Raw genomic sequence first — 57671 nt, 5'->3', positions numbered from 1 at the left:
ATACGCCAAGCGACGAACCTTGGGCAACTTCACGAATGGTATTGGATTGGCTACGAATGTCTGCCAGTTCGGCGGCAATATCATTGGCGACCGCACTTTGCTCTTCTGCAGAGGTTGCAATTTGAATACTCATGTCGTTGATGGCATTGGCTGAGCGCGAAATATGTTGAATGTCTTCGCCTAAGTCAGCAATTAACTCGCTACTGGTATGTGCTTGCTGCACCGTTTGCTCAGTAATCGAAGCAATGCTGGCACTTTCTGTTTGCAATTGACTGATCATGTCCTGAATCACGACAGTCGCTTCTTGAGTGCGACTTGCCAAAGTGCGAACTTCATCGGCCACCACCGCAAAGCCGCGCCCCTGTTCACCAGCACGCGCCGCTTCAATGGCTGCGTTAAGTGCCAATAGGTTAGTCTGCTCAGAAATGCCATTAATCGTGGTAATAACATCGCTGATTTGCGAGGTATTTTCGTTAAGGGTCGTCACTGAGCGAGAGGTCTGGCTGATAAATTTCGATAGTGTTTCGATTTCTGCAATCGCTTTGTTGACGCGCGCAGCACTCTCTTTTACTTGCTCGCTATCAGTTTGTGCTTGAGTGGTTGCTTGACTTGCTACATTAGCCACTTCGTGCGCTGCTGCAGTCATTTGTTCCATTGCGGTAGCAACCGAATCCAGTGACGCGTACTGGCTTTCAATTTGATTTTCGCTACGTTTGGTCTCTTGCTCAAACGATGCACTGGTTTCGTTCAACGTTGTGGTGTTGTCTTTAACTGACACCACCAAATCACTGAGCGTGTCCATCGCGTTATCCATTGCCACACCAATGGTGCCGAACTCATCGCGGCCAGCGTGAAAACCGAGACGCGAGGTTAAATCACCTTCAGCGATTTTCTTGGTGGTGGTGTAAAGCACCCAAAGCGCGCCACCAATAAATGTCGCTACCCAGTAACAAAACAAACCAAACGGTGCTATCCACAAATAGCTTAGTAACCAAGAATAGAGCGCCGATTGCTGCTGGCCTTCTATCTCTGTGCTTTTATCTTCGGTGAGACTATAACGCTTACCATCCGACGCGGTTTGTACGGCAGTGACGACACCTTGAGCCAAGCGAGACTGGGTTTCACGGGTTTGCGCAAAGCCTTTTAAGGTTAGGTTTTGGTAATTGGCGGTTGAGAGAATGCCGGAAAGTTTGGATTCAACAGAAGTGATGGCACTGCTTTCGATACGCTGAGTGGCATCAAAATAGCGTGCGCCAGAGATGCCACTAATGGCTGCGATAAACAGCAGCACGATAACCCACATTTTGTCGTTGATAGACATCTTGATGAATAATCTGTCTATCGTCCTGAAATCGACTTCTTTCATTGGTTACTCCAGTAACAATCGGTAAGTGAGCGGATAAAATGAAGTCTCTACTATGCGGCATAACACGCAAAATTATGAAAACTTTGTGGTAATTCGTGTTAATAACGAGATCTTGATCATTAATTCTCAAACAAGAGAAAACATCCACTTGCACTTTACAGAATTGTTACCCGAGCGCCGGTAGGTTTCCTGCCGCGACCAACAGCTGCACAATCACAATGATTCCACCAATAACACTAACGGTAACTAGCGCAAAACGGCCGCCTTTTACTTGGTAAAGATTCGCTTGTTGGTGGGTCGCGCGCGATTTTTTCACCATTGCAACTGGCAGAAAAATTGCCAGTACTACGAGTGCGATTGCTGCGTAACCCAAGGCAGTAATGAACCCTTGTGGGTAAAACAGCGCAAATACCATCGGTGGCAGGAAAGTGACGAGCGAGGCCAACCAGCGTTTTGGTTTACGCATGTGATTTTTCATACTGTCGCCAAGGAATTCAAATAAACCAAGGCTGACACCAAAAAAGGAGGTCAGTAGCGCGAGATCGGCGAACACACCAATAATATGACTAAGTTGACCGACGTGAACCTTGCTTGTCAACTGGCTAATCAGGGCGCTCAAACCTTGATTTTGCGCCATTTCTTGCTGACTCAGTACGCCTAACGTTACCAATTGCCAAAAGATGTAAATAATCAGTGGAATCGCTGAACCAATAACAATGGCTTTTTTCAGTGCGCGAGTATTGCCGTCGAGGTAATTGACAATCACTGGAATACTGCCGTGAAAACCAAACGAGGTAAAAATTACCGGCAGCGCGGCCACGATCAAGCCTTGCTGCATTGGCATGCTCAGCAGGTATGATTCGCTGATGTTCGGCGCGAGGAAAAACAGCACCGATACCATAGCGATCATTTTGGCGATAAACAGCACGCGATTGAGTTTATCTACTGCCGATGTGCCTATGGTGACCACAATCGCGACGATGGCGGTAAACAAGATAGTGGCAGACTTCGGAGTCAGTGTTAGATCAAAGAGTTGGTTTAGTCGCTCGCCAAATTGTGCTCCGCCACCGGCAATGTAGGCGGCGCAAAGCGCGTAAAATAGAAACAGCATTGCACTTGTGGCGAGCCATTTGCCTTTCTCTCCGAGAAATTGTTTGGCTAAGGTGTGTAATGTGGCGTTAGCCAGCGCATGTTGATGTAATTCAACCATCAAAAGCGCAGTAAAGGCCATCAAAGCCCACAAAACTAGCATAAGCAGTAGCGAAGTGGTGAAACCGATGCCAGCCGACGCCAGAGGTAGAGCCAACATACCGGCGCCAATGGTGGTGCCGGCAATAATCAAAGTACTTCCAAAAATCTTTGAATTTGTCATGTGTACACTTATATTTACAAGTTTGAGCTAGGTAATCTGTGTGTCGATGATCGAATTACTAGCTTGATTATCTTTAATGGATGCATTTTGTAGTATTTGTGCAGGTTAAACAAGCGATGTGTACAAATTATTATTCGTTTATGTAAAATTTTATGAACACTAAAAATATTTAATTCGAATGATTGAATGTGTTTTATTTGAGAGCAATATCAATTCACATTGAAATTTCGCTTTTTTGTCTGGTTAATCTGTCATATAACAAGATGAGAAAGGGACACAACGCATCCTTGAGCGCCTTGATTTAATCACGCTTGATGGGTGTCACGCGGTTTAGTAACGGAGGTCAGAATGAGCGACCAATATCAAAATGAAGAAAATTTGGAACTGTTAGATGCGATGGAAATTGGTATCGACTTGTCCAAATATCAAATCCCCCAAGACGATGTCATTGAAGACAGCTACTGATATTAATTCAGCCAACCTATTTCATCAGCCAGTGCAATTGCACTGGCTTTGTGTTTTTATGGCCTTAAATTAGGTTTGCTTTTCTTCGGGGTGAAGATGAATTTTTTGGCGCATTTACATATTGCACAGCACTGTCAGTCAAGCTTGCTGGGTAATTTGCTGGGGGATTTTGTTAAAGGCAATCCGCAAGGAAAATTTCCCCAAGCAGTCGTTGAGGGGATTCAGCTGCATCGTTTTGTGGATTCGTTTACCGATCATCACCCAACGCTTATGAACATTAAGCCGCTGTTTGATGGTCAAAGTCGCCGTTTTTGTGCCATTGCACTGGATATGTTTTGGGATCACTGTTTAGCTCACCGTTGGGATGAGTTTGACCGCGCGCCTTTAGCAGTTTTTTGTCACAGTGCAGAAAGGCAAGTAAAAGCAGAAATGACAACGCTTGATGAGCAGACCATTCCCCAGCGTTTTATTTCGGTCAGCGGACATATGTGGCAAGGGAAGTGGCTTGAGTCGTACGCTGAACTCGACAATATCGAGTTTGCGTTGATGCGAATGTCAACACGCTCAGCGCGGATGGCGAACCTAACATCTTGCTTTCCCGTGCTTGAAGCTCACTATGATCACTTGATTGATGTCTTTGATGATTTGTATTCGAGCGTTTTAGAGGCAGCGAAGCGCCAAGCAATCTGCTAGAATCGCGCCCAATTCCATTTTCCAATAAGTATTTGCTATGTCTCCATCGTTTGAAGCCCTCGGTCTTTGCTCTTCACTGTTAACCACACTGAAGCAGCTGCATTTTGATACGCCAACACAAGTGCAGCAACAAGCAATTCCTCTGGTGTTAGCTGGTGAGGATGTGCTCGCCGGGGCGCAAACCGGGACAGGTAAAACCGCTGCGTTTGGTTTACCAATGATCGACACCTTTCTTGGCTGCCATACTGCGCTTGAAGATAAGCAGGTACGCGGTTTAGTGTTGGTGCCAACGCGTGAGTTGGCAAAGCAGGTGTTTGATAACTTGTGTGCTTATGCGCAAAATACTGAGCTTAAAGTGGTGGTGGTTTACGGTGGCGTGAGTATGAAACTTCAAACCGAACAGCTTAAAGGTGGCGCAGATATTTTGGTCGCGACACCAGGACGCTTACTTGACCATTTGTTTAATAAGCACATTAGCCTTCACCAAACTCAAACATTCGTGCTGGATGAAGCCGACCGAATGCTGGATATGGGCTTTATGCCCGACATTCAACGGATCTTGAAGCGTCTGCCCAGTGAGCGTCAAACTTTGTTCTTTTCCGCCACCTTTGATCAGCGCATCAAAAATTTGGCTTACCGAATGCTTAATGCGCCGCAAGAAATTCAAATTAGCCCGCAAAACAGCACCGCAGAAACCGTCAAACAGATGGTTTATCCAGTCGATAAACATCGCAAAAGTGAGTTGCTGGCATTTCTAATTGGGTCTCGCAACTGGCAACAAGTGCTGGTATTTACCAAAACCAAACAGGGCAGTGATGCACTGGCAAAAGAGTTAAAGTTGGATGGTATCAAAGCGGCGTCTATCAATGGCGACAAAACCCAAGGCGCTCGTCAAAAGGCGCTAGAAGACTTCAAATCTGGCGCCATTCGCGCACTGATTGCAACCGATGTGGCTGCACGCGGCATCGATATTTCCCAGCTAGAACAAGTCGTAAATTACGATTTGCCGTTTAAGGCCGAAGATTATGTGCATCGTATCGGACGCACTGGACGTGCTGGGCAGCCGGGTAACGCAATTTCATTGATGAGCCGTGAAGAAGAGGGGCTACTTAGTGCCATCGAACGTTTGCTGGACACGCGTTTGCCTCAGGAATGGTTGGCAGGTTTTGAACCTGGCACTATGCCCAATGTTGAGTTAGAAAGTCATCGCCGTAAAAGTCGCTCATCCGAAAAGCGTAAGTTAAAAGCTCGGCTTGGGGTGCATAAAGGTCGCGGCAAAAAGCGCTAGTAACGCGTTGTTAGTAAATTAAATGTTCAGTAAAGCAAATGCCCACCAATTGGTGGGCATTGTGTTGTCTAGGTTATCCCATTAGATTGCAGGGGATAGAATGAACTAAATCGCTGACTTGTTTAGGGCGTAATATTTTGTCTTCTGGAACATTAAAACGAAACGCCATCATTTGATTAAACATGCCCCAGTGCTTGAGCAAACATTGTGAGTGATCGTCTTTAATTTCCTCCCAAGTCGTGTGCATGATAGGGGCTAAGCTACTGGCGCCCTGAGCAAACATCATCATTAGCCATTTGACTTCCCAAATGTTGACTTGGTTTTGCGGGTTATTTTGATTGTAGTCTGCTGCCATTTCAGCGATCGTCAACTGAACTTTATGGGTTCGGTCGATAAAGTAATCCGTCAGTTCATCTTGACGAATACCGTCAGCAAGTAATTGTATTGGGCGCTTTTCGATCAACATGTGCGCCAGCACTTTCACGGTAAAAAAGTACAGCTTTTCGTTTGCGGTACTGTCTTTGGGAAAGTGCTCGACAATGACATTCAAGTATTCTTCGAAATACTGATGAAGGCCATCGCTTATTGCATGCCAGATTTTCTCTTTACTGCCAAAATGGTGACGAATCAAGCTGTGTGAGACACCGGCTCTTTCACTAATGTTTCGTAGCGAAACACGCTCGTAACCTCTTTCGCAAAAAAGGTTTGCGGCGATAGACATAATTTCACATTTTGTTTTTTCAGCGTCTTCAGCACTGCGACGCCCGGCTTTTCTTTCTTTCATGTTTTCAAGTCTTTGTTTCGTGCGCGCCATTTGTACCAGATTTGTGATCATTTTTCATTATTTTAAATTATCATCCATATGGACAATAAATCCATTGATCTTAATTATGATTCACTTATACTATCCAACTGTAAAGCAATTCTGTGAGAAATATTAGTTTATTGTTCAGTTGTTCACCAATTCGACTTGAACAAGCCAATGTTTTTTCAGATATCGCCTACAACCATTTGTTCGCTCTTTTCTCGTTTGACTGAGACGGGTGGATATCTCGACCTCCAACGCCGATGATTTCCACCTCTGTGATGAATCAGTCCATTCGTTACTGAATCAGTAAAGGATGATCGTTAGATTTTTTGAGCTCGCCCTAAGCAATTTTTGCTTAGGGCTTTTCTCTATATGGCGGCCAATTTTTCTATATTATTCAATGTAATATATTTTAGTAATGCCAAAATACCGTCCATATTGGGCTAAAGCCTATATCCTGATTGCAAACCCACCTAAACCTTATTTACTACATGGTTTTACATTTATATGTGACTTTACTCATATAAGCATATTTATCTACTACAAATGGTTGAAATGTGAGCTGTGCCCATTAGCTTTAATGAGTAGGTAAGTTGCAAATTTTGAATCATGCTTAGGGAGTAATTCAGTTATGAATACGGATGTCGCAGTAAAATGGGTTGAGCAAGTGGATGCTCCGTTAACCAAGTACAACAAACTGGTCAAAGAAAATGTTGAGGTGCTGACCGCGCTTCATTTACAAGCGATTCGCACTTATAGCGAAATGGGGCTAACGAAAATTAAGGCTGCGAGCGAAAGCGCTGATGGCCGAGAACTAGCGCAATTTAGCCCGACACAACTGAGAGTGTTGGCGGAATTGGCGCAAAAAATGTTGGATGACAGCGATAAGCTTCACCGAGTTGCACTGCGTTTTAAAGATGATGTAAAGCGCTTAAATTTAACCGAAGTTAAAAAAGCGACGTCCGCGTAATTGAATCACTTGAACGTCTGTTTGTTTTTGGTTGGTGTTTATTTGTTACTGAGTTTGTCCTCAATTTATCGGAGCTTAAAGGCTCCGTTTTTTTTGCAAGCTCGTTAGGTATGCCGATTATGGTCAGTCGACATGAATGCAATAATTTCGCCAAATCTTAATTTCGGCAATGACACTTGAGACTAAATTTGTTGTAGTGGTACCACTAATTAGCGTCAGGACAGACTATGAAAACAATCGGTTTAATCGGCGGTATGAGCTGGGAGTCGACCAGTTCTTACTACCAATACATCAATCAAGAAGTGAAAACGCAACTCGGTGGACTGCATTCAGCACAGATTGTTTTAGTCAGTGTTGATTTTGCACAAATTGAGCAGTTTCAGCGTAATGATGAATGGGACCAAGCGGCACAAGTATTAGCGGATGCGGCTAAGAAACTTGAAAAAGCGGGCGCAGATTTCTTTGCCATTGCGACCAATACCATGCATAAAGTGGCGAGTCAGGTTGAGCAAGCGGTATCGATTCCGTTAGTGCATATTGCTGATGCAACAGGCGAAGCTCTGGTTGAAAAAAATATTGAGCGCGTTGGCCTTCTCGGCACGGCGTTTACCATGGAACAGCCGTTTTACAAGCAGCGAATTGAAAAGAACTTTGGTATGGAAGTGATTGTGCCAAATGGTGTTCAGCGCCGATTAGTGCACGATGTTATCTATCAAGAGCTGTGTTTAGGTGTGGTGAGCAAGCGTTCTACCGCCGATTTTGAAACCATTATCGATGATATGCGCGAAGTTGGCGCGCAAGGCGTGATTTTAGGCTGCACAGAAATTGGTATGCTGGTCGATCAAAACTCCAGCTCGATTCCGATTTTTGACACCACAAAGATTCACGCTAAGGCTCTGGTTAAGTTGGCGTTAAGCTAATTTAGCCGCGGTGTTGAAATAGCCGTTTTGAACTAAAACAGGCGCCATGATTGGCGCCTGTTTTAGTTTTAGCTCGCGAAAGTCTCTAAGCCTTATTCTTAGGCTCGGTAAATCCACCGTATAAGTCCAAGCGCCGGTGACGTAGATTGGTCACCGACCCTTCAGTATGTAGGTGCTTTAGTTTGGAGAGGTCCACATCGGCAAAAATGATCATTTCGGTGTTGGCACTGGCTTCGGCTAAGGTTGAATCGTGGGGAAAGTAGATGTCTGATGGCGAGAATACCGCTGATTGCGCGTATTGAATGTCGACATTATCCACACGCGGCAAATTGCCGACGCTGCCGCCAATCGCCACATAGCATTCATTTTCAATCGCTCGCGCCTGAGAGCACAACCGAACACGTTGGTAACCATTTTTTGTATCGGTCCAAAACGGCACAAAGATAATTTGCACATCTTGTTCGGCAAGCATTCGCCCAAGCTCTGGAAACTCACTGTCATAACAGATAAGGATCCCTACGCGGCCAGCGTCGGTTTCAAATACTTTCACGCTATCACCACCGTCTATCACCCAATCGCGCTGTTCGTGTGGGGTGATATGTACCTTATATTGTTCGTCAATGTTGCCATCGCGGTGGAGTAAATAGGCGACATTATATAAGGTGTCATCTTCAATGACGGGGACGCTACCAGCGATGATATTAATGTTGTAGGTCACAGCCATTTGTGCAAAGCGGTCTTTGATTTGCTCACTAAAGCTGGCTAAAAAGCGAATTGCTTCGACAGCGGTTTGGTTTTTATTCAGCCCCATCAAAGGCGCGTTGAAAAATTCTGGGAACAGCGCAAAATCGGCCTTGTAGTTTGCCAACGAGGAGACAAAAAATTCCGCCTGTTCAAGGAAATCCTCCAGATCGTTCATGGCGCGCATTTGCCACTGAACTACGCCAATACGCACCAGTGATTTTTCGGCATCGTGAATTGAATTGATGTCTTCTTCATAAAAGACGTTGTCCCATTCCAAAAGCGTTGCGTATCCACGAGACGATTCATCTTCCGGTAAATAGCCACGCATGATGCGTTTGACATCAAAATCATTGGCCAATTGGAACGACAAAATTGGGTCGTGCAACTCTTTGCGTTTTACTTTTTCAATGTATTCCGTCACCGACAGCTCTTTAGCGTGCTGGTGGTATTTAGGAATACGTCCACCGGCGAGAATCGCTTTAAAGTTGCCGCTGCGACATAGCTCTTTGCGCGCATCATAAAGGCGGCGACCAAGGCGAAGTCCACGATAATCAGGGTGAACAAACACATCCAGCCCATACATCGCATCGCCGGTGGTTTCATTTTGAATCACATTTTGCTCGGTGATGATGTCAGTGTAGAGGTGGGGAAGGGAGAATCGGTTGTAATTTACTTTAATGGTTAATGCTGCGCCGACAATTTTTCCGTTGTCGACAATACAAATTTGCCCATCAGGAAACTGGTGGATGAGATCCATAATCGTAATACGCGGCCACGCGCCGCCGACATCATGGAATACTAAATCCATCAGTTCGGCCAGTTCTGGATAGTCGGTAGGTTCGATTGTTCTAAGAGTTAATAGATGAGAACGACTGTTTTCCATAAATAATATCTTTCCTGCTTAGCTATAACCTCTTTTACCTTAGCACGGTCAAAGCGAACAATGTCAACGAGTGATGAGTTTAAATCAATGATTAACGATGCGGATGAAAAAGCTGAAAGCACAAAGATATGAACGTGGTTGTTTAAGTAAGTTTACTACAAGGTTGCTAAATTTTAGTAAATCATAGTTTTAACTTGCTATTTTATATCAATAAGTTAAGCAAACTTATCACCGACAGTGACGTTAAACTCTAAATCTCATGAAATGAAAACGTTTTCATATCTATTGTGTCTAGGGTTTCCTTATAACTAACTGTATTTATTGAATTAAATTTTTACGTAATCGTAAAAAGGTTTCATGAAGTTTTATTACACAGTTAGGTGTGAACTGAGAAGAATTTCTAACATTTGCCATCCTCTAGTATGAGTCCCAGAAACATCACCACTATAAACCTAATAAAAAATAGGGACGTAATATGAAACAGCTTAAGCTTTTGCCGATTACCCTCGCAGTGGGTGGCGCCCTAGCCAGCGCCTCAACGTTTGCCGCCAACGATGCCGAAGTCCAGGCGTTGATTGACCGCATCACCACACTTGAAAAGAAAATTGAAACGGACTACGTCTACAGACAGGAATCTGTAGAACTATCACCAAATATTGACGTGCCAAAAGAGATCATTTTCTCGGGTTACGCTCGTTACGGCGCAGACTACCAGAGCAGCGACTCAAGTCGTGTCAGCAGTGCGCTTAGCCTAAATGGTAACGCGACGGGTCGTTTGGGTAACGAAGGTTACGGCGGTGAATTTCAGTTTGGGAAAGTCTTTAAAGCTGAAAGTGGCGCGGTTTGGGATGCGGTGTTGATGATCGATAACTGGTCAGACAGCGACATGAACCTGAAAAAAATGTATGCCGGTGTGACGAACTTTTCTGAATCTCAACCCTCTTTGTACATCTGGGCCGGCCGTGATTTCCATCAACGCGTTGCAACGGGTCTGAACGACTATTTCTGGGTCATGCATGACGGCCAGGGTGGCGGTTTTAAAAACTACGATCTAGGCGGCGCCAAATTTAACTTAAGCTTTGTCGGTCAAGCTGATGCCTCTTCAACAGGCGATACTGGCCGCTATGCATTTACCAGCAAACTGCATGATATCGCCCTTGGTGATGACGCTAAGTTAAATCTTTACTTTAACTACGGTTTTGCCTCTGAAGCGATAGACGACGATTTGAAATCTTACCAAGTAGCGTCTGAGTTTTTCTATGAAGGGCAGCGTTTAGTTTTACGTTACGGGGACAATGCGCGAGATAGTGTATTTTGGGGCGAAGAAGGCCAAAAGGCATTTTTGGTGAGCCTGGATGGCCTCTACCAAGTTGCGCCAAAAACCGCTGTGGAATATGTGGCTGCCTACCAAACAGAAGATGTGGCTGACGACGATTATGATCGTGCTAACTACAACATCAACGTGCGTCCAATGTATACATGGGACGATATGAACTCAACTTGGCTAGAGTTTGGCTACAACGTTGTCGACTTTGACAACCATGACTCTAAGAACACGTCATGGAAAGTGACGCTATCGCAAAACGTTACGTTTGGCCCAGGAATCTTTGACCGCCCAATGATTCGTTTCTTCACTACGGTCGGAAATGCGGATAACGAATTTACTGGTAGCGGCAATACTGATCTCGATACCGTCACCGTCGGTGCAATGTTTGAGGCGTGGTGGTAATTTCGAGGGGGAATAACTATCGGTATCAATTCAAGGCCTCAGTTGTGGGGCCTTTTCTTTTTCTGTCATACAGACGTGATGAAATAACCATAATATCTACCAGGCTGGATGCGTCTTTTATAGTAAAAATCAGCCACTAATTGAAGAATCGGCTAAGCACGTATACAAATGCACCAAAGCCAGAATTACCTATCAAACTTGCAAAGCGCGAAGAATAAGCGCAAGGTCTTGGTTAGCTGGGCACTCTAGCTTCATTGTTGTGGTTATATTTTTAAGCGTAAAATAAATTATTGAGTGCTCAAGCGCATAATTTTGAAGTTATTTTTCATTGTTTTTATAAACTTTTTCATATTTATGAAAGGTTTTCAGTTATTCCCTCCATTTCAACCACAAAAATCCGCCATTTTAGTGATGAAACCAGCCAATCTGAATGAAATGAAAGCGTTTTCAGATTGAGTTTATTTATCTCCAATTATTTTAAGTTATTGAATAAAGTTGTTTTTCGGGTGGTTTTTATAAAATCATCAGTTTCATGGCATCAGCGTGCATAACGACATGTGAGGGCTCGCTGACTTTTGTAAATTCCCATCACCTAGTATGTGCCGAGACCAGAGAGACAAGAAACCTAAAATAAGATAGGGATATATCATGAAACACCTAAAGCTTTTGCCAATAACCATAGCAGTGGGCACTGTACTCGGTTCAGCGCCAATCCTCGCCGCCACCGATGCTGAAGTGGAGGCATTGAAAGCTCGTATCGATCAGCTCGAGAAAAAGGTCGATATCGATTACACCTATGAACAGAAATCGATTGAGTTACCGCCGGATATTGAAGTCCCTCGTGGGGTGATTTTCTCCGGTTATGCGCGTTACGGTTCGGCATATAAGAGTAGTGACGAACGTATGGTTAACGCCTACGGCGCACTCAACGGTAATGCCACCGGTCGTTTAGGTAACGAGAACTACGGCGGTGAATTCCAACTCGGTAAAATTCTTAAATCGGATAAAGGGGCAGTGTGGGACCTAGTGTTGATGGTGGATAACTATCAAGACCGTTCGTGGGCTGAAGATGGTGGTTTGAACGTCAAAAAAATGTACGCTGGGGCGACGAACTTGTTTGAATCGCAACCTACATTATATTTCTGGGGCGGTCGCGACTTCCACCAACGTACCGCAACCAATCTGAACGACTACTTTTGGGTTACCCATGATGGCCAAGGCGGCGGCTTCAAAAACCTTGATGTGGGTGTCGGTCAATTTAACCTAAGCTTTGTCGGCCAAGTTGACGATGACATGGTTGGCGATAACGGTAAATACGCCATTACCAGTAAATGGCATGATATTCCGCTCGGTGCGGCGAACTTAAATTTCTATTTCAACTATGGTTTTGCCTCCGATCGCGTGTTGGATGACGAAGATACTGCGGATTCACGCGGTGTCAAGTCGTACCAAATTGCTGGTGAGTTATCACTCAATGGCCAACGTTTGGTGGTGCGCTATGCTGATAACGCCAAAGACAGTGCGTTTGATCTCGTTGACGACCAACAAGCGTTTTTGGTCAGCGTCGATGGTTTTTATCAACTGACGCCAAAAAGCTCGGTCGAATATGTTGCGGCCTACCAATCGATTGACGTATCGGATGATCAAGACCGCGCCAACTACAACATCAATATTCGTCCAACCTATTCGTGGGATGACATCAACTCAACTTGGGTCGAACTTGGCTACAGCCTAGTAGACTACGACACGATTGATGCAACCAATAAAGCTTGGAAGGTGACATTGTCACAAAACGTTTCGTTTGGTCCGCTTGCAAACGCCAGACCGATGATTCGTTTCTACACCACCATCGGTAATTCTGACAACGAATTCGCTGGCTATGGTGATGATGGTGTCACAGTGCAAACCACCGACCTTGATACTGTGACCGTTGGTGCAATGTTTGAAGCATGGTGGTAAACCGGGGGGATGACCACTGATAGCGGCGCGACACGTCGCGACAATTTGGCCTCGCAGGGCAGAGATGACGAGGCCATCTTTTTTCATGTTTAAATCTGCTCACCTTCCAACCCGCCTTTCATTAGGCGCGCAGAATTCATTCTCTTTTAGGCCAAGTGATTGGCCTTTTTTTATGGCTAAGACAGGCCGTTTTATTGGTGCTTTCACTGTCAGTAATCAACTTAATCACAGGCTTGAAATAGCGTTTCATGAAACTGTTTCATGGCGTGAAAGCAAAGCGCATCGCACCGCAATTTTTGGCAAATTGGTCATTACGCCGCTCGGTTTGGTGTGAAGTCACTCACGCTATGGGCGGCGAGCTTTCTTGATACTTAGCGCTATGAAAGCGCTTTCTTAATCATGCTTTCTACGCATGCAACGCAAGCAAAGGAGAAAAAGCGTGGCCACGATTAAAGACGTATCGGATTTTGCAGGTGTTTCCCAAGCCACGGTATCGCGTGTGATCAATGGCACCTCAAGCGTGAGCCAAGAAAAGAAACACAAGGTCGAGCATGCGATCAAAGTCCTCGGCTACAAACCGAATTCGATTGCCCAAGCGTTAGCATCGAGTCGCACTGGCAGCATTGGTGTTATCGTGCCAGAGCTTGGCGGCGCGTTTTATTCTCAAGTTTTGCAAAGCATTGAAGAGCGCCTGCGTCAAAGTGGCTATCACTTGGTGGTCACCGCGGGCTCCAATCACGAGCAGGGGCAAAAAGAGTCGGTGGAATTTCTATTGAGCCGCCGCGTGGATGCATTGATTCTTCATACCCAACAGCTTAGCGATGATTACCTTATCGGCCTTCAAGAGCAGGGGATCGATATCGTGTTAGTTAACCGCTTCATTCCTGAATTGGCCAGCAGCTGTATTGATATTGATAACGAACTCGGCGGTAAGTTGGCAACTGAGCATCTGATTGAAATGGGTCATCGCAACATCGCTTGTATTACAGGCCCGCTGCATAAATCCGATGCCCGTGGCCGGCTGCAGGGATATCGCAAAGCGCTCGAAGAGGCAGGTATCGCCTTTGATGAATCACTGATTATCGAATCCGGCTTTACCGAAGAAACGGGCGCCAGCGCCATGCGTAAGCTGCTTAAGCGGCCGCATCCGTTTACGGCGGTATTTGCGTGTAACGATCATATGGCGTTTGGTGCCTTTGAAGTGTTGCATCACGCCGGATTCACCGTTCCAGAACAAATTTCATTGGTGGGATTTGACGACATCTTGTTTGCTCGTTATCTGACGCCAGCACTCACGACCGTCAATTTCCCCATTGAAAACATGAGCTACGAAGCTGTTCAGCTCGCCATACAAAAACTACAAAAAAGTAAGCATGACGTGAACTTCAAGTTGTCACCCACCTTAGTGACACGCGAGTCGGTACATCGTTTACCTCAAACCCTATAACCTCGAAGGAACCAACATGAAATTCAAGACTATTACGCTGTCGAGTGTGGTCGCTTTAGGATTAGCTACCACCGCATATGCTGCCGAAGATCAGATCCGTTTTGACGGATTCCCTGATTTTGACAGTAGTCTGAAAGTGATCTTACCCGATTTCGAAAAAGAGACCGGGATTAAGGTTGATTACTTAATGAATAACCATGGCGATCACCACACTAAGTTAACCACTAACCTTGCCACCGGCTCCGGAGCTGGCGATGTGATCGTGGTGGATGTTGAAAAGATTGGTCCATTCGTCGCATCGGGCGGTTTGGTGAATCTTTCCGAGCAATATGGCGTCGATAAATACGCCGACCGTTTTGCCCCATATGCATGGGCGCAAGGCAAGGGCGCAGATGGCAGTGTCTATGGTATTCCTGTCGATTTGGGGCCTGGGGTGATGTACTACCGCCGCGACCTATTTGAAAAAGCGGGCATTGATGTCAATCAAGCGATTAAAGATTGGGATTCGTACATCAAAGCCGGTGAAGAGCTTAAGAAGCACAATATTCAATTGATCGCATCAGCAGCGGATGTCGCGCAAGCAATCATCTTTACCACCGTACCGGAAGGTGAAGGTTTGTACTTCGATAAAGACGGCAACCCAGTGGTAACGTCAGAGCGTTTTGTTCACGCGTTTGAAGTTGCAAAAGAGATTCGTGACAAAGGCTTAGACAGCCGCATTTTGGCTTGGTCTAACGAATGGTATGAAGGCTTTAAACAAGGCACGTTTGCCACTCAGCTTTCTGGTGCTTGGTTACTTGGCCATTTGAAAAACTGGATTGCGCCAGAGACCTCAGGAAAATGGGGCGTATCTGACCTACCTGATGGCATTTATGGCAGTTGGGGCGGTTCTTTCCTTTCCATCCCAACCCAATCGAAAAAACAAGACGAAGCTTGGAAGTTGATTGAATACATGACAATGCGCCGTGATATTCAACTGAAGAGCTTTGCCACCATTGCGGCGTTTCCTGCCAACGTGACCACTTATGACGATCCAATGTTTCAAGAGCCAATTCCATTCTTAGATGGCCAAAAAGCCCGTCTATTGTTTGCCAATGTGGCGAAAAACATCAAACCGGTTGCGCCTGCGAAAGGCGATCACGTTGCGCGTTCAATCATTTTAGAAAACGCGTTGATGGAAGTGCTGGATGAAGGCAAAGACATCAAAACCGCGTTGCAAGAAGCGGAGCGTATGATCAAGCGTCGTACTCGCAATCTATAACTCAACTCGGCGCGCGTTCTCGTGACGCGCGCCACGATTGGGGCGTAACCCTAATTATGAAATTTGATGATGTAAATAAGAACGTGTTTATGAGGGCGTGGCTATGAATCATGCAACAGGCAAGATGATGGACACTACAGACACAGAGCGCCGAGGCTTTATTTATTGGCTGAATTTGAAAGCGCTTACACCCTACGGTTTTTTGTTGCCGTTTCTGGTGATTTTTTCAGTATTTGGTGTGTTTCCGCTGCTGTTTTCCATCTATTTGTCGTTTCATCAATGGAACCCGGTAGAAGGGCTTGCAGCGATGAAATACGTCGGTGCGGATAACTATCACGTCGCTTTGACTGACCCGTGGTTGTGGCGCTCGCTAAAAAATACCTTTTGGCTGGCGATTACCTCCGGGGTGGCGCAGCACGTGGTGGCCATTCCCGTGGCGTATATTCTGGTGTCGATGGGCGACAGAATGCGCCATTGGCTGACGTCGGCTTACTTTTTGCCGTACATCACCTCAACCGTCGCGGCGGCGCTGATTTTCTTCAATATGTATTCGCCAAATTCCGGGATCATTAACCAAACCTTAAATGCCCTTGGCGATAGCACTTTATTTGGTTGGGCGTTTGCCTGGATACAAGATTTTCAGCCGATTCGCTGGCTTGACGATGCAGCGTTTGTCAAACCATCGATCGCCATCATGGTGTTTTGGAAATACACCGGTTTTAACATCGTGCTGTATACCACAGGTTTGATGACCATACCTAAAGACATTCTTGAAGCCGCGCGTATGGATGGCGCCAATGCGCTGCGCCGCTTTTGGTTCGTTTCGCTGCCGATGATTCGTCCATTTATTTTCTTTGCCGTCACCATGACCATCATTGGTAATTTGCAGCTGTTTGAAGAACCGTTTGTATTAACCCGCGGCACCGGCGGTACTGGACAATCTGGTCTCACCATCTCGATGTATCTGTACAAAGTGGGTTGGGAATGGCTTGAAATGGGCACGGCTTCAGCGATTTCATGGCTGCTGTTCCTATTGATTGCTGGCTGTACTGCTATTCAGTTTTTCTTCTTTGGCAAGAAAGGGTTAGGAGATTAATCATGTCGTTACAAGCACTCAAACCCAAAGACACCACGTTAGAGTGGATAACCAAAGTGTTGATGGTGATTTTGGCGCTGGTCTTGATTGTGTCAGCGCTAATGACGGTGTTTCCGTTTTTATGGTCGGCGCTACTTTCAACACGCGATCGCACCGAAATCTTTGGTTCAGGCATTAGCTTTGCGATTGGCGACAGCCTGGCGATCAACTACGAAAAACTGTTGAAAATCATGCCGTTTTGGCAAGCGATGTTTAACTCCATTTACGTTGCTTTCCTTGGCACCACGATTTCGCTGCTGTTTTGCAGCATGGGCGGCTATGCGTTCGCGGTATATAAGTTCAAAGGCAAACAGGTGCTGTTTGGCATGTTGGTGGGCTCGATGATGATTCCGCCAGTATTGAGCTTGATTCCGTATTTTATGATCGTCAAATTTCTCGGCATGCTCGATAACCACATCGCCGTGTGGCTTCCGTTTACCACCACGCCATTTGGCATCTTTTTGATGCGCCAGCACGTGGTGGCTTCGATTCCTAAAGAGTTACTTGAGGCCTCCAAAATGGACGGTGCTGGGGAGTTTCGCACCTATTGGAGCGTGGTTTTGCCGTTGATGAAACCGGCGCTAGCGACGCTGGCTATTGTTCAGTTTGTGTTCTTCTGGAACATGTTTATGCAGCCGCTGGTGGTGCTGACCTCGCCGGAAAACTATGTAATTACTCAAGCACTAAGAAGTGTTCAAGGCATTCCTAATACGCCATGGGGCGCAGTCATGCTTGGAACCACGATTTCAATTCTCCCCTTGGTGACTGCCTACCTGTTCTCATCAAGACAAATGATCAGCGGCCTGACTTCAGGCGCCGTAAAAGGGTAGGTTAAAGGATAATTTATGAACTCATACCAACTTGCAGAAGATTCAAAACTGAACCAGCCAGAATTTGTGTTTGGCGTCGCGACTTCATCCTATCAAATTGAAGGCGGCGTGAACTTGGGTGGTCGTACCGCGTCGATTTGGGATACTTTTTGTCGCCAGCCTGGCGCGGTGGATAACGGCGATAATGGCGATGTTGCTTGTGACCACTTCCATCTGTGGCAACAAGATATCGACATGATTGCCGATTTGGGCGTGGATGCCTATCGCTTGTCTATTGCATGGCCACGTATTTTGCCGCGCGACGGTGAGCTTAACCCGCAAGGGCTGAATTTCTACCAACAGATCATTGATGCCTGTCACGCGCGCGGGGTTAAAGTGTTCGTCACTTTGTATCACTGGGATCTGCCGCAGTACCTGCAAGACAAAGGCGGTTGGCTCAATCGTGAAACCGCATACAAATTTGCTGAGTATGCTGAAGTCGTCAGCGCCCATTTTGGCGACCAAATTGACGTTTACACCACGCTAAATGAGCCGTTTGTGGCGGCGTTTCTCGGCTATCGCTGGGGCGTACACGCGCCGGGCATCAAAGGGGAACGCGAAGGCTTTCTGGCTTCGCACCACATGTTACTTGGCCATGGTTTAGCCATGCCTATTCTGCGCCGCAACGCGCCAAACGCCAAACACGGCATTGTCTTCAATGCTTCGCCGTCGTATCCACTGACACCAAGCGATCAAGGCGCAGCAGATTACAGCGAAGCGGAAGGCTATCACTGGTTTATGGATCCAGTACTGAAAGGGGAATACCCGTTTGAGGTGGTGGAACGGCAAAGCGACAATATGCCGATGATTTTGGCCGGGGATTTGGATTTAATCAGCGCGCCGGTCGATTATGTCGGCATCAACTATTACACCCGCCACGTGTGCCGTTACAACGAAAATGGCGACATCGTTAACGTTGAGCAGCCAAGCGCAGAGCACACCTATATCGGCTGGGAAATCTACCCGCAGGGCTTGACCGATTTGCTGGTGCGCATTCATCAGCGCTATGAGGATCTGCCGCCCATGTACATCACTGAAAACGGCGCGGCAGGCAACGACGAGCTTAAAAACGGCGAAGTGGTCGACCAGCAGCGCACTCGCTATTTTCAAACTCATCTAGAGGCCGTGGATAACGCCATTCGTCAAGGCGTCGATATTCAAGGCTACTTCGCCTGGAGCTTGATGGACAATTTTGAGTGGGCGTTTGGCTACTGCCAGCGTTTTGGCATTGTCCACGTCGATTACCAAACCCAAAAGCGTACCTTGAAACACAGCGCGATTGCCTATCGCAACATGTTGCTGGCGCGCAAACAGGAGAACCAATAATGGCCAAAGTAGAATTTCGCAATGTGAAGAAGTCGTTTGGTAAAGTCGAGGTGGTCAAGCAGTTTGATTTTACCGTTGAAGACGGCGAGTTTGTGGTGTTTTTAGGGCCATCGGGATGTGGAAAGTCGACCACGCTGCGCATGTTAGCTGGGCTTGAAACTATTTCGTCCGGTGAGATTTTTGTTGGCGAGCGCTTAATGAATAAAATCGACGCCAAAGACCGCGATTTAGCCATGGTGTTCCAAAGTTACGCCCTGTATCCGCATATGACGGTGTACGAAAACATCGCCTTTGCGCTCAAAATGAAAGGCATGTCGAAACCGGATATCGATACCGAAGTACGCAAAGCCGCCAAGATGTTGGAGTTGGACAACTTGCTCAACCGCAAGCCCAAAGAACTCTCGGGCGGTCAGCGTCAACGGGTGGCGATGGGCCGCGCCATGGTGCGCACGCCGAAAGTTTTCTTATTTGATGAACCGCTCTCAAACCTTGATGCCAAATTGCGCGGCACCATGCGTGAAGAGATAAAGCAGCTGCATCGCGAGCTTGCCACCACCACTATTTACGTTACCCATGATCAGATTGAAGCCATGACTTTGGCGGACCGAATCGTGATTTTGAAAGATGGTTATGTGGCGCAGGTAGGCACGCCAACGGAAGTGTTTAAACGTCCGGCGAACAAATTTGTCGCGCAGTTTATCGGTAACCCTTCAATGAATATGCTCGATGCCAAACTGGTTGAGCAACAAGGCGAATGGCTAATCGAACTTGGTCAAATCCATATTCCACTGCCGCAGCGCTTTAAAGCATTGGCATCGAAGAATTTGGCGATTCATTTTGGCGTTAGACCGACCGATTTGCATCTGCGCGCCGAGCATATAGACCACGACCGAGTGTTGCCAATTCCAGTAAAAATCAAAGACAAAGAACTGCTTGGCGCGAGCATCTTGCTCAAAACGCAAGTCGAAGGTCAGGATTTGACGGTTGAAACTCAGGCCGCCGAGGTCGATGTCAGCGAACTGACGTTGTATCTCGATTTGGATGCGATTCATCTTTTTGATGCGCTCAGCGAGAAATCGCTCGCCAGTTAAGCTTGGCTCGCCATTCAATTCGTGTACGCAGTTGAACATGATTACGTAAGTTAGACATTCGTACTCAAGTTAAACATTCGTTCGCAAGTTATACCAAGCAATAGCGATTCCCTACCAGTTCAAGATTAGGCTCTGTCGTGGTGACAGGGCCGAGGAAAGTGACGATGAAATTCGGATATTTTGATGACCAACACCGTGAATATGTGGCGACAACGCCTTGCACACCGATTAAGTGGTGTAACTACGTTGGCACGTTAGGATTTGGCGGTATTGTCGATAGCAACGGCGGCGTGCTGCTGTGCAAAGGTGACCCAGCGCTTAACCGTATTACTAAATACATCACCCAGTTACCGAACTCAGATTTCAAAGGCTCGACGTTATACCTCAAGGTGCGAAGCACAGACGGTAAGCAAGAGGTTTTCTCACCGTTTTACACCCCAACCTTAAAGCCGCTCGACAAATTTGAAAATCACACCGGGCTTTCATACAGCCGTTTTATCAGCGAAGGTTATGGCGTGCGCTGTGAAGTGACCTTCTTTGTACCGAGGCACGACCCGGTACTCTTGATGGATATTCGCATCACCAACATCAGCGACCAAGCGCTGCATGTCGATGCGGTGCCAGTGTTTGAATTTTCTCATTTTGATGCGCTTAAACAGTTGGTGAACGCCGATTGGGTGCCGCAAACCATGACGGTTAAAGCGCATCAAAGTGACAACATCACCGTTTTGGAGCAGTACGCGTTTATGAAGCGTGATATGGCGGTCAACTTGCTGACCGCCGATCGTAAAGCGACCTCGTTTGAGGGTGACCGCGCGGCGTTTTTAGGCAATTTAGGCTATGGCAGCTGGGCAACACCACAGGCTTTGAATCAGGCTGAGCTCAGTAACAGTGAGCCGCTTCGCGGTGACAACATCGGCGCGCTCAATTTACGTCTTGGCAATCTTAGCCCAGGTCAAACTGAGCGCACTGTGGTGCAGCTCACCCAAATGCCAAGCCTAAGCGCCGCCGAGCCAATGCTAAGTAAGTATCGAGACCACTCTGCCGTTGATGCTGCATTTAATGAACTCGGCGAGTTTTGGCACGACTACTTACGCATTTTGGAAGTTGAAACGCCAGATGCGGCGATGAACTCCATGTTGAATGTGCATAATCCTCGTCAGTGTCATACCACCAAAAACTGGTCCCGTTACTTGTCACTTTACCAGCTCGGTTATGGCGCGCGCGGCATCGGTTTTCGCGACTCATCGCAAGACACCCTTGGGGTGATGACTCATATGCCAGAAGAGGCGCGTGAGTTTATCGAGCGTTTGTTGTCAGTGCAAAATCGTGACGGTTCGGCGATGCACCAATTCTTCCCATCGACCATGGAAGCCAACGGCGGAGATTCCCGCGAAGAAGAGGACCGCCCAGATTATTACGGCGATGATCATCTGTGGATCGTGTTTGCGGTGACCCAATACATCAAAGAGACCGGTAACGAGTCGTTTCTTGCCAAACCGGTACCGTTTTATCAAAAAGACAAACACGGCAATGCGGTTGAAACGGCGCCAGTATGGGAGCACTTGGTGCGCGCGCTGGCATTTACTAAAAACAATACCGGCGCTCACGGTTTGCCGCTTCTCGGGTTTGCTGACTGGAATGACACCGTTAACTTGCCGACCGGCGCTGAATCTATGATGGTCGCGAATATGTATGGCAAGGCGCTCCTGGATATGTTGGATCTATGCGCATTGCGCGGCGAGAAGCAACTTGCAAAGCAGTATCAGCAAGACTACCAAATCATGAAATCGCGTGTGAATGAGCAGGGCTGGGATGGTCAGTGGTATGTACGCTACTTTGATGAGCAGGGCGCGCCGATTGGCTCGCAGCACAATCAATATGGGCAAATCTATACCAACGGTCAGAGCTGGCCTGTGATTTCTGGCTTTGCCGATAATGAACGCGCGAAAGCCGCGCTTGAAAGTGTTTACCAAAAGCTTAACACCGCGAGTGGCATCAAACTTTCGACCCCAGGTTATAACGGCTTTGATCCGAAATTGGGCGGCGTCTCGACATACCCACCGGGCGCTAAAGAGAACGGCGGCATTTTTCTGCACGCCAATCCGTGGATGATGATTGCTGAGGCCAAAGCGGGCAATGGCGACCGTGCGTATGAATACTATCGCCAAATCAATCCGGCGTCGAAAAACGACAGCCTTGAAAGCTTTGAATCGGAGCCGTATTGCTATCCGCAAAATATCCTAGGTGATGAGCATCCTCAATTTGGCCTTGGCCGCAACGCTTGGTTATCGGGAACCTCGGCGTGGACTTATGTGGCGGGCACTCAATGGATTTTGGGCGTTCGACCTGATATCGACGGTTTGATTGTCGACCCATGTATTCCGCGCGATTGGCCGCAGTTCTCGATGCGCCGCCAATTTAGAAACGTGACGTACCACATTTTGGTGCTCAATCCGCATCACCGCTGCCATGGCGTATACAAGCTGCAAGTCAATGGCGAATGGGTCGAAGGCAACAAGATTCCACTCCTTGGCGAGGGAGAACATCAGGTGGTCGCCATTCTTGGTGACGGGGCGTAACGGGTTTTACAGACGGATTGCTTTGATGAAAAATACCATTCCTTACACCAGCTATCATGGTTTGGCTCAAGCATTGACCTCGTCCGGTGAAGCGGTCGAGTTTATTCAGCCTTGGTATACGCCGATTTCAACCACGCCCGCCAACACTGGTATGGCGGTAGGGGGGATCGGCAGCGCGTTTACGCTAACGCCAAACGGTGATACGCCAAACTTCAGTTTTATTCCCGGCATTTTTATCGATGTTGAACGCAGTGACATTCACTTTAATGACTTCTATTTGTCCGTGGCGAAGTCGCCGAGTGTAGACAGTTTGACGGCGACCAGTCTTTCTGAGCTGCAAGCGCATCTCAAATATTATCCAGCGCTGTTTAATGGTAAGCCTTTGGCAGCAGCAAGTGTTGAACATGCGCTGCAAACCATCAAACAAGCACTGAAAAGCGGCGAGTTCTATCAGCAAAACCAAGCGCAGTTTGAAAAATGGCACATTGAATTTGCGCCCCATACCCAGCGTGCATTAACTCGCGAGCCAAAGGCTATTGCGACCCAACTGCTGGTGGCGATGGACTTTTTTAATGGCATTGTGTTTTGCCTTGATGTGCTCAATCGCAGACTCACCGCTGATAAAAGCAATGCGATACAGGCGGTCAGCGGGTGCGAGCTTGAATATCACGCGCTGTATCCGTTGGCGCAGTACGATTACCATGGGCTTGGCGATGTGGCGGTGAAACGCAAAGTGGTTTCTCCGGTGGTTAAGGACCAGCCGAAATGGTGCACTATGCCGCTGCATTGGAATGAGTTTGAACTCACCAACCACAGCGACGAGACGCGAATTATCACTCTGGTTCAGCCGCTGGCCAATTTGATTGGCTCGACTTATCGCAAAGGGCGCGACGGCGTACAAGATTCTGCCTGCACACTGAGCCAAAATCCGATTGCTCAGCGTCATAATCCTGTGACACTGGAAAGCGGCGCACAGCGCTTTGACGGCGTCTTCATGAGCAGTGATTCGCCTTATGGCGGCGATATTGAAGGCGGCGTGATGTTTGGTGTTTGCGCCGATAACGACGAGTTGAATGGTGGGCAAATCAGCGTATCGGTCAAACCATCGATTTACAGCAGCAAAACCGAGCGTGAGGTCGAAAATGCTCTTAACACCGGGCGTGTAAACCGCCATTTTGATGCTGGGATTTATAGCGGCCGAGAAGCGCTTAGCGCCATTGCGTGCGTGCGACTGGAACTCGCGCCCCAGCAAAGCCTGACAGTACGATTTTTCCAAGTCATGGATCACAGCAAAATTGCCTTAAATGATTGGCGCTCTGAAAAAGCTTATACGCAATACTTTTGTGGCGAAAATCGTATCCAAGCCATGCTGCAATGCGCCTTGGATGAGTATGAGCGGATAGAAAAGACGATTGTAGCGAATCAGCAAGCGTTTTATGCCCAAACACTGGCGCAGTTTTCTCGCCCTGATGTGGCGCTCAAGTACGCCACCATGGCGATGAACAGTTTGTCGTTTTTGGCGGAGTCGAGCGTGTGGGATCGCGACAATCAATTTCTGGTTAAAGAGTGCGTCGACTATCCATTTTTTAACTCACTCGATGTGTACTTTTACGGTTCATTCTCACTGCTGTATTTGCTCCCAAGCCTTGATGGCTTTGTAATGAAAGCGTTCGCCAAAGCGATTTTGGCCGAAGATGACACCGTACGCCGTTACTGGGAATACGAAGACAAGCCTTTTGCCGAACTCGTTGATGACAAATATCAAGGTGTACGCGCGATTCGCGGCGCGGTGGTGCACGATTTGGGTAGTCCTTACGACATCCAGCCCGATGCTTACAGTTGGCATAACGTCAAAGAGTGGAAGGATCTGGCGCCGAAATTTGTGTTAATGGTTTATCGGCACTACCAGCGCTGCGGCGATCTCGATGTTGTCAAAGAGTGCTGGAGTGCAGTTAAAGAGAGCATTGCGTTTCTTGAGGCGATGATTGAACCGGGTGAGCATTTTCCGTTAACTCGCGGCACCGACGATACGTTTGATAATCTCTCCTCACATGGCATTTCGATTTACTGCGGCAGTCTTTGGGTTGCTGGGCTGCGCATCGCGGCTAAGCTCGCTGATTTAATGTCAGAATGTGAGCTTGCCAGTCATTATCAATTCCGCGCTGAACAGGCACTTGCCGAGCTTGAAGCCACGCTTTGGCACGAGCAAAACGGCTATTACCATTTCTTTGCTACGCCCATTCAAGCTCAGCATTTAACCGGGGAGGGGGTTGGTGAATTGAACTCGTTAGGTCTCGCTCTTGGTGAAGATAATCAGACCAATGTGCGGTTATTAAACGCTTGGCTTAATCGTGCGCCTGAACTTGGTGAGCCTGCGCAGATGCTTAGAAAAGCACGTAAGCAGCAACTTTTTGAGTGTGCACCAAAGGCGTTTAACCCAAGTTATGAAGCGATTATTGAGCTTGATTCTGACAACAGTTTTGGTGATGCACTGCTTGCCGACAGTTATCTGCAATTGCTCGGTGAGCCGGGGCTTTTTCGCCCTGAGCGTGTCGAGCGCAGTTTGGAGTATGTGTATCAGCATAACTTTGTCATCAATAGCCCCAAATTGGGCATCGCCAATATGGTGCTTGCCAACGGGGCGCCGCATGAGGCGTTTCAAGCGCAAGATGTGTGGATCGGGGTTCAGTTTAGCGCTGCGACGGCACTTAAGCTGGCAAACAAAAGTGAAAAAGCCGAACGCTTGATTGATACCCTGTATGAGGCGTTGTACACCAGTGCCAAGATTCCTTTCGCAGCGCCAGAGGGTTTTAACAGTTCGGTGGTGGTTACTGAGCAAGCAATGTGCGCTGGGTTAGATATTACACCGCAACAGGCGAAAATTTGGCTCAGTTGTTTTAAACGCTCGCAACTTGTGCTCGAAGATGGGCGGGTGAACCCTGAATTTGAACATCATTTTGCGAAGTTTTTTGCCTTGCTTGAGCAATCACTGGACCAAAGTTCAGTAAAACGTTTACAGCGCTTTTTGGCTAATACCGGGCTTAAGTATACGGCGGGGCGATATTTCCGTCCCGGAATGGTGTTTGCGTTTATGGGTGGGGCAAAAAAATAACAAATAAATCTAGTCACTTAGCATTAGGTGGCTGGATTTTGTGAGCTAAAAATCGTGTTGACAAAAGGACTATTGAGTGTACAGCTAGGGCTCTCTATATTGGGGCTATTCAATGACGAGAATGATTATAATGAAAAAGAAAAAAGCCCCTACTGTGTACGACGTTGCCGACCTTGCGGGCGTATCGCCAAGTACGGTTTCGCGCTTTCTAAATCGCACCACTTATGTTTCAAACGAGAAAAGCCAAAACATTGAGCAAGCGATCAAAAGCCTGGGCTACAAACCGAATTTGCATTTGCCCGAGCAGCAAAAACGCCGCTCAATGACCATTGGTGTTTTGGTTCAGCATCCTGACAGCCCGTTCACCAGCCGCATTCTCAATGACATGGAAAAAGTTTTTATTGCTCAGGGCTATACAATGGCAATCGCCACCGGTCATTGGCAGCGTAATCTTGCAGCTCATGCGCTGGAATATTTGTATAACAGCAAAGTTGACGGTTTGATTATCGTCACTGGCAATCTCACTGATGAGCAAATTCTGCGTTACGCAGAGGAGTTGCCTATCATCGCCGTGGGTTATGAGCTCAACGCGAAAAACGTGCGCTCTATTAACGTCGATAATGTGCTTGGTGGCTATATTGCAACGTTACATCTGCTTCAGCAAGGGCATGCTAATATTGCCCACATTAAGGGCCTATCGAGTCAACCCGATGCACAGGCTCGGTTTGAAGGCTACAAGCGCGCGCTCAGCGAAGCCGGAATCAAAGTGATGCCACGGTTGGTTAAACAGGGTGATTTTAGCTCTGAAACCGGCTATCAAAAAACCATTGAGTTGATTGATTCCAAGGTGCACTTTTCCGCGCTGTTCGCCGCCAACGATCAAACCGCCTATGGCGCTATCAAAGCGCTAAAAGATCGCGGTTATCGAATTCCCGAAGATGTGTCGGTGATTGGTTTTGATGATTTACCAACGTCACAGTACTTCACGCCGTCACTCACCACCTTACGTCAGCCAATCGAAGAGATTGGCGAAGTCTGCGCTCATTCACTACTTAACTTGCTCAGCGGCCAATGCTATGAGGCGCGTTTACCGCCGATCGATTTGGTGGTGCGTCAATCGACCAAGTCGTTGTTTGCTGCACAACGTGTGGCAAGTCTTTGACTCAAATTGGTGCAATGCGGCACGCTTGTCAAGTTTAACCCCTTGTAAATAAAGGGTTGAGAACTTGGCGCGCTCTTTGCTTTATAGTGGATAACGCGAAGCAAACTTCGCGAACCTATAAAAAGATAGTCACAGGCAAAGAAGCCTCTCCCGCTTGGGAGGGGCTTTTTTTTGTGCCAAAAAAGCCTGCGGCGCCAAATTAAAAGCGACGAATACCAAAAGGAAGCCAGTATGAATGCCACACCATGCCAATCGACTTGCCCTTATTGCGGCGTAGGCTGCGGAGTTAGCGTGACTGAACAAGCTATCACGGGTGATAGTCAACACCCTGCCAATTCAGGGGTGTTATGCGTAAAAGGGTCAGCGCTTAAACCGAGCCTTGATATGCCGAGCCGGCTCTTGTATCCAAAGCTCAATGGTCAAGAAGTCAGTTGGGATGTGGCGACCGACACAATTGTCGAAAAGCTTAAACAGGCGGTGGTACAACACGGCGCTCATTCGGTCGCGATGTATGTGTCAGGGCAGTTACTTACCGAAGACTACTATCTTGCTAACAAGTTGATGAAAGGTTATCTCGGCACAGCCAACATCGACACCAACTCGCGTTTGTGTATGTCGTCGGCAGTCGCGGCGCATATTCGCGCGTTTGGCGAAGATGTGGTGCCGGTAAATTACAACGACCTTGAGCACACCGATCTTATCGTGATTTGTGGCGCCAATACTGCCTGGACACATCCGGTGCTGTTTCGCCGTATTCAAGCCGCGCGCGAGGTGAATCCTGAGCTTAAATTGGTGGTGATTGATCCGCGTAAAACCGTGACTGCCGAGCAGGCCGACCTGCATCTCGCCATTGATAGTGATGACGATGTGCTGCTGTTTAATGGATTGATTCGTTATTGTTTGGATACTGGCGCGTGGGATGACGAATTTATCGCCGCGCACACCCAAGGGATTGAAGCGCTGCGTGAAGAAGTCATGGACCCGCAATATTCACTCGCGGCTCTAAGTGCAAAGCTGAATATTTCTTACACGGATTTAAGCAGGTATTTTTCTTGGTTTGCGCAAACGCCTCGCGCGGTGACGCTGTTTTGCCAAGGGGTTAACCAATCAGAATATGGCGTGGATAAAGCCAATGCGATTATCAATGCCCACTTGGTGACGGGAAAAATCAACCAGCGCGGTTGTGGGCCGTTTTCGATGACGGGCCAGCCCAATGCGATGGGTGGGCGTGAAGTCGGCGGGCTTGCGAACCAATTGGCAGTGCATCGCGGCTTTGATGACGAGTCAATTGCCAAGGTTGAGCAGTTTTGGCAGGCGCCGAATATGGCCACTGAGCCGGGTTTAAAGGCCGTTGAGCTGTTTGATGCTGTCTCGCGCGGCGATATCAAAGTGCTGTGGATCATGGCGACCAACCCTGTGGTATCAATGCCAAACAGTATTGAAGTGCGCAAAGCACTTAAAGCGTGCGATTTCGTGATTGTGTCGGATATCATCGCTGACAGCGATGTGGCCGAATATGCCGATCTATTACTTCCAGCCGCAGGTTGGGGCGAAAAGCAAGGCATGGTGACTAACTCAGAGCGAGTGATATCCCGCCAGCGTCAATTCCGTACTCTACCCGGCGAAGCAAAGCCAGATTGGTGGGCGATCAATCAAGTAGGGCAAAAATGGTGCGCGCAAAACCACTGGCAAAATGGTTTTGGTTTTCAAACGCCAGCAGAGATATTTCGCGAATACGCCGCGCTGACTGGTATCAATCGAAAAAGCCGTTTTCAGCTTGATTTGTCGATGTTCCAAGCCTTAAGCGATAGCGATTATCAACGCTGGCAACCGACCCAGTGGGGAGGAGAGCGTCCATTCACCAATCACCTGTTTTCGACCCCATCGGGGAAAGCCCAACTGGTAGTGACTAAGCCGTTAAAACGTGACGTTTCCGGTTTATGGCTTAATACGGGCCGACTTCGCGATCAGTGGCATACCATGACGCGCACCGGTTTTGTGGCGCATCTTGCGGCCAGTGAACCTGAACCGCGCGTCTATATGAGCGCCGCCACCGCCAAACAGCACGGCGTTGAATTTGCGCAATTGGTCAAGCTCAAGCAGGGTGAACACAGCGTCTATGCCAAAGCGGCGCAGGATGAAGGATTGGCAGGCGAGCAGCTGTACATGCCGATGCACTGGGCTGGGCGCTATGGCGGCCAATCCCAAGTGAATCAAGTGGTGCTGAGTCACCATGACCCAATTTCCGGCCAGCCGGCGTTTAAGTCAAGCGCGGTTGAGCTTTGTACTCAGCCAGTTGCCAGTTACGGTCTGTATCTGGGCGAGCAGTTTGATCTTAAGCGGTGTGAATATCTTTCCATGCAGCAGGAGCAGAACGTGAAAATGTGGCGTTTTGCCAGTATTGACGGGCTGAGTAAGCAGGAGTGGCAAGCCCAAGCGGCGCGAAGATTATTGCTTGATACTGACCGCGGTTGGATTGGCGTTGAATGTCGCAAAGTCCAAGACCAGCTGTGGGTGAGTCGAATCTGCATGGTTTCAAATGTGCCGATTGAATGTGATGAAACGCAGTTAATTCAGTGCATTGACGCGCCGCTCAATCTGGCGACATTGCTTAACGCCGCGACGCTGGGTCACCGCAGTAAGCTGGTGTGCAGCTGTTTTCGCGTGACCGACACGCAAATCACGCGCGCGATGCAGAAGCAAGGCTGTGTCACGCTAAGCGACGTGCAGCAAACGCTCAAATGTGGCACCAATTGCGGCTCGTGTGTCAGTGAAATCAAACAACTTATCGATGAAAAGGGTGTGGCGTCGCCGTTATCACAAACCCAGCCGTCACAAGCACAATACGACCAAGTGATCGCCCAAACGGTTATCGACAAATAACTCGAATCGAGAATGAATTAGGAAGTGGCGCGTAAGCGGATTACGCTCACTAAGGAGCCCAAAATGGATATTCGTTTCAACACCTTAACTAAAAGCCGCTTTACTGCACATCAAGATTGGCACTATAGCAACAAAGGCCAAAGCGGCGAAGAATTAGCGCCTGACAAACAAGGCACAGTGACGTTAGTCGGTGCCGGGCCTTGCGATCCTGAGCTATTAACGCTCAAGGCACTCAAAGCGCTACAGTCAGCAGAGGTGGTGGTGTTTGATCGTTTGGTGGGCGAGGATATTTTACGTTTGAGCGATCCAAGTGCGTTGATGATTTATGTCGGTAAACGCTGCGGTAGACCAAGCATGAAGCAAGAGCAGATCAATGCGGTTTTAATCGAGCAAGCCAAGCTCGGCAAAAAAGTAGTGCGGCTTAAAGGTGGCGATCCGTTTGTATTTGGGCGCGGCGGCGAAGAGGCGCTGGCGCTGGTGGCGGCCAATATTCGCTATCAAGTTATCCCCGGTATTACCGCAGCGCTTGGCTGCGCGGCAAGCAGTTTGATTCCGCTCACCCACCGCGAAATTTCGCGCAGCGTCACCTTGGTAACCGGTCAAGTGGTGACTGGCGCGCTGCCAGCGTGGTCTGGGTTGGTCACATCTGGGCAAACCTTGGTGTTTTATATGGGGCTCGAAAAGTCGGCGCAAATTCGCCAAGGCTTGATTGAACATGGTCTTAGCGGCAAGACACCAGTGGCGATTGTTGGCAAGGGATGCAGCGAGGATCAGCAAGTGTATGAGCTCACGCTTGATGAGCTGGAAAGCTATGCACAATCTCTGAAAGGCTTAAGTCCGGCGCTGATTATTTTAGGCGAAGTGGTAAAACTGCGTTCAACCTTGATGCAGACCGTGGCACAGTGTGATATTCAATATGCTTAAATGAAAAACATAGCCACCAAAATAACATCAAGGAAGCGATATGAGCACGATTTTAGACTGTTTGCGCACCGTTGGCCGCGGCGAACGCGGGCGTAAGCCGCTGAGTTTTGAGCAAGCCTATCAAGTGATGGACGAATATCTCTCTGGGCAGTGCGACGATGACCAGATGGCGATGTTGATGATGCTGATTCGTGTCCAAAATGAAACCAAAGAGGAGATTGCCGGTTTCGTAAAAGCATTTCAGCAGCGCGTTCCGGTGATTGGTGCTGACATTGATTGGCCCTGTTATGCAGGCAAACGCGCGGTAACCGGCAAACCTTGGCATCTGTTGGCGGCGAAAATTCTCGCAAATAACGGTTATAAAGTGCTTGTCCATGGATATCATGAGCAGGGCTCAGCACGCGAGCATGCGAGCCACTATCTTGATGCCCTTAATATTCATGCCGCTGACAGTGCGCCGCACGCCAAAGAGCTTATCGCGAAACATAACATCACTTATTTGCCTCTGTCTGCCTATGCACCGCATGCTGAGGTGATGATTGGTTGGAAACATCGCTATGGGCTACGCACGCCAATCAATACTGTGGTGCGAGCGCTTAATCCCGCGGGCGCCAAACTTGGCATTCGCGGCAGTTTTCACCCTGGGTTTCAGCAGCTTCATGCCGAAGTGGAGGCCATGATTGGCCAGCACAGCGAGTCTGTGGTGTCGTTTAAAGGTGTGTCAGGCGAGAGCGAATATAACCCCAAAGTGAGCCAAACTGTGTGGATGAGCAAAAGCGGTGTGGTGGAATCTCATTATTGGCCCGAGCAAATGTTAACCGAAGTTCCGCTGCCTCAATATTGCCCATTCAATACCCCAGAGTCTGATTGGCTCACCATGGCCAATGCCGTAATTTCAACCATGGGCGTGGTGCTGTTTGCTCAAATGCATAATCGTGAGCAAGCCTATGAAAAAGCGTACCTTTTCTGGAAGAATTACTGCGATTCGTTAAGTTAACCATCGGCAAAATCGACCATTTTTAGTGGTCTGGCACAGTCCTTGAAATAGCTCTTATGACTATTAAGTGAAATCAAGGACTGATGATGCCCCACTTTTCAACTCAACCCCCTGTGATTCTGTGTTCCGATAAACGTGAAGAGCGTGCTCAGATTCTCGCCCAATACGCGCCAACATCGCACCGCGTTTTTGATTGTCATTTGACCGAATTAGAAGCGCTGGCGCGCCAACATTCGAATGCTCAAATTCTGCTTTGTTGGTCGGCATCGTGCGCCGAAGTGCAAATGGTGGTGGAGTTCTGCCGCGCCCATGACCGCAATCTCGTGGTGATGCTTAAGCAGTTTAACTCTCAACATATCAGTAATTTAACTCAAGAACTTGACTATGTTGTCATGCCATATTCACCGCAGTGTGATTGGATCAGTTGGTTTGATTATGCCGCCATGGTGCGTGCTCGCTACCAACACATCCAAGCGCAAATTGCGTCATTGCAACAGAAACTTGAGGAGCGCAAAATCATCGAAAAAGCCAAAGGTTTGGTGATGCGTCATCATCGCCTTGATGAGCAATCTGCGTATAAAGCACTACGCGATTCAGCGATGCAAAACAGTCAGCCTATCTATCAAGTGGCGAAGAATGTGCTGGTTAGCATGCAAGCTCAAAGCGCGGCGAAATAATACTTTGGGGGTAGAGGGATTTCTACCCCTTGGTGCAGGATGCACCGCGAAATCGTTAAAACCTGAATTTTAAGCTTGAGTTTTTATTTAACATATTGTTTTTAAATAAAAATAAATATTGGCACGCTAGTTGGATTATATCATTCAGACAACTTAACGAACTTAGACAATTTGAACGCGCCTGACGTGATAACGACAGAGACGCAAACTTAAGATGAGTCAACGGCGGCGAATCTTAAGCGGCAAAGACGCTACTGCTTAACGGCAGTGGCGTCTTTTTGTTTGGTGGTCACTAAAAGGTCAGCGGCAAATTGGGTCAAGTTCATCGCTATCGCAAGCGATGGCCAGCTAAAAAGAAATGGAGATTCACATGAAGACAAGCAGTTTTGTAACCAAAGTGCGCTTTTGCCCTAAAGTGCTTGGCAAGTGCATGTTATCAAGCGCATTAGTGCTTGCAGCAGGAAGCGCATACGCCGAGCTTGGTGAGCCGGAAAAAGAGGACCTGAAATTTGGCTTTATCAAACTGACTGATATGGCGCCGCTTGCGGTTGCGTATGAAAAAGGCTTTTTTGAAGATGAAGGCTTATATGTGTCGCTTGAGGCGCAAGCCAACTGGAAAGTACTGCTTGATCGCGTGATTGATGGTGAGCTTGATGGCGCTCATATGCTGGCTGGGCAACCGCTTGGTGCCACGATTGGTATCGGTACCAAAGCACAAGTGATCACGGCGTTTAGTATGGACTTAAACGGCAACGCGATTACGGTCTCAAACGATGTTTGGCAGCAAATGAAAACCCACATTCCAACCGGCAGTGATGGCAAACCAGTACACCCAATCAAAGCTGACGCACTTAAACCTGTGGTCGACAGTTATAAAGACCAAGGTAAACCGTTCAACATGGGCATGGTGTTTCCGGTTTCAACCCACAACTACGAGCTTCGTTACTGGCTAGCGGCGGGTGGAATCAACCCGGGTTATTACGCGCCAGCGAAAGGTGACAACAGCGGTCAGCTTAAAGCCGATGTTCTGCTGAGCGTTACTCCGCCACCACAAATGCCAGCCACCATGGAAGCGGGCACGATCAAAGGTTACTGCGTTGGCGAACCTTGGAACCAACAAGCGGTGTTTATGGGTATAGGCGCGCCGGTGGTGACCGACTACGAAATTTGGCAAAACAACCCAGAAAAAGTGTTCGGCGTATCTAAAGCCTGGGCGGATCAATACCCTAATACGCACATCCACGTCGTCAAAGCTTTGATTCGCGCAGCCCATTGGTTGGATGAAAACAACAACGCCAACCGCGCAGAAGCCGTCAAAATGCTCGCTAAGAGCGAATATGTTGGCGCTGATGCCAAAGTGATTGCGAACTCCATGACCGGCACGTTTGAGTACGAAAAGGGCGATAAACGTGATGTGCCGGACTTTAACGTCTTCTTTCGCCATAACGCGACCTATCCGTATTACAGCGATGCCATTTGGTATTTAACCCAGATGCGCCGCTGGGGGCAAATTGCTGAGCCTAAAGATGACGCTTGGTTTATGAACATCGCCAAACAAGTGTATCGCCCGGAGATTTACCGCGCCGCCGCCGAGTCATTGATTGAAGACGGCGTGATGAAAGCCAGCGATTTTCCGAACTTCGACACTCAGGACGGATTTCGCGCTCCACAGAAGCACTTTATTGATGACATCGTCTATGACGGTCATAAGCCCAACGAGTATTTGAACAAGTTTGCGATTGGCCTTAAAGGCGCGGACAAACTCTAAGCTCTCAGCAGGGCGGTGCGCCGCCTTGCCGACATTTCTACATTGATTAGGACGATTCAGGCAATCTCAAGGAATCTATTATGGCGACGAAAGTGATCTCTATGTTCCCCGCAAAAACGGTGGTGGTGAACAAAAGCAAAGTGTTGTTGCTGCCGATCATTGGTTTACTGGTGTTTTTAATGATCTGGCATTTGGCTGCGCGCCAAGTGCATACCTCGCTTGGCACTTTGCCAGGGCCTTCGCAAACCTTTACTCAATTTAGCAACTTGGTCAGCGAACATTGGCGTGAGCGTGAAAAAGCCGCCGCGTTTATTGAGCGTCAAGAGAAGCGCAATGCGGCCAAACTGGTCAAAGACCCAAATGCCAAAGTCAAAATTCGCCCCTACACAGGTAAGCCAACGTTTTTTGACCAGATTGGCACCAGCTTAATTACTGTGGCGTGCGGCTTTTTATTAGCGTCACTGATTGCGATTCCATTGGGTATCGTACTTGGCCTCAATCATGGCCTGTATCAGGCATTCAACCCAATTATTCAGTTGCTTAAACCGGTGTCGCCGCTGGCATGGCTGCCGATTGTCACTATGGTGGTGAGCGCAACTTATGTCACCGACGATCCACTGTTTGCCAAATCGTTTGTCAACTCGCTGTTTACTGTGGCTCTGTGCAGTTTGTGGCCAACGCTTATCAACACCAGTGTCGGTGTGACCAGTGTCGACAGTGACTTGCTCAATGTGTCGAAAGTCTTACGTCTGTCGTGGTGGAAACACATCACCACCATCGTATTGCCTTCAGCGATTCCGATGATATTTACCGGTTTGCGTTTGTCGCTTGGCATCGCTTGGATGGTATTGATTGCCGCGGAAATGTTGGCTCAAAACCCAGGGCTTGGAAAATTCGTGTGGGATGAATTTCAAAATGGCAGCTCAGCTTCACTGGGTCGAATCATGGTGGCGGTGTTTACCATAGGTTTTATTGGCTTGCTGCTCGATCGCGGCATGTTGCAGCTACAAAAATGGCTGTCATGGAACAAGCAGCAAGCGCTGCGTTAAGCAAAGGGAGTATTACACATGACGAAAACTTATCTCGATCTGTCTCAGCTTGGCATGCGTTTTCCAACGCCGAAAGGCGAATTTGTCGCCCTTAAAGGGGTTAACCTGCAAGTTAAAAAAGGCGAATTTATTTCTCTGATTGGTCACTCAGGTTGTGGTAAATCAACGGTGCTGAATTTGGTTGCTGGGCTTTTAATGCCAACCGATGGCGGTGTGATTGTCGATGGTAAAGAAGTTGATGGGCCGGGGCCTGAGCGCGCAGTGGTGTTTCAAAATCACTCATTGCTTCCTTGGCTAACGGTGTATCAGAACGTTGAGTTAGCGGTCAAACAAGTCAATAAAGGTAAGTCCAAAGCTGAGATTCGCGAGCAAGTGGAACACTACCTTAATCTGATTCAAATGCAGCACGCCGCGAGCAAAAAGCCGGACGAAATTTCTGGCGGCATGAAGCAGCGTGTTGGTATTGCACGGGCGCTGGCACTGCAACCCAAAGTGCTATTGATGGATGAACCGTTTGGCGCGTTGGATGCGCTAACGCGTGCCCATCTGCAAGATGCCTTGATGCAGATTCAAGCTGAGCTTAACAACACAGTGATCATGATTACCCACGATGTTGATGAAGCGGTGCTGCTGTCAGACCGTATTGTAATGATGAGTAACGGCCCTGCAGCAACGATCGGTCAAATACTTCCGATTGAGCTGGCGCGCCCGCGTAATCGTGTTGATTTAGCCGATGATGCCAATTACCAGCATTGTCGCCAGGAAGTGCTGCGATTCTTATACGAAAAGCATTCGCATGGGCAAGTAAAATCGAATCAGTCCAATAATGGCGCCGCGGTCATGCTGGCGAAACAAGCCTAAGGAGAGGGCGATGGAACATATCGTAATTGTAGGGAATGGTATGGTTGGCCATCATTTGGTGGCCCAACTGGTTGAGAAAGGCCAGCATTTGACACATAAAATTACCGTATTGGGTGAAGAGCGCAGCGTCGCGTACGACCGCGTGCATTTGTCGGCGGTGTTTGGTGAAAAGAGCGAGCAAGATTTGTTGCTCAGTAGCCTTGAGTGGTATCAGCGTCACGGTATTGAATTAGTTTTGAATGCGCGAGTGAGCCACATTGACCGCGCAAAGCGCACGCTTGCCATTGATCACACCTCAAGCGGTGCGAGTGAAATGCTAAGTTATGATCGTTTGGTGCTCGCCACCGGCTCGTTTCCGTTTGTCCCACCGATAGAGGGCAAGGATCGCGACAACATTTTTGTCTATCGCACACTCGATGATTTAGAGGCGATCAAAACCGCTTGTGCCAGCGCCAAAACTGGCGCCGTGATTGGTGGTGGGCTGCTCGGCCTTGAAGCGGCCAACGCGCTGAAATTGCTCGGCGTACAAACCCATGTTATCGAATTTGCGCCGCGCTTGATGCCCGTGCAGCTTGACGATAACGCTGGCGCACTATTGAAAAGCAAAATTGAGCAAATTGGTCTCACGGTCCACACCAGCACCGTTACCGAAAAAATTATCGATGGTGAAACGGCCTTTCATCGCATGGTGCTAAAAGATCAGTCGCCGCTTGAAGTGGATGTGATTGTGTTCTCCGCCGGTATTCGCCCACAAGACGCGCTGGCGCGCACAGCAGGGCTCGAAGTTGGCGAGCGAGGCGGCATCGTGATTAACGGTAACGGTATCACAAGCGATGAGCGCATTTATGCGATTGGTGAATGCGCGCTATGGCAACAGCGAATCTTTGGTCTAGTCGCGCCGGGTTATGCGATGGCACGCGCCGTTGCTGACCACATTTCAGGTGTGGATGGTCAAGGCTTTCAAGGCGCGGATATGAGTACCAAACTTAAGCTTTTGGGGATGGACGTGGCCTCGATTGGCGATGCCCACGCGCAAACGCCGAATGCCAAAGAATTGGCCATGTTTGATAACGTTGCGGGCACGTACAAAAAATTGGTGGTGGACGAGTCGGGCACGCGTCTGCTTGGCGCCATTTTGGTAGGGGATAACAGCGATTACGATGCGTTGCTGCAATGCTACCTCAATCAAACCATGTTGCCAGAGCCTGCCGCCAATTTACTGCTTGACGCTTCAGCGCTTAACGGTGATATGGCGGATAATACGGTTATCTGCTCTTGTCATAACGTGACCAAAGGGGATTTGGTGTCCGCCATTGCCGCAGGTGCCCACGAACTGGGCGAGCTAAAAGCGGTGACCAAAGCTGGCAGTGGCTGTGGCGGCTGTAGCAACATGGTCAAATCGGTGCTCGACAACGAGCTTGCGGCAATGGGCATGGAAGTGAACAACCATGTTTGCGAGCACTTTGCGTTGTCGCGTCAAGAGCTGTTTCATATTTGCCAAGTGGAAGAAATCCTCGACTTTGCTACATTACTTGACCGTCATGGCCATGGTCTTGGCTGCGATTTGTGTAAGCCAACCGCCGCGTCGATTTTCGCGTCACTATGGAATCATCACGTGCTTGAGCCCGAGTTAAGCTCTCTGCAAGATTCCAATGACGCCTATATGGCAAACTTGCAAAAAGATGGCTCGTACTCGATTGTGCCGCGCATTCCCGGTGGAGAAATTACACCCGATAAATTGATTGTGCTTGGCCAAGTCGCCAAACGTTACGATCTGTATACCAAAATTACCGGCGGTCAGCGTGTCGACTTGTTTGGCGCTCAGCTTGATGACCTGCCTCAGATTTGGTCCGAGCTCATAGACGCGGGTTTTGAAACCGGCCACGCGTATGGGAAATCGCTGCGCACCGTCAAATCCTGTGTAGGCTCGACCTGGTGTCGCTACGGGGTCGATGATTCGGTGGGGCTCGCGATTGAGCTCGAGAATCGCTACAAAGGGCTGCGCGCACCACACAAAATCAAGTTTGCGGTCTCAGGCTGTACGCGAGAATGCGCAGAAGCGCAAAGTAAAGATATTGGCGTGATTGCCACCGAAAACGGTTGGAACTTATACGTGTGTGGCAATGGGGGAATGCGTCCACGTCACGGCGATTTGTTTGCAGCCGACTTAACTAAACAGCAATTGATTCAATACATCGACCGCGTGCTGATGTTTTATATTGCAACCGCCGACCGTCTGCAGCGCACCTCAGTGTGGATGGAAAATCTCGAAGGTGGGCTTGAATATCTCAAGCAAGTGGTAATTGAAGACCATTTAGGTTTGGCAGCGTCACTTGAAAAACAGATGGCCCGCGTTATTGAAAGTTATCAATGTGAATGGCGCACGACGCTGGAGTCACCACAGAAACTGACCAAGTTTAAACCTTATTTAAACGTTGAAACTGTACCCGCGCCAAAATACGCGCGAGTCCGCGATCAGCGTATTCCCGCCAAGGAGGTAGATTAAATGAGTACTTGTATTTGCTCACTCGACGCTCTGGCGCCTTATGAAGGGCGTGTCGTTCTTAAAGACGATATTCAGATTGCGCTGTTTTATGTGCCGCAGCACGGTGTATTCGCTTTGCAAAACTGGGACCCTATTGGTCATGCTAACGTACTAGCAAGGGGCATCATCGGCGACCAAAAAGGGCAGCTTTGTGTTGCATCACCGTTATACAAGCAACATTTCGCTTTACTTTCTGGTCAATGCCTTGAGCAACCCGACACCCAACTTGATACCTGGCGAGCGGAAATTAAAGACGGGCAAGTCTGGTTAGACCTGTAAGTGACGACCAAAGGGGCCTTTCAAATGCCTCTTTGGTGTTTTTTGTTAATAATATGCTCTCGCTTCCACAATCAACCAAATTTCCCCTCAGCATATCTTGCTAAGCTAGCACAAGTAGCTAACTACCTAATTTTATTGGCTCTTTGCACACAGTTTGTAACAAAGATCAAGTTCAAATAGACCGTTAGTAGCATTTCTTTTTTTTATGCTTGTAATTAATTTTGTCATGTAAATAAATGTGCTTTAATGGCCGAAACCCTTGTATTTTAACACTTGTGTAGTGAGTGTTTGCTGGATGTTTGCCATTTGTAAACTTGTGTAAAAGCGCTCAAACAAAAGATAGACTGGACTTATTATTGTCCGTCTGGATAATAAAACCTTGTTAAGCGTTGATGGGGTGTTTATTGATTAGGCATGACGCCCAAGATTGATTGCTTATCAAATATTGACAGAATACGTGTTGTGATCAAATGCAACGTCTACTCTAAAGTGAGTAGACATGGATTTATTTGGTCATTCCAAAGCATTGCGTACGACCAAGCGAAAGCAAAAATACAATAATTATCAGGAGATACACTATGACGAAAGTCTTGCCTAAATATCGTAATTCTATGATTGCCATAGGACTTGCGATGGCATTGACCGCTTGTGACCAAGGAGCCCCAACCGCAGCGCAAGGTCAAGCACCTCGTGCAACGGCTGTAGAGTCCGTCATTCTTCATACACAACCCGTTGAAATCACAGATAAACTACCAGGTCGTACTAGCGCATACCGTGTTGCCGAAGTTCGCCCTCAAGTTGCGGGCATCATTGTTAAACGTCTATTTAAAGAGGGAAGCAAGGTCGAGAAAGGTGACGTCCTTTACCAAATCGACCCTGCATCATACGAAGCCACACTCGATAGCGCTAAAGCGGATTTGGTGTCAGCTCAAGCCACCTTACAAAAGGCCAAGCTTCAAGCTGAACGTTATAAAGATTTGGTGAAAAATCGCGCCATCAGTGAGCAAGATTACGAAGACGCTGAAGCGACTTATCGTGCATCGCTTGCAAGTGTTATGGCGGCAAAAGCGGCAGTGAAAACCGCGCAAATCAATTTAGATTACACCCAAATCAAAGCGCCGATTTCAGGCCGTATCGGTAAGTCGTTCGTAACCGAAGGGGCGTTGGTGACGGCGAGCCAAACCGACTACCTTGCATCTATCCAACAGATCGACCCGCTCTACGTTGACCTTTCTCAACCAAGTAACGCGGTATTGAAATTGCGCCAAAAAGCCAAAAACGAAGAGATGAAGCTAAGCGGCATCAAACTTACTTTGGATGATGGCACTAAGATCGACCAACCAGCAACTCTGCAATTTGCGGATGTTTCGGTTGACGAAAGCACAGGTACTGTTTCATTGCGTGCCTTGCTGCCAAATGAAGACAACACGTTGCTTCCGGGCTTATACGTTCGCGCAGCTGTACCTGTTGATTACATCGAAAAAGCCATTTTGGTTCCTCAAGCTGCGGTTAGCCGCGATGCAACGGGTACCGCACACGTAAAAATCGTCAATAGCGAAAACAAAGTGGAAGATCGCTCGATCACCACAACTCGCGTTATCGGTACGAATTGGCTTGTAACTGACGGTCTTAAAGAAGGCGATCAAGTGATCGTATCTGGCCTGCAAAAAATTGGTGTTGGCAGCTTAGTTGACGCAAAACAAATCGATAAACAATAGGTACCTAGTTTATGGCTCGTTTTTTCATAGATAGACCCATATTTGCGTGGGTTATCGCGATCCTTATTATGCTCGGCGGTATTCTTTCGATTAATACTTTGCCGATCGAGCAATATCCGCAAATCGCGCCGCCATCAGTGAGCATTTCTGGTTCGTACACTGGTGCGTCAGCGAAAACCGTTGAAGACAGTGTAACTCAGGTTATTGAACAGAACATGAACGGCATTGATAACTTGCTGTACATGTCGTCAAACAGTGACTCTGCGGGTAACTTCCAAATTTCGCTAACGTTTGCAACCGGTACCGACCCTGATATCGCTCAGGTTCAAGTCCAGAACAAACTGAATGCGGTAGAATCCAATCTGCCTGATACTGTGGTCAACCAAGGTATTACAGTGGCAAAATCCACCGACAGCTTTTTGATGGTGGTGGGTTTCATTTCTAAAGATGGCTCAATGAATAACACTGAGCTTGCCGACTATGTGGTTTCCAACGTCAAAGACCCGATCAGTCGCGTTCAAGGTGTGGGTGAAGTGCAAGTGTTTGGCGGCCAGCACTCGATGCGTATTTGGCTCGATCCAAACAAACTGAATAAATTCAACCTGACGCCAAGCGATGTTACCAGTGCTATCAGTAGCCAAAACACTCAAGTTTCAGTGGGTGAATTGGGCGGTACACCTTCAGTACCAGGCCAACAGTTGAATGCCACCATTACTGCGCAAGGGCGTTTAAGCTCGGTAGATGAGTTTGAAAACATCCTGCTTAAAGTAGACACAGACGGCGCGCAAATTCGTGTCAAAGATGTGGCTCGCGTTGAGATGGGCGGTGAAGACTACTCAGCCGTTGCTGAATACAATGGTAATCCTTCAACCGGTATTGCAATCAAATTGGCATCTGGCGCTAACGCTCTAGATACTGCTGATGGCGTACGCGCAAAAATGGATGAGCTGGATGATTTCTTCCCTAGTGGTTTGCAAATCGTTTATCCATACGACACCACACCATTCGTAAAAATCTCAATCGAAGAAGTGGTTCATACTTTGATTGAAGCGATCGTACTGGTGTTTATCGTCATGTACGTGTTCCTGCAAAACTTCCGCGCTACCTTGATTCCAACCATTGCGGTACCTGTAGTATTGCTGGGTACTTTCGGCATCATGGCAACACTGGGTTACTCGATTAACACTTTGACCATGTTTGGTCTGGTGCTCGCTATCGGCTTGCTGGTGGATGACGCCATCGTCGTGGTGGAAAACGTTGAGCGGGTAATGGAAGAAGATGGCCTCTCGCCGCGAGAAGCAACGCGTAAGTCGATGGGACAGATCACCGGCGCGCTTGTTGGTATCGCTCTCGTTCTGAGTGCGGTATTCATTCCGATGGCATTCTTTGGCGGCGCAGCGGGTTCAATTTATCGTCAGTTCTCAATAACCATCGTATCTTCAATGGTGCTATCGGTATTGGTGGCGATGATTCTAACGCCTGCTTTGTGTGCCACTATCCTAAAACCGGTTAAGAAAGGTGAGCATCACGGCGTTAAGCATGGTCCGCTCGCTTGGTTTAATAACGCGTTTAATTTTGGTACCGACCGCTACCAAGGCGTGGTATCAAAAGGGGTGAATCGTAAGATTCGGTATATTGTGGTTTACGGTGTTTTGGTGTGTGGTTTGGCGTTCTTATGGAACCGTATTCCAACCTCGTTCCTACCAGAAGAGGACCAAGGCGTCTTGATGACCATGATTCAACTACCAACTGGGGCAACTCAAGAACGTACGTTGAATGTTATCAAAGACTTGCGTCGTCACTTCTTAGAAGACGAAAAAGAAAACGTGGTCTCAGTGTTCTCGGTTGCAGGCTTTAGTTTCGCCGGACGTGGTCAAAACATGGGCTTGGCGTTCGTGAAACTGAAAGATTGGGATGAGCGTACTCGCCCGGATCAGTCGGTAGACGCGATCATCGGCCGTGCTTGGGGCGCATTGTCGCAAATTAAAGCAGCGCAAATTTTCGCTTTCAACTTGCCGGCGATCCCGAGTTTGGGTAGCGCAAGTGGTTTTGATGCGTATTTGGTTGACCGTGGCAACCAAGGTCACGAAGCGTTACTGCAAGCACGTAATATGCTGCTTGGCATGGCAGCGCAAGATCCAGACCTGACCGCAGTTCGCCCTAATGGTATGGAAGATTCGCCTCAGTTCCGCATCGACATCGACTACGAAAAAGCGATGGCGATGGGTGTGGCGGTGAGCGATATCAACTCAACGCTTTCCACCGCTTGGGGTTCTGCCTATGTGAACGACTTTATCGATAACGGTCGTATCAAGAAAGTGTACGTGCAAGCGGATGCGCCATATCGTATGGATCCAGAAGATATGAAGCTTTGGCATGTGCGTAACTCGGATGGCGACATGGTGCCGTTTGATGCTTTTGCAAGTTACCACTGGACTTACGGTTCACCACGTCTAGAACGTTTTAACGGTTCACCATCGATGAACATTCAAGGTTCGGCCGCTGCTGGCAAGAGTTCCGGTCAGGCGATGGATGCCATCGAAAAACTCGTGAAACAGTTGCCACCAGGCTTCGGTGTTGAATGGGGCGGTACCTCTTTCCAAGAGAAACAGTCTTCATCACAAGCAGGCTTGTTGTATGGTATTTCACTGCTGATCGTATTCTTGTCGCTAGCGGCACTATACGAAAGCTGGAGCGTACCGTTTTCCGTTATTCTGGTTGTGCCACTGGGTATTTTGGGTGCGATTTTGGCCGCAACGTTCAAAGGGCTGTCTAACGACGTTTACTTCCAGGTTGGTCTATTGACGACCATAGGTTTGTCGGCGAAGAACGCGATTTTGATCGTTGAATTTGCCAAGGCACTTTACGATGAAGGCATGGATTTGGTTAAAGCCACCATCGAAGCGTGTCGTATGCGTCTACGTCCAATCATGATGACTTCGTTTGCGTTTATTCTGGGCGTATTGCCATTGGCACTTAGCTCTGGTGCAGGTGCGGCGAGCCGTAACGCGATCGGTTGGGGTGTGGTCGGCGGTATGTTATCAGCCACCTTGCTATCAATCTTCTTCGTTCCAGTATTCTTTGTGCTTGTGATGAAACTGTTCCGCACAAAACCAAGAAGCGTAGAGCAATCAAATGTGGCAAAGGAGACCACGGATGCAAACTAAGCTGTTATCAATTTTAATAGCCGGCGTACTCGCCGGCTGTAGCATGGCTCCGGATTATCAGCGTCCAAATGGTGATGTGGATTCTTCTGGTTGGTCAAATGCCGAAAGCCAAGTGAGCAACGCCACCGTGCTGCCAGACTGGCAAACGTTCGTTGCGGATCCACGTTTACAATCTTTGATTCAAAGCGCGCTTGAAAACAACAAAGATCTTCGTCAGACCATTTTGAGCGTGGCATCGCTACGTGCACAATACCGCATTACCGATTCAGACCGCTACCCTGGTTTGGGTGTGTCGGGCAGCAGCACTCGTTATAAAGTCAACGATGCATATACCGGTGCAGGTAAGGCATATGTATCGAATTACCAAGCGACCGTGGGTGTCACCAGCTATGAACTTGACTTATTTGGTCGAGTAAAAAGCTTAAGCGACCAAGCGCTTGAAACTTATATGTCGGCCGATGAAGGGCGCCGCAGTGCCGTGATTTCGTTGATTGCGGAAGTGACATCAAGCTATATGACCTTAATGGCCAACCAAGAGCTTTTGTCATTGGCTCAAGAAACGGTAAACGCGTACGAAGAGACGTTAAAGTTAGTTGAAACTCGTTATAAAGCTGGTTACAGCGACGCTTTGACTCTAGCTCAGAGCCAAACTGCGCTTCACAGCGCACAGGCCACGGTTGCTCAGTATAAACTCGCGGTTGCACAAGGCTACAATACCTTGCGTCAATTGGTTGGAGCACCGATTCAAGATCGTCTTGAAGGCAAGTTGCCGATGGAAGAAGGTCAGATTCTGTCTGAGCTTGAAGTCGGCAGTTCGTCTGATTTGCTGCTTTCACGCCCAGATGTTTTGGCCGCTGAACATACGCTTAAAGCGGATAACGCCAACATTGGCGCCGCTCGAGCCGCGTTCTTCCCGCAAATCAGTTTAACTGCTGGCGCGGGTACGCGTTCGAATTCGCTTGATGGCCTGTTCTCTTCAGATTCCGGCTACTGGACTTTTTCGCCATCGATCAGCATGCCAATTTTTAATTGGGGCTCAACGCAGGCGTCATTGGATATCGCCAAGATAACCAAAGAGTCTTCGATTATTGCTTATCAACAAACCATCGAAACTGCGTTTAAAGAGGTTTCAGATGCGCTACTTGGTCAGCAATATTACATGGAAGAGTGGACGGCACAAAAAGCCAACCTTAAAGCCAACAAAGACTACTATGATCTTGCGAAAATGCGCTACGAAAAAGGTAATGACAGCTACATCGACCTACTTGATGCTCAGCGTTCATTATTTAGCGCACGAGAAAGTGAATTGTCTTCGCACCTTAATTTGCTCACCAGTCGTGTAAGCTTATACAAAGCGTTAGGTGGTGGCTGGAAAGCTGCGGATGAAGAACAAGCGACATCCGTTGCTCATGCGTTAGAACGTATGGACCAGCGTAGCGAACAAGAGAGCGACGCAGAGTAATAACGTATCTGCGAGTTAATATCAAAGCCTCGGCATTTGCCGGGGCTTTGTCGTATTTAGGCGAAAATATTTAACGGTGACAATGTCACTTATTGTTAATGTGGCTCTTAATAATAAGATTCCTAGCAAACTCGATTGACGCAAATTATTGCTGCGTTACTCTTTACATATGAAATTTCATATATGTATGCAGATTCAATGACACCTTTAGTTGTCTTTAAAAGTTTGTCAGAAGACACTCGTTTAAAAATCATGATGTTACTTACGATACATCCGGAACTTTGTGTGTGTGATTTACAGCAATCGCTGGCGTTAAGTCAGCCGAAAATCTCGCGCCATTTGGCGGAGCTTAGGCGTCATCAACTGCTTGAAGATGAGCGCCGCGGAAAATGGGTTTACTACCGTTTGCATCGTGGTCTTGAACCGTGGGTCATTCAAGTGTTGAAGACGACAAGCGCGGATAATCAAGCATATATGAAAGCGTGTTTGCAGCGATTGCTTAAACCTTGTGAACAGTGTGAATCGTAACCAGTTGTTTGGAGTTGTGTGATATGGGGCTTTTTGAACGCTACCTAACGGTTTGGGTTGGGCTAGCGATTGTCGTGGGTATCGGGTTGGGAAGTGTATTTCCGCCGTTATTTTCATTGGTTGCTGGGTTGGAAATCGCCCACGTCAACATTGTTATCGCAGTGCTTATTTGGTTGATGATTTTTCCAATGATGGCGCAAATCGATTTTTCTTCGCTTAAGGATGTTGGCAAAAAGCCCAAAGGTTTGCTGCTTACTTTGGTGATCAACTGGCTTATCAAGCCATTTACTATGGCGCTGCTAGGTTGGCTATTTTTTAAGGGAATATTTGCCAGTTGGGTCGACCCTCAAACGGCGAGTGAATACATCGCTGGCATGATTTTGCTTGGCGTTGCACCTTGTACCGCGATGGTGTTTGTTTGGAGTCAACTCACCAAAGGTGATGCCAACTATACGCTGGTACAAGTATCGATTAACGATGTGATTATGATTTTCGCTTTTGCGCCGATTGCCGCCTTTTTACTCGGTGTTACTGACATCAGTGTGCCATGGTCGACCCTGTTGTTGTCGGTGATTTTGTATGTAGTGATTCCGTTGATTGCAGGAGCTGTCACTCGCGCTAAATTAGACAAAGCCAACGATCACTCAAGGCTTGAAGGCTTTCTGCATACAATGAAACCTTGGTCGATCATCGGATTATTGGCAACCGTGGTTCTGCTGTTTGGCTTTCAAGCCGAGACAATATTGTCGAATCCGAGTGCGATTATTTTGATTGCCATTCCGCTACTGATTCAAACCTACAGTATTTTTGCCATTGGTTATTGGTTGGCGAAAAAACTCAAGCTGCCGCATAACATTGCCGCGCCAGCGTGCATGATAGGGACTTCGAATTTCTTTGAATTGGCCGTTGCTGTGGCCATTTCTTTGTTTGGTTTACATTCTGGAGCCGCGCTTGCCACTGTGGTTGGCGTATTAGTCGAAGTACCAGTGATGTTGTCTTTGGTGTGGTTTGCCAACCGAACGCAGCATTGGTTTGATTAATTGTTGGGTATATTGGTATCAACACAATGAAAAAGGTGAGCTTTAAGCTCACCTTTTTGTCACTCAGAATGTATGTCATTTAGGACTTTGATACTTAATCCCAAACTTCCGACGCAATCTCTTCGATCAAACGAATTTTATTCCACTGCTCTTCAACGGTCAGTTTGTTGCCTTCTTCTGTCGAAGCAAAACCACATTGTGGGCTAAGGCATAAGTTCTCAAGCGGAACATATTGACTCGCTTCTTTGATGCGCGCCTTGATGGTTTCTTTATCTTCAAGCTCGGCAAATTTCGATGTGACTAAACCCAGTACCACCTTACTGTTTTTGTTGTTCCAGTGACGAAGCGGCTCAAAACTGCCAGAGCGGTCAGAGTCGTATTCTAAAAAGTAACCATCGAATTTCGTCGCAAACAGTTCCTTGGCAACGGCTTCATAACCACCTGAAAACAGCCATGAAGAGGCATGGTTACCACGACAGATATGGGTTGTTATCACCATATCTTCAGGTTTGCCTTCTAAAGCACTGTTAAGGATATCGGTACAGATTTGCGCAGTTTTCTGTGGATCAATTCCTTTTTCAAGCAGTTGCTGGCGTTTTTCGGCGTCAATTAAAAATGCCCAGTTGGTATCATCAAACTGCAAATAGCGACAACCAATGGCATAAAATGCTTGAATAGCTTGGCGGTAAGTTTCGGCAAGATCTTGATAGAACTCATTTAAATCTGGGTAGATTTGGTTAATTTTTGATGAGCCATCATTGGCGAGCACTTCCTGGCGCAGCACCATGGTCGGGCTTGGAATGGTCGCTTTAGCAACGCAGCCATCACCTGTTTCTGCCAATGTTTTTAATATTGAAAAATCACGTAAGAAAGGGTGCTGCGGATTAAATGAGACTTTGCCCGTAAGACGAATGTTATACGCAGGCGCCGCTTTGCCGCTGAATTTTTGGTTATAAGCCTCAGGCGTATAACCTTCGATACCGTTGAGATGCTCGAGAAAATCAATATGCCAAAATCCACGGCAAAACTCACCGTCAGTAATGACTTTTAAACCGGCTTTCTTCTGCTCGGCAACGAGCTCTTTCACAGCAGTGGTGTAAGTATCAAGTAAAGCTTCTTGGCTGATGATTCCGTTGGCGTAATCACGGCGCGCCTGATGAAGATGAGAAGGTCGTAGATAACTGCCGACAACATCGGAGCGAAAAGGAGGGCGAATGGCCATGAAGAGTACCTCGAACTGAATGCAAATTTGAATCTCAATAGTAGTAGATGGCTAGATGTCTTTGAATGGAATTCTATTCATCATCAGTATGAATTATTTTCAAGTTTCAGTGCGGAAATATTGGTGTAATCACATTTAGACCATGGTATATGCAACAAGATTAAACCATTATATTAGTAGGGTTGATTTATTAACATACGAAAGTTAATGGAAAAATGGTGGTCACAATGTTTAGGAATTTGAAATTGGGTTCAAAGATTGGACTTGGGTTCGGTGTTGTATTGGCGCTGCTTTCTGTGGTGTTAGGCGTTGGGCTATATGCTCTGGAGCGGGCCAATGAGGGAATTACCGATTATCGTTCTTTAGCGCGCGAGACCAACTTATCCGGACGACTTCAGGCGAATATGCTAATGATTCGCATGAATGTGAAGGATTATCTGATAAACCAGAGTGATCAGAATCTTCAACAGTACAACGATTATCTCACTAAAATGCGCGGTTTTCTTGAACAATCTAAGAGTATGGTTCATGACCCTGAGCGCGCTGCAAAAATTGCTGATGTTGATAAAGCGGTGATGGAATATCAAAACGCGTTTACTCAAGTGACCGACTTGATAAATCAACGCAATCAGGTTTACAGCTCACGACTGGTCCCCGCAGGTGAAACCATGCGCAGTCAGCTTGATAGCATTATTCAATCAGCTTACCGAGATGGAGATGTGCAAGCGTCCTACCAAGCAAGTCATGTGCAGGAAACCATGCTGATAGGGCGTCTGAATGTTGTTAAGTTTCTACAAACTAACCTAGATAGCGACTTTGACAAAGCTATCTATAACATGGAAACCGACCTAAAAGGCGATATCTCAGAGCTAGACCGTCATTTGCAAAATCCCGAGCGTCGAACGTTGCTGCGAGAATTTGTTTCTGCTTACCAAGACTACGTCAAAGCGATGCACGACATCCATAGTTTGATCGTTACCAGAAACGACATCATTCACAACACGTTAGATGTGGTTGGCCCTAAAGTCGCTCAAAACGTTGAGGACATGAAACTTTCGGTAATGAAAGAGCAAGACACGCTTGGTCCTGAACTTAAAGCCACCACAGAACAAAGCATAAATCTTACGCTAACTTTGTCAGTCGTGGCCATAGCCGCGGGCATACTGGCTGCGTATTCGCTGACCAAATCGATTACTGGGCCTATTCGCCAGGCAGTCGATGCGGCTAATCAACTTGCGAAGGGCGATCTTAGCATTAGTATTCAATCAACCAGCAAAGACGAAACCGGCCAACTTCTTCAGGCCGTGCAAAATACTGCAACGAACCTCAAGCAAATGATTGCAACTATCTCAAGTGCCAGCTCTGAACTGGCATCGTCTTCGGAAGAGTTGGCGGTGGTAACCGAAAAAACCTCGCAGGGAATTGGCCAACAGGAAACCGAAACCGAAATGGTGGCAACGGCGATGAATGAAATGGCGACAACGGTTCATGATGTGGCCGACAATGCAGCTAAAGCCTCAGAAGCAGCCAATCAAGCGGACCGAGAAGCGAATTCAGGCTCTGCGGTAATAAAGCAAACCATCAGCTCAATTAATTCGTTAACCGCCAGCGTCAATGACTCTTCACAAAAGCTTGATGAAGTGCAGCAGCAAGTGCTCAATATCGGGAGTATTTTGCAAGTGATTCGTGAAATTGCCGAGCAGACTAACTTACTGGCACTCAATGCGGCGATAGAGGCGGCAAGGGCGGGAGAACAAGGGCGTGGTTTTGCGGTAGTTGCCGATGAAGTGCGCTCGCTTGCCGAGAGAACTCAGGGTTCAACGTCTGAAATTCAATCGATTATTGAACAGTTGCAAGTGGGAACAAAAAGCACCGTTGATGCGATGAATCAAGGTAAAACCGAGGCGGATAACTGTGTTGAACAAGCGAATAAAGCCAGTGCAGCGCTCGCAGCGATTACGCATGCCATCAGCGTGATTAATGATATGAATATGCAAATTGCCAGTGCGTCAGAGCAGCAAAGTACCGTTGCTGAAGACATCAACAAGAGCGTTGCCAATGTGCGCATGGTGGCCGAAGAAAATGCGATTGCGTCGAACCAAACCAGTAGCTCGAGCGCAGAAATTGCTCGCCTCGCAGTGGACCTTGGACAACTGGTTTCCCAGTTTAGGGTGTAGCAAACACTAAGTGATGAAGTAGACGAGTATTTAGCGGGAAGAAACGACAAAGGGAGCCACTTAGCTCCCTTTAATCATGGATGTGAATTTGTCACAGTTTCCAATTACGCTTTGGCAAACAGATAAGTGCGATATCCGCCAATGAGATTGCGCGCTTTGTAGCCACGATTCACCAACTGACGATACGCAACGTTACCACGTAACCCAACTTGGCAATAGATAACGATTTCTTTATCTTTTGGCAGTTCATCCATACGTTCGCGCAGCTGATCGACCGGAATATTAACTGCACCTTCAAGGTAGCCATTTTTCAACTCACCCGGATTACGCACGTCGAGCAGCAGTTGGTTGTCTGTAAGGTTGTCGATTTGGTCAAAGTGAATCGGAGTCGAATCGCCTTTGATGATGTTATTGGCAACAAAGGCCGCTTGGTTGATGACATCTTTCGCACTGCCGTACGGCGGCGCATAAGTCAGTTCAAGATGCTGTAGCTGTTCGACGGTCATACCGGCACGTTGTGCCACGGCCATAACGTCAATACGTTTATCGACACCATCTTTACCCACCGCTTGAGCACCAAGGATCTTGCCGGTTTTTGGGTCAAACAACATTTTGAACGACACAATTTGCGCGCCAGGGTAATAGCTTGCATGGCTTGCAGTGTGGACATAGACTTTCTCATACTCAATGCCATCACGTTTGAGTTGTTTTTCATTTTTACCCGTTGAGGCCACGGCTAAATCGAAAATCTTACAAATAGCGGTGCCTTGCGTACCTTGATAGCTCTCGCTTCTGCCAAGCATGTTGTCTGCTGCCATGCGCCCTTGACGGTTAGCAGGGCCGGCCAGTGGTACCAGCGTTGATTGTCCGGTGACAAAGTCTTGCTCTTCAATCGCATCGCCAACCGCGTAGATGAAAGGATCACTGGTTTGCATCTGTGCATTGGTGTAAATACCGCCAAGCGCACCAATTTCAAGCCCAGCCTCTTTGGCCAGTTTGGTTTCAGGACGAACGCCAATTGCCATGATCAAAATATCAGTGCTTAGGCTATCCCCATTATTTAGCGTCAGTTCAAGCTCGCCATTAATGTGCTGCTTGCCAGCTTGCCCTTCGTCAATGCTGCCAAGTGAAGTAGTGGGTTTAAATTCCACTGATTGCAGAGCGCAACCTAAGCGAAGATCGATGCCCTTATCGCGAATTTCTGCATGAGCAAAGCCTGCCATTTCGCGGTCGACTGGTGTCATCACTTGGTCTGCCATTTCTAACAAGGTCGTTTTGATACCGAGCTGGTGAAAGGCTTCCATCATTTCCAAACCGATAAAGCCGCCGCCAACCACGGTAGCATGGCTAGGTTTATTGGTTTGAATGGTTTGAATAATCTTATCCATGTCTGGAATATTACGAAGCGAATGGGTCAGCGGGTTATCAAGGCCTGGAATTGGCGGAACGATTGGGCCTGCGCCTGGGCTAAGTAAAAGAAAGTCGTAGCTTTCTTGGTATTCACTTTGGTCGACGAGATTGCGGATAGTAATGGTTTTTTCATTGCGATTAATGGCCACGACTTCATTCATTACACGAACATCGACGTTAAATCGGGCGAGGAAACTTTCCGGGGTTTGCAGCAGTAAGTTACCGCGCTCTTTGATGTCTCCACCGATGTGATATGGTAGTCCGCAGTTCGCAAAAGAAACAAATGGCCCACGTTCAAACATAATAATTTGGGCATCTTCGCTCAAACGACGAGCGCGAGCGGCAGCAGACGCGCCTCCTGCAACACCACCAATGATCACTATCTTAGTCATAATTTACTCCAAGTTTTAATGATACACAGCGCGTTAAACCAAGCTCCGCGCTGTGATTCGAGACTAATTTAAACCTAATTTTTTCAAGAAATAGGCCGCGGGGCATATCCCCGTAAAGGCACTTTGAATCAGGTTGACGCCGACAAATACGGTCAACCAGACAAAATTAGGATGAACAAAAACCGTTAGGATGACGGATAGTAGAACCATACAACCCGCTAATACTCTTACACCGTTCTCGACTGTCATAGCATTACCCTCCAATGGATGATTGCAAACACTATAGTTTTTTAAATTAGAAATGTCTAATGTTAAGTTGTCTAATTTTATCTAAGCTAAATAAGGTTTGACTAATATACATTTATTAGTAAACTCTAATTCATTGACTTGTATGAGGGTAGACGATGGAAGCTGTCGATATTGTGACGATGAAGAAAAATGCAGCGGAAGTCTCTGAGCTGCTACGCATTATGGCGCACCCAGAGCGTTTGATGGTGCTGTGTCAACTGACCAAAGGGGAAGTGGGCGTAAGTATCTTGCAGCAAGGGTCATCTTTGAGCCAATCGGCGTTTTCTCAACATTTAACGGTACTGCGCAAGCACGGGCTGATTCAAGCACGCAAAGAGTCACAACAAGTGTTCTATTCATTGGCGGATACGCGCGTTACCGAACTTATTCAAAGCTTACAGACCACATTTTGTGGCTAATCATTTTTAATTTAAACGTATCGAGGTAGTTATGACGTTTTCCATTCCTTGGGAATCTTTAGCTGGAGGCATTTTATTAGGTATTTCAGCAACTTTAATGTTGTTGTTAAACGGAAAAATCGCGGGTATCAGTGGCATTTTAACCGGGTTGATGACGCCAAAATCGAAAGATTTTGCTTGGCGTCTGCTGTTTGCGGTAGGAATGATTTCAGGTGGGGTACTGGGCGCTGTCGCCTTAGGCGCTAAGGTGCCAACCTCATTTAATACCAGTACTGCGTTACTTGCGATCGCCGGCCTATTAGTTGGTGTGGGTACACGTTTGGGTAACGGTTGTACCAGTGGACATGGTATTTGCGGGATTGGACGTTTATCAAAGCGCTCGATTGTCGCGACGTGCATTTTTATGGCTGTGGCAGCCGCGACCGTATTTGTTCGCGTTCATGTTCTATAACCGACTGATTTTACAATAGGTAGCAATTTACAATAGGTAGTAATAATGAATCGATTCGCTTTTCGTTTGACGTCAATGTTGGCTGGCGTGCTGTTTGGCTTAGGCATGGTGATTTCTGGTATGGCAGATCCTGCCAAAGTCCTTGGATTTTTAGATGTGGCGGGTGTTTGGGACCCAAGTTTGATGTTTGTGATGGGCGGCGCGCTCGCAGTCTTTATGCCAGCGTATTTTTTGTTGATAAAGCCGCAACAAAAACCGCTCTACGCTGAGCAATTTAACCTCGCTAAAAGTCAGACTATCGATCGCCGGTTGGTTTCTGGTGCGGTGATTTTTGGATTGGGTTGGGGGATCGCTGGGATTTGTCCTGGACCTGTGGTTTCAAGTTTAGCGCTGGGCAATTCTGGAGCTTGGGTGTTTTTTGCCTGCATGATGGCCGGACTAGGAGCAACCAACTTATTGATCTGTATCGCCAATCGTAAGCAGCATCATACTCAAACCGCTTAACGCTATTACGCTTTTTGTAGCGTAAAAGTGAGACATCACTAAGGAGAGTAACTACATGAAATGGTTAATTTTAAGTGTTGCCGCGGCGCTGTCTAACAGCGCGGTGGTTCACGCCGAGCAGAGTAATCTGCTGTTTAGCGTAAAAAATGAGTTACTTCCACAAGTGGTGGAGCTTGATGGGGTTGTGCAACCCATCAATCAAGGTACGGTCGCATCGCAAACTTCTGGACGTATCGTTGGGCTTAACGTTGATGTTAATGATTACGTTAAGCAAGGGACGGTCCTCCTGGAGATCAGTGCTGTCCAACAATCGGCCTCGTTGGACGCCGCGCAGGCGCAGCTCGCCAGTGCTATCGCTCAAGACCGAGATGCGGCAGCGCAAGTTAAACGCTATCGTTTGTTGTTTCCTAAAGGGGCGATTTCACAGGAGTTAATGGACTCTGCTGAAGCGAAAGCGCGCTCTAGCGCAGCGGCGGTGCGCTCAGCAAAGGCTGCGGTAGCGCAAGCCAAAGAGTCGCTTGGATATACCAGTGTCACTGCGCCATATGACGGTGTCGTCACTCAGCGGCATGTTGAGCTGGGTGAAACTGTGGCGCCTGGTACGCCGCTAATCAGCGGCTTTTCAACCGATAAACTGCGGATTGAAGCGGAAATCCCACAGCGTTATCAACCAAGCGTAAACCGTGTTGAGCAATTTGAAGTGGTATCGCCGCAAGGCAAGCGGGTGCTGCCGATTCAATACAGCTTGTTTAGTTATGCCGACCCTCAGTCACATACCTTCAAAATTCGTCTCAACCTGCCTGAACAAATTAATGAGTTTGTGCCGGGGATGTGGGTCAAAACTGAATTTCACTATGCCGATCGCGACACTATGCTGATACCCAATAGCGCGATTGTGCGCCGCGCTGAACTCAGCGCTGTGTATCGAGTGAATGGTGATGAACGTTTACTCAATCCAGTGCGCCTCGGGCAGACCTACGGTGATTACACCGAAGTACTCTCAGGCTTAGAGCAAGGTGATGTCATTTCAACCATGGCGCTAAATAACCAGCAAGGGAACTGATATGGACAGACGACTCGGCATTTCGGGTCGCATTGCTGCGGCCTTTCAAAATTCAGCCATGACCCCTTTGCTCGCACTTGTTGGGCTATTAATGGGATTGTTTGCGGTGATGGTGACGCCTAAAGAGGAAGAGCCGCAAATCGATGTGACATTCGCGGATGTCTACATTCCCTTTCCCGGCGCATCGCCAGCTGAGGTGGAAAGTTTAGTCACCACACCGGCTGAGCAAGTGATCTCCGAAATTCAGGGCATCGACAAAATTTACTCATTTTCTCAGCCAGATGGCGCCATGATTGTGGCTATCTTTGATGTCGGTGTCACGCGCAACGATGCGGTGGTGCGCATCTATAACAAACTCTACTCCAATAAGGACTGGATGCCGCAAGGGGTGGGAGTGGGTGAGCCCATCATCAAACCCAAAGGCATTGAAGATGTGCCCATCGTAACGCTTACCTTGGCCGATAAAAGCGGTCGATTAGACCAACAACAGTTAACTCAAGTCGCTCACGGTTTAGAAACTGAACTCAAACGTATTGATGGCACGCGTGATATTTATACGGTTGGCGGCCATGACACGATTGTCGATGTTCGTTTAGACCCAGCCAAAATGAACAGTTTTGGTATTACTTTAGATGCCCTTAATCAGCATTTGCCAGCGGCGAATTCCAGTTCAACCATGTTGTCGTTAACCCATGATAATCAGACCTTTCCTTTGCAAGTTGGCCAGTTCTTGACTCGCGTTGAAGAAGTCAAACAGCTGGTTGTGGGTTTGCATAACAACACCCCAGTATATTTGGAAGATATCGCCAGTGTGAAATTTGGCACTAATACGCCAACTCAAAATGTTTGGACCAGCGACAAACAAGGAATTTATCCTGCAGTGACGTTGGCTATCGCCAAAAAAAGCGGTGAAAACGCGGTTAATGTCGCCAGCGCGGTCGAGTCGCGAGTCAATGAGCTCAAAAATACGCTGATCCCGCAAGGCATTGATGTAACAATCACCCGCGATTACGGAAAAACGGCGGCAGATAAAAGTAACACGCTTATCGGCAAATTGGCGTTTGCCACTGCCGCTGTGGTCATCTTGGTCGTCCTCGCTATGGGCTGGCGTGAGGCCATCGTGGTTGGGCTTGCGATTGTTGTCACCTTGATGATCACCTTGTTTGCGTCTTGGGCATGGGGCTTTACGCTCAATCGTGTGTCGCTGTTTGCGCTGATTTTTTCAATTGGTATTTTGGTCGACGATGCTATTGTGGTGGTTGAAAATATTCACCGTCATATGGCGATAGGTAAGAAAAAGCTCACTGAATTGATACCCGCAGCGGTGGATGAAGTGGGCGGCCCGACCATTCTTGCCACACTGACGGTTATCGCAGCCTTGCTGCCGATGGCGTTTGTTTCAGGATTAATGGGCCCCTATATGAGCCCAATTCCGATCAATGCCTCGATGGGCATGTTGATATCGCTTGCGGTCGCGTTTGTGGTTTCGCCATGGCTGGCTGGGCATTTTCTCAAATCAGCATCTCATGATGATCACCATGAGCAAACGAATAGCTCGCATCCGTTTTTCCACCGTATGATGGCGCCGTTTGTGACCGCCAAACATCAGGGCCGTAACCGCGTCGTGTTACTTGTGGTGATTTTGGCGCTGATTGCGGGCTCCGTATTATTGCCTGTGTTTCAAGCGGTAGTGCTAAAAATGCTGCCGTTTGACAACAAATCCGAATTCCAAGTTGTGCTCGATATGCCAGATGGCACCTCACTTGAGCGCACCCAAAGAGTGCTGTTTGAGATGGGCCAAGAGCTCAACAAAATTCCGGAAATGGAGAGTTATCAAATCTATGCTGGCACCGCTGCGCCAATTAACTTTAATGGCTTAGTACGCCACTATTTTATGCGCAGCGAAGCGAACCAGGGCGATATTCAAGTCAACTTGGCGGATCGCAAACAGCGTGAGCGAGACAGCCACCAAATTGCGAGCGCGGTTCGCCCAATGCTCAATCAAATTGCCAATAAATTTGGCGGTAAAGTCAAAGTGGTCGAAGTACCGCCAGGGCCGCCGGTTTGGTCGCCCATTTTGGCGGAAGTCTACGCGCCGACACCAGAGCTGCGTAGCCAAGCGGCAAGGGAAGTTCGCCAAGTATTTCGTGCAACCGAGGATATTGTTGATGTGGATATGTATTTGCCCGAGCTGCATCAAAAATGGCAAGTGGTGATTGACCGCAGTAAAGCCGCGCACTATCAAGTCGCTTACGCTTCGATTGTGGATGCGCTGGCAACTTCGATTGGTGGTAAAGCGGTGACGTATCTACACAGTGAACACAGCAAATACCCGGTGCCGATTCAAATTCAAGCCAGCGAAACGGCCAAAGTGCGTTTAGAGCAGGTTTTAAATATGAAAGTGAGCAGCGCGACAGGCAACGCCTATGCGTTATCAGACTTAGTGTCGGTGCGTCAAACGCCGATGGACGACTACATCGTGCATAAAAACATGGTGCCGATGGTGATGGTGGTCGGTGATATGGCTGGCAGTGTTGATAGTCCGTTATATGGCATGTTTAATATTGGTAGCGCTTTGAACAAACAGATGCAGGTTGAACAATACTATATCCACCAGCCAGATGGGCTGCATGGCGTGTCGATATTGTGGGATGGGGAATGGACC

42 protein-coding genes (2 of these 42 cut by a window edge) are annotated in these 57671 nt (G+C 47.8%); 35 read left to right on the top strand and 7 right to left on the bottom strand.

Annotated elements, in window-relative coordinates; translation table 11 throughout:
• Together BLS03_RS07250 and BLS03_RS07245 are read right to left on the bottom strand one after the other, a co-directional pair.
• Positions 1-1366, bottom strand: partial view of a methyl-accepting chemotaxis protein gene (locus tag BLS03_RS07250; protein ID WP_093271575.1) — the 5' portion only. The gene continues 59 nt to the left of window position 1, outside the view; the window shows 1366 of its 1425 coding nt (coding positions 1-1366); it begins with the start codon at positions 1364-1366; the stop codon falls past the left edge of the window.
• Between the two features lie 166 nt (positions 1367-1532).
• A complete protein-coding gene (locus tag BLS03_RS07245) occupies positions 1533-2738 on the bottom strand; it encodes an aromatic amino acid transport family protein (RefSeq protein WP_093271573.1) in 1206 nt (401 codons plus the stop codon).
• Between the two features lie 561 nt (positions 2739-3299).
• Here BLS03_RS07245 and BLS03_RS07240 point away from each other — a divergent pair.
• On the top strand, positions 3300-3896 hold the full coding sequence (locus BLS03_RS07240; protein ID WP_093271570.1) for an acyl carrier protein phosphodiesterase: 597 nt from the start codon (positions 3300-3302) through the stop codon (positions 3894-3896).
• Positions 3897-3933: 37 nt separating this feature from the next.
• Entirely contained in the window at positions 3934-5184 is a 1251-nt protein-coding gene (locus BLS03_RS07235; RefSeq protein WP_093271567.1) for a DEAD/DEAH box helicase, read from the top strand.
• Positions 5185-5257: 73 nt separating this feature from the next.
• Here BLS03_RS07235 and BLS03_RS07230 read toward each other — a convergent pair whose 3' ends face one another.
• The gene (locus BLS03_RS07230) at positions 5258-5968 is read right to left on the bottom strand and encodes a TetR/AcrR family transcriptional regulator (RefSeq protein ID WP_093271642.1); all 711 of its coding nucleotides are present in this window, start codon (positions 5966-5968) and stop codon (positions 5258-5260) included.
• A gap of 655 nt (positions 5969-6623) precedes the next feature.
• On the opposite strand from BLS03_RS07230, the gene BLS03_RS07225 reads away from it, so the two are divergent.
• Together BLS03_RS07225 and BLS03_RS07220 are read left to right on the top strand one after the other, a co-directional pair.
• Positions 6624-6962 (top strand): phasin family protein, encoded by a 339-nt coding sequence (locus BLS03_RS07225; RefSeq protein ID WP_093271564.1) that lies wholly within the window; start codon positions 6624-6626, stop codon positions 6960-6962.
• 227 nt (positions 6963-7189) lie between these two features.
• Complete coding sequence (locus tag BLS03_RS07220) at positions 7190-7882, top strand: aspartate/glutamate racemase family protein (RefSeq protein ID WP_093271562.1); 693 nt, start codon at positions 7190-7192, stop codon at positions 7880-7882.
• Between the two features lie 85 nt (positions 7883-7967).
• Here the strand turns inward: BLS03_RS07220 and BLS03_RS07215 are convergent, their stop codons facing one another.
• On the bottom strand, positions 7968-9509 hold the full coding sequence (locus BLS03_RS07215) for a bifunctional GNAT family N-acetyltransferase/carbon-nitrogen hydrolase family protein (RefSeq protein WP_093271559.1): 1542 nt from the start codon (positions 9507-9509) through the stop codon (positions 7968-7970).
• Between the two features lie 475 nt (positions 9510-9984).
• Here BLS03_RS07215 and BLS03_RS07210 point away from each other — a divergent pair, with 475 nt between their 5' ends.
• The 25 genes from BLS03_RS07210 (at position 9985) to arsB (ending at position 47080) form a co-directional block, all read left to right on the top strand.
• Positions 9985-11238 carry a carbohydrate porin gene (locus tag BLS03_RS07210; protein ID WP_093271558.1) on the top strand — a complete coding sequence of 418 codons (1254 nt, stop codon included), beginning with the start codon at positions 9985-9987 and terminating at the stop codon, positions 11236-11238.
• A gap of 648 nt (positions 11239-11886) precedes the next feature.
• Positions 11887-13197, top strand: coding sequence for a carbohydrate porin (locus BLS03_RS07205; protein ID WP_093271556.1), 1311 nt, complete (start codon positions 11887-11889; stop codon positions 13195-13197).
• Positions 13198-13636: 439 nt separating this feature from the next.
• Positions 13637-14644 carry a LacI family DNA-binding transcriptional regulator gene (locus BLS03_RS07195; RefSeq protein ID WP_093271551.1) on the top strand — a complete coding sequence of 336 codons (1008 nt, stop codon included), beginning with the start codon at positions 13637-13639 and terminating at the stop codon, positions 14642-14644.
• A gap of 16 nt (positions 14645-14660) precedes the next feature.
• Positions 14661-15905 carry an ABC transporter substrate-binding protein gene (locus BLS03_RS07190; protein WP_093271548.1) on the top strand — a complete coding sequence of 415 codons (1245 nt, stop codon included), beginning with the start codon at positions 14661-14663 and terminating at the stop codon, positions 15903-15905.
• Positions 15906-16029: 124 nt separating this feature from the next.
• Positions 16030-17001: a carbohydrate ABC transporter permease gene (locus BLS03_RS07185; RefSeq protein ID WP_245696613.1), complete on the top strand. Its 972-nt coding sequence runs from the start codon at positions 16030-16032 to the stop codon at positions 16999-17001.
• 2 nt (positions 17002-17003) lie between these two features.
• On the top strand, positions 17004-17870 hold the full coding sequence (locus tag BLS03_RS07180) for a carbohydrate ABC transporter permease (RefSeq protein WP_093271544.1): 867 nt from the start codon (positions 17004-17006) through the stop codon (positions 17868-17870).
• 15 nt (positions 17871-17885) lie between these two features.
• On the top strand, positions 17886-19235 hold the full coding sequence (locus tag BLS03_RS07175; protein ID WP_093271542.1) for a GH1 family beta-glucosidase: 1350 nt from the start codon (positions 17886-17888) through the stop codon (positions 19233-19235).
• Positions 19235-20326, top strand: a complete 1092-nt coding sequence (locus tag BLS03_RS07170) for an ABC transporter ATP-binding protein (RefSeq protein ID WP_093271540.1) — start codon at positions 19235-19237, stop codon at positions 20324-20326. Before BLS03_RS07175 ends, BLS03_RS07170 begins: the two co-directional genes overlap by 1 nt.
• A 164-nt stretch (positions 20327-20490) precedes the next feature.
• A complete protein-coding gene (locus BLS03_RS07165) occupies positions 20491-22908 on the top strand; it encodes a glycoside hydrolase family 94 protein (RefSeq protein ID WP_093271537.1) in 2418 nt (805 codons plus the stop codon).
• A 25-nt stretch (positions 22909-22933) separates the two neighbouring features.
• A complete protein-coding gene (locus BLS03_RS07160) occupies positions 22934-26020 on the top strand; it encodes a GH116 family glycosyl hydrolase (RefSeq protein WP_093271536.1) in 3087 nt (1028 codons plus the stop codon).
• A 121-nt stretch (positions 26021-26141) separates the two neighbouring features.
• On the top strand, positions 26142-27182 hold the full coding sequence (locus tag BLS03_RS07155; protein WP_093271533.1) for a LacI family DNA-binding transcriptional regulator: 1041 nt from the start codon (positions 26142-26144) through the stop codon (positions 27180-27182).
• 231 nt (positions 27183-27413) lie between these two features.
• Positions 27414-30065, top strand: coding sequence for a nitrate reductase (locus BLS03_RS07150; RefSeq protein ID WP_093271531.1), 2652 nt, complete (start codon positions 27414-27416; stop codon positions 30063-30065).
• 63 nt (positions 30066-30128) lie between these two features.
• The gene (gene cobA, locus BLS03_RS07145; RefSeq protein WP_093271528.1) at positions 30129-30989 is read left to right on the top strand and encodes a uroporphyrinogen-III C-methyltransferase; all 861 of its coding nucleotides are present in this window, start codon (positions 30129-30131) and stop codon (positions 30987-30989) included.
• A 40-nt stretch (positions 30990-31029) separates the two neighbouring features.
• On the top strand, positions 31030-31986 hold the full coding sequence (locus tag BLS03_RS07140; RefSeq protein ID WP_093271525.1) for a glycosyl transferase family protein: 957 nt from the start codon (positions 31030-31032) through the stop codon (positions 31984-31986).
• Between the two features lie 83 nt (positions 31987-32069).
• Entirely contained in the window at positions 32070-32663 is a 594-nt protein-coding gene (locus tag BLS03_RS07135; RefSeq protein WP_093271522.1) for an ANTAR domain-containing response regulator, read from the top strand.
• A gap of 430 nt (positions 32664-33093) precedes the next feature.
• Positions 33094-34431 carry a CmpA/NrtA family ABC transporter substrate-binding protein gene (locus BLS03_RS07130; protein WP_093271640.1) on the top strand — a complete coding sequence of 446 codons (1338 nt, stop codon included), beginning with the start codon at positions 33094-33096 and terminating at the stop codon, positions 34429-34431.
• Positions 34432-34511: 80 nt separating this feature from the next.
• Positions 34512-35480 carry an ABC transporter permease gene (locus tag BLS03_RS07125; protein ID WP_093271519.1) on the top strand — a complete coding sequence of 323 codons (969 nt, stop codon included), beginning with the start codon at positions 34512-34514 and terminating at the stop codon, positions 35478-35480.
• Between the two features lie 18 nt (positions 35481-35498).
• Positions 35499-36341: an ABC transporter ATP-binding protein gene (locus tag BLS03_RS07120; RefSeq protein WP_093271517.1), complete on the top strand. Its 843-nt coding sequence runs from the start codon at positions 35499-35501 to the stop codon at positions 36339-36341.
• A gap of 10 nt (positions 36342-36351) precedes the next feature.
• A complete protein-coding gene (nirB, locus tag BLS03_RS07115; RefSeq protein ID WP_093271514.1) occupies positions 36352-38847 on the top strand; it encodes a nitrite reductase large subunit NirB in 2496 nt (831 codons plus the stop codon).
• Positions 38848-39165 (top strand): nitrite reductase small subunit NirD, encoded by a 318-nt coding sequence (gene nirD / locus BLS03_RS07110; RefSeq protein WP_093271512.1) that lies wholly within the window; start codon positions 38848-38850, stop codon positions 39163-39165.
• 578 nt (positions 39166-39743) lie between these two features.
• Positions 39744-40883 (top strand): efflux RND transporter periplasmic adaptor subunit, encoded by a 1140-nt coding sequence (locus BLS03_RS07105; protein ID WP_093271509.1) that lies wholly within the window; start codon positions 39744-39746, stop codon positions 40881-40883.
• Positions 40884-40894: 11 nt separating this feature from the next.
• Positions 40895-44050: an efflux RND transporter permease subunit gene (locus BLS03_RS07100; RefSeq protein ID WP_093271506.1), complete on the top strand. Its 3156-nt coding sequence runs from the start codon at positions 40895-40897 to the stop codon at positions 44048-44050.
• A complete protein-coding gene (locus tag BLS03_RS07095) occupies positions 44040-45512 on the top strand; it encodes an efflux transporter outer membrane subunit (RefSeq protein ID WP_093271504.1) in 1473 nt (490 codons plus the stop codon). Before BLS03_RS07100 ends, BLS03_RS07095 begins: the two co-directional genes overlap by 11 nt.
• Positions 45513-45710: 198 nt before the next feature.
• A complete protein-coding gene (locus tag BLS03_RS07090) occupies positions 45711-46040 on the top strand; it encodes a metalloregulator ArsR/SmtB family transcription factor (protein ID WP_143015602.1) in 330 nt (109 codons plus the stop codon).
• Between the two features lie 23 nt (positions 46041-46063).
• The gene (gene arsB, locus BLS03_RS07085) at positions 46064-47080 is read left to right on the top strand and encodes an ACR3 family arsenite efflux transporter (RefSeq protein WP_093271501.1); all 1017 of its coding nucleotides are present in this window, start codon (positions 46064-46066) and stop codon (positions 47078-47080) included.
• Between the two features lie 94 nt (positions 47081-47174).
• Here the strand turns inward: arsB and BLS03_RS07080 are convergent, their stop codons facing one another.
• Entirely contained in the window at positions 47175-48302 is a 1128-nt protein-coding gene (locus tag BLS03_RS07080; protein WP_093271499.1) for a 5-methyltetrahydropteroyltriglutamate--homocysteine S-methyltransferase, read from the bottom strand.
• A gap of 245 nt (positions 48303-48547) precedes the next feature.
• Between BLS03_RS07080 and BLS03_RS07075 the strand changes: the two genes are divergently transcribed.
• A complete protein-coding gene (locus BLS03_RS07075; protein ID WP_176765541.1) occupies positions 48548-50479 on the top strand; it encodes a methyl-accepting chemotaxis protein in 1932 nt (643 codons plus the stop codon).
• 104 nt (positions 50480-50583) lie between these two features.
• Here BLS03_RS07075 and BLS03_RS07070 read toward each other — a convergent pair whose 3' ends face one another.
• Together BLS03_RS07070 and BLS03_RS07065 are read right to left on the bottom strand one after the other, a co-directional pair.
• Positions 50584-52281 carry an FAD-dependent oxidoreductase gene (locus tag BLS03_RS07070; protein ID WP_093271494.1) on the bottom strand — a complete coding sequence of 566 codons (1698 nt, stop codon included), beginning with the start codon at positions 52279-52281 and terminating at the stop codon, positions 50584-50586.
• Between the two features lie 63 nt (positions 52282-52344).
• Entirely contained in the window at positions 52345-52530 is a 186-nt protein-coding gene (locus BLS03_RS07065; RefSeq protein WP_093271491.1) for a YgaP family membrane protein, read from the bottom strand.
• Positions 52531-52685: 155 nt separating this feature from the next.
• On the opposite strand from BLS03_RS07065, the gene BLS03_RS07060 reads away from it, so the two are divergent.
• The 5 genes in view from BLS03_RS07060 to BLS03_RS07040 are tightly spaced (at most 55 nt apart) and all read left to right on the top strand, a layout consistent with a single transcriptional unit that may run on beyond the window.
• Positions 52686-52988 (top strand): ArsR/SmtB family transcription factor, encoded by a 303-nt coding sequence (locus BLS03_RS07060; protein WP_093271488.1) that lies wholly within the window; start codon positions 52686-52688, stop codon positions 52986-52988.
• Between the two features lie 31 nt (positions 52989-53019).
• Entirely contained in the window at positions 53020-53439 is a 420-nt protein-coding gene (locus BLS03_RS07055) for a YeeE/YedE family protein (protein WP_093271486.1), read from the top strand.
• 45 nt (positions 53440-53484) lie between these two features.
• Positions 53485-53943, top strand: coding sequence for a YeeE/YedE family protein (locus BLS03_RS07050; protein ID WP_093271483.1), 459 nt, complete (start codon positions 53485-53487; stop codon positions 53941-53943).
• A 55-nt stretch (positions 53944-53998) separates the two neighbouring features.
• A complete protein-coding gene (locus BLS03_RS07045; RefSeq protein ID WP_093271480.1) occupies positions 53999-55006 on the top strand; it encodes an efflux RND transporter periplasmic adaptor subunit in 1008 nt (335 codons plus the stop codon).
• Between the two features lies 1 nt (position 55007).
• Positions 55008-57671: the 5' portion of an efflux RND transporter permease subunit gene (locus BLS03_RS07040; RefSeq protein ID WP_093271478.1), read on the top strand. The gene runs 504 nt beyond the window's last position; the window shows 2664 of its 3168 coding nt (coding positions 1-2664); the start codon lies at positions 55008-55010; its stop codon lies off the right edge, out of view.

It is taken from the genome of Vibrio xiamenensis, assembly GCF_900100015.1.
GTDB classification, from domain to species: Bacteria; Pseudomonadota; Gammaproteobacteria; order Enterobacterales; family Vibrionaceae; genus Vibrio; species Vibrio xiamenensis.
Note: the sequence above shows the minus strand (reverse complement) of the source record. Positions and strands in the feature narration are given on the sequence as shown.

Bases quoted from the DNA above. Each gene is read 5' to 3' on its own strand.
- BLS03_RS07245 (WP_093271573.1), bottom strand. From the start codon at position 2,738: ATGACAAATTCAAAGATTTTTGGAAGTACTTTGATTATTGCCGGCACC.
- BLS03_RS07240 (WP_093271570.1), top strand. From the start codon at position 3,300: ATGAATTTTTTGGCGCATTTACATATTGCACAGCACTGTCAGTCAAGC.
- BLS03_RS07235 (WP_093271567.1), top strand. From the start codon at position 3,934: ATGTCTCCATCGTTTGAAGCCCTCGGTCTTTGCTCTTCACTGTTAACC.
- BLS03_RS07230 (WP_093271642.1), bottom strand. From the start codon at position 5,968: ATGAAAGAAAGAAAAGCCGGGCGTCGCAGTGCTGAAGACGCTGAAAAA.
- BLS03_RS07225 (WP_093271564.1), top strand. From the start codon at position 6,624: ATGAATACGGATGTCGCAGTAAAATGGGTTGAGCAAGTGGATGCTCCG.
- BLS03_RS07220 (WP_093271562.1), top strand. From the start codon at position 7,190: ATGAAAACAATCGGTTTAATCGGCGGTATGAGCTGGGAGTCGACCAGT.
- BLS03_RS07215 (WP_093271559.1), bottom strand. From the start codon at position 9,509: ATGGAAAACAGTCGTTCTCATCTATTAACTCTTAGAACAATCGAACCT.
- BLS03_RS07210 (WP_093271558.1), top strand. From the start codon at position 9,985: ATGAAACAGCTTAAGCTTTTGCCGATTACCCTCGCAGTGGGTGGCGCC.
- BLS03_RS07205 (WP_093271556.1), top strand. From the start codon at position 11,887: ATGAAACACCTAAAGCTTTTGCCAATAACCATAGCAGTGGGCACTGTA.
- BLS03_RS07190 (WP_093271548.1), top strand. From the start codon at position 14,661: ATGAAATTCAAGACTATTACGCTGTCGAGTGTGGTCGCTTTAGGATTA.
- BLS03_RS07185 (WP_245696613.1), top strand. From the start codon at position 16,030: ATGATGGACACTACAGACACAGAGCGCCGAGGCTTTATTTATTGGCTG.
- BLS03_RS07180 (WP_093271544.1), top strand. From the start codon at position 17,004: ATGTCGTTACAAGCACTCAAACCCAAAGACACCACGTTAGAGTGGATA.
- BLS03_RS07175 (WP_093271542.1), top strand. From the start codon at position 17,886: ATGAACTCATACCAACTTGCAGAAGATTCAAAACTGAACCAGCCAGAA.
- BLS03_RS07170 (WP_093271540.1), top strand. From the start codon at position 19,235: ATGGCCAAAGTAGAATTTCGCAATGTGAAGAAGTCGTTTGGTAAAGTC.
- BLS03_RS07165 (WP_093271537.1), top strand. From the start codon at position 20,491: ATGAAATTCGGATATTTTGATGACCAACACCGTGAATATGTGGCGACA.
- BLS03_RS07160 (WP_093271536.1), top strand. From the start codon at position 22,934: ATGAAAAATACCATTCCTTACACCAGCTATCATGGTTTGGCTCAAGCA.
- BLS03_RS07155 (WP_093271533.1), top strand. From the start codon at position 26,142: ATGATTATAATGAAAAAGAAAAAAGCCCCTACTGTGTACGACGTTGCC.
- BLS03_RS07150 (WP_093271531.1), top strand. From the start codon at position 27,414: ATGAATGCCACACCATGCCAATCGACTTGCCCTTATTGCGGCGTAGGC.
- cobA (WP_093271528.1), top strand. From the start codon at position 30,129: ATGGATATTCGTTTCAACACCTTAACTAAAAGCCGCTTTACTGCACAT.
- BLS03_RS07140 (WP_093271525.1), top strand. From the start codon at position 31,030: ATGAGCACGATTTTAGACTGTTTGCGCACCGTTGGCCGCGGCGAACGC.
- BLS03_RS07135 (WP_093271522.1), top strand. From the start codon at position 32,070: ATGATGCCCCACTTTTCAACTCAACCCCCTGTGATTCTGTGTTCCGAT.
- BLS03_RS07130 (WP_093271640.1), top strand. From the start codon at position 33,094: ATGTTATCAAGCGCATTAGTGCTTGCAGCAGGAAGCGCATACGCCGAG.
- BLS03_RS07125 (WP_093271519.1), top strand. From the start codon at position 34,512: ATGGCGACGAAAGTGATCTCTATGTTCCCCGCAAAAACGGTGGTGGTG.
- BLS03_RS07120 (WP_093271517.1), top strand. From the start codon at position 35,499: ATGACGAAAACTTATCTCGATCTGTCTCAGCTTGGCATGCGTTTTCCA.
- nirB (WP_093271514.1), top strand. From the start codon at position 36,352: ATGGAACATATCGTAATTGTAGGGAATGGTATGGTTGGCCATCATTTG.
- nirD (WP_093271512.1), top strand. From the start codon at position 38,848: ATGAGTACTTGTATTTGCTCACTCGACGCTCTGGCGCCTTATGAAGGG.
- BLS03_RS07105 (WP_093271509.1), top strand. From the start codon at position 39,744: ATGACGAAAGTCTTGCCTAAATATCGTAATTCTATGATTGCCATAGGA.
- BLS03_RS07100 (WP_093271506.1), top strand. From the start codon at position 40,895: ATGGCTCGTTTTTTCATAGATAGACCCATATTTGCGTGGGTTATCGCG.
- BLS03_RS07095 (WP_093271504.1), top strand. From the start codon at position 44,040: ATGCAAACTAAGCTGTTATCAATTTTAATAGCCGGCGTACTCGCCGGC.
- BLS03_RS07090 (WP_143015602.1), top strand. From the start codon at position 45,711: ATGACACCTTTAGTTGTCTTTAAAAGTTTGTCAGAAGACACTCGTTTA.
- arsB (WP_093271501.1), top strand. From the start codon at position 46,064: ATGGGGCTTTTTGAACGCTACCTAACGGTTTGGGTTGGGCTAGCGATT.
- BLS03_RS07080 (WP_093271499.1), bottom strand. From the start codon at position 48,302: ATGGCCATTCGCCCTCCTTTTCGCTCCGATGTTGTCGGCAGTTATCTA.
- BLS03_RS07070 (WP_093271494.1), bottom strand. From the start codon at position 52,281: ATGACTAAGATAGTGATCATTGGTGGTGTTGCAGGAGGCGCGTCTGCT.
- BLS03_RS07065 (WP_093271491.1), bottom strand. From the start codon at position 52,530: ATGACAGTCGAGAACGGTGTAAGAGTATTAGCGGGTTGTATGGTTCTA.
- BLS03_RS07060 (WP_093271488.1), top strand. From the start codon at position 52,686: ATGGAAGCTGTCGATATTGTGACGATGAAGAAAAATGCAGCGGAAGTC.
- BLS03_RS07055 (WP_093271486.1), top strand. From the start codon at position 53,020: ATGACGTTTTCCATTCCTTGGGAATCTTTAGCTGGAGGCATTTTATTA.
- BLS03_RS07050 (WP_093271483.1), top strand. From the start codon at position 53,485: ATGAATCGATTCGCTTTTCGTTTGACGTCAATGTTGGCTGGCGTGCTG.
- BLS03_RS07045 (WP_093271480.1), top strand. From the start codon at position 53,999: ATGAAATGGTTAATTTTAAGTGTTGCCGCGGCGCTGTCTAACAGCGCG.